This is a genomic window from Emticicia sp. 17c (assembly GCF_037153985.1).
Lineage (GTDB): Bacteria > Bacteroidota > Bacteroidia > Cytophagales > Spirosomataceae > Emticicia.
Genome location: NZ_JBBAYI010000006.1, coordinates 1 through 57,671, shown reverse-complemented (window position 1 = coordinate 57,671; position 57,671 = coordinate 1). Strand labels below are relative to the sequence as shown.

The 57,671-nt window shown below is 42.4% G+C and carries 47 protein-coding genes (1 of these 47 running past the window's edge); 14 read left to right on the top strand and 33 right to left on the bottom strand.

The annotated features are described in order from the left end of the window. The 4 genes from WAA15_RS13090 to WAA15_RS13075 all read right to left on the bottom strand — a co-directional run. Window positions 1-184, bottom strand: partial view of a hypothetical protein gene (locus WAA15_RS13090; RefSeq protein ID WP_337043223.1) — the start only. The gene continues 758 nt to the left of window position 1, outside the view; 184 of the gene's 942 nt are visible here — the first part of the coding sequence; its start codon is at window positions 182-184; its stop codon lies off the left edge, out of view. 20 nt (window positions 185-204) lie between these two features. Next, window positions 205-666, bottom strand: a complete 462-nt coding sequence (locus tag WAA15_RS13085; protein WP_337043222.1) for a hypothetical protein — start codon at window positions 664-666, stop codon at window positions 205-207. A 4-nt stretch (window positions 667-670) separates the two neighbouring features. Continuing rightward, a complete protein-coding gene (locus WAA15_RS13080; RefSeq protein WP_337043221.1) occupies window positions 671-1,165 on the bottom strand; it encodes a hypothetical protein in 495 nt (164 codons plus the stop codon). A 205-nt stretch (window positions 1,166-1,370) separates the two neighbouring features. Then, window positions 1,371-2,030 carry a hypothetical protein gene (locus WAA15_RS13075; RefSeq protein WP_337043220.1) on the bottom strand — a complete coding sequence of 220 codons (660 nt, stop codon included), beginning with the start codon at window positions 2,028-2,030 and terminating at the stop codon, window positions 1,371-1,373. A 316-nt stretch (window positions 2,031-2,346) separates the two neighbouring features. On the opposite strand from WAA15_RS13075, the gene WAA15_RS13070 reads away from it, so the two are divergent. Next, window positions 2,347-4,104: an SMP-30/gluconolactonase/LRE family protein gene (locus WAA15_RS13070; RefSeq protein WP_337043219.1), complete on the top strand. Its 1,758-nt coding sequence runs from the start codon at window positions 2,347-2,349 to the stop codon at window positions 4,102-4,104. Between the two features lie 80 nt (window positions 4,105-4,184). Here WAA15_RS13070 and WAA15_RS13065 read toward each other — a convergent pair whose 3' ends face one another. The 8 genes from WAA15_RS13065 to WAA15_RS13030 form a co-directional block, all read right to left on the bottom strand. Continuing rightward, the gene (locus WAA15_RS13065) at window positions 4,185-5,198 is read right to left on the bottom strand and encodes an OmpA family protein (protein WP_337043218.1); all 1,014 of its coding nucleotides are present in this window, start codon (window positions 5,196-5,198) and stop codon (window positions 4,185-4,187) included. Between the two features lie 10 nt (window positions 5,199-5,208). Next, window positions 5,209-6,264: a hypothetical protein gene (locus WAA15_RS13060; RefSeq protein ID WP_337043217.1), complete on the bottom strand. Its 1,056-nt coding sequence runs from the start codon at window positions 6,262-6,264 to the stop codon at window positions 5,209-5,211. 107 nt (window positions 6,265-6,371) lie between these two features. Continuing rightward, window positions 6,372-7,115, bottom strand: coding sequence for a LytR/AlgR family response regulator transcription factor (locus WAA15_RS13055; protein WP_337043216.1), 744 nt, complete (start codon window positions 7,113-7,115; stop codon window positions 6,372-6,374). A 20-nt stretch (window positions 7,116-7,135) separates the two neighbouring features. Then, window positions 7,136-10,204, bottom strand: coding sequence for a ligand-binding sensor domain-containing protein (locus WAA15_RS13050; protein ID WP_337043215.1), 3,069 nt, complete (start codon window positions 10,202-10,204; stop codon window positions 7,136-7,138). 216 nt (window positions 10,205-10,420) lie between these two features. After that, on the bottom strand, window positions 10,421-11,545 hold the full coding sequence (locus WAA15_RS13045; protein WP_337043214.1) for a Gfo/Idh/MocA family protein: 1,125 nt from the start codon (window positions 11,543-11,545) through the stop codon (window positions 10,421-10,423). Between the two features lie 33 nt (window positions 11,546-11,578). After that, on the bottom strand, window positions 11,579-12,484 hold the full coding sequence (locus WAA15_RS13040; protein WP_337043213.1) for a TolB family protein: 906 nt from the start codon (window positions 12,482-12,484) through the stop codon (window positions 11,579-11,581). Window positions 12,485-12,558: 74 nt separating this feature from the next. After that, the gene (nadB, locus tag WAA15_RS13035) at window positions 12,559-14,148 is read right to left on the bottom strand and encodes an L-aspartate oxidase (RefSeq protein ID WP_337043212.1); all 1,590 of its coding nucleotides are present in this window, start codon (window positions 14,146-14,148) and stop codon (window positions 12,559-12,561) included. A gap of 93 nt (window positions 14,149-14,241) precedes the next feature. Then, on the bottom strand, window positions 14,242-15,012 hold the full coding sequence (locus tag WAA15_RS13030) for an SDR family NAD(P)-dependent oxidoreductase (RefSeq protein WP_337043211.1): 771 nt from the start codon (window positions 15,010-15,012) through the stop codon (window positions 14,242-14,244). A 340-nt stretch (window positions 15,013-15,352) separates the two neighbouring features. On the opposite strand from WAA15_RS13030, the gene WAA15_RS13025 reads away from it, so the two are divergent. From WAA15_RS13025 to WAA15_RS12990, 8 genes are all read left to right on the top strand, one after another. Beyond that, a complete protein-coding gene (locus WAA15_RS13025; RefSeq protein ID WP_337043210.1) occupies window positions 15,353-16,747 on the top strand; it encodes an MBL fold metallo-hydrolase in 1,395 nt (464 codons plus the stop codon). 182 nt (window positions 16,748-16,929) lie between these two features. Continuing rightward, window positions 16,930-17,814, top strand: coding sequence for an NAD kinase (locus tag WAA15_RS13020; protein WP_337043209.1), 885 nt, complete (start codon window positions 16,930-16,932; stop codon window positions 17,812-17,814). 54 nt (window positions 17,815-17,868) lie between these two features. Then, window positions 17,869-18,933 (top strand): hypothetical protein, encoded by a 1,065-nt coding sequence (locus WAA15_RS13015; RefSeq protein ID WP_337043208.1) that lies wholly within the window; start codon window positions 17,869-17,871, stop codon window positions 18,931-18,933. A gap of 40 nt (window positions 18,934-18,973) precedes the next feature. After that, window positions 18,974-19,756, top strand: coding sequence for a type IX secretion system protein PorG (gene porG, locus WAA15_RS13010; protein WP_337043206.1), 783 nt, complete (start codon window positions 18,974-18,976; stop codon window positions 19,754-19,756). 183 nt (window positions 19,757-19,939) lie between these two features. Next, window positions 19,940-20,695 (top strand): isoprenyl transferase, encoded by a 756-nt coding sequence (locus tag WAA15_RS13005; protein ID WP_337043205.1) that lies wholly within the window; start codon window positions 19,940-19,942, stop codon window positions 20,693-20,695. Between the two features lie 30 nt (window positions 20,696-20,725). Beyond that, the gene (gene bamA / locus WAA15_RS13000) at window positions 20,726-23,359 is read left to right on the top strand and encodes an outer membrane protein assembly factor BamA (protein ID WP_337043204.1); all 2,634 of its coding nucleotides are present in this window, start codon (window positions 20,726-20,728) and stop codon (window positions 23,357-23,359) included. A gap of 135 nt (window positions 23,360-23,494) precedes the next feature. Beyond that, window positions 23,495-24,052 (top strand): OmpH family outer membrane protein, encoded by a 558-nt coding sequence (locus WAA15_RS12995; RefSeq protein ID WP_337043203.1) that lies wholly within the window; start codon window positions 23,495-23,497, stop codon window positions 24,050-24,052. Between the two features lie 7 nt (window positions 24,053-24,059). Beyond that, window positions 24,060-24,650: an OmpH family outer membrane protein gene (locus WAA15_RS12990; protein WP_337043202.1), complete on the top strand. Its 591-nt coding sequence runs from the start codon at window positions 24,060-24,062 to the stop codon at window positions 24,648-24,650. Window positions 24,651-24,719: 69 nt separating this feature from the next. Here the strand turns inward: WAA15_RS12990 and WAA15_RS12985 are convergent, their stop codons facing one another. From WAA15_RS12985 to WAA15_RS12970, 4 genes are all read right to left on the bottom strand, one after another. Continuing rightward, window positions 24,720-25,952 carry a thioredoxin family protein gene (locus tag WAA15_RS12985; protein ID WP_337043201.1) on the bottom strand — a complete coding sequence of 411 codons (1,233 nt, stop codon included), beginning with the start codon at window positions 25,950-25,952 and terminating at the stop codon, window positions 24,720-24,722. 197 nt (window positions 25,953-26,149) lie between these two features. Beyond that, complete coding sequence (locus WAA15_RS12980; protein ID WP_337043200.1) at window positions 26,150-27,178, bottom strand: sugar phosphate isomerase/epimerase family protein; 1,029 nt, start codon at window positions 27,176-27,178, stop codon at window positions 26,150-26,152. 58 nt (window positions 27,179-27,236) lie between these two features. Continuing rightward, window positions 27,237-29,966 (bottom strand): PQQ-dependent sugar dehydrogenase, encoded by a 2,730-nt coding sequence (locus tag WAA15_RS12975; protein WP_337043199.1) that lies wholly within the window; start codon window positions 29,964-29,966, stop codon window positions 27,237-27,239. 30 nt (window positions 29,967-29,996) lie between these two features. Next, entirely contained in the window at window positions 29,997-30,359 is a 363-nt protein-coding gene (locus WAA15_RS12970; protein WP_337043198.1) for a hypothetical protein, read from the bottom strand. Between the two features lie 113 nt (window positions 30,360-30,472). Here WAA15_RS12970 and WAA15_RS12965 point away from each other — a divergent pair, with 113 nt between their 5' ends. After that, on the top strand, window positions 30,473-31,237 hold the full coding sequence (locus WAA15_RS12965) for an NUDIX hydrolase (protein ID WP_337043197.1): 765 nt from the start codon (window positions 30,473-30,475) through the stop codon (window positions 31,235-31,237). 52 nt (window positions 31,238-31,289) lie between these two features. Here WAA15_RS12965 and glpK read toward each other — a convergent pair whose 3' ends face one another. The 3 genes from glpK to WAA15_RS12950 all read right to left on the bottom strand — a co-directional run bounded on the left by glpK (window position 31,290) and on the right by WAA15_RS12950 (window position 35,202). After that, entirely contained in the window at window positions 31,290-32,786 is a 1,497-nt protein-coding gene (gene glpK / locus WAA15_RS12960) for a glycerol kinase GlpK (protein WP_337043196.1), read from the bottom strand. 63 nt (window positions 32,787-32,849) lie between these two features. Continuing rightward, window positions 32,850-34,088: an L-fucose:H+ symporter permease gene (fucP, locus tag WAA15_RS12955; RefSeq protein WP_337043195.1), complete on the bottom strand. Its 1,239-nt coding sequence runs from the start codon at window positions 34,086-34,088 to the stop codon at window positions 32,850-32,852. Window positions 34,089-34,281: 193 nt separating this feature from the next. Beyond that, window positions 34,282-35,202: a sugar phosphate isomerase/epimerase family protein gene (locus WAA15_RS12950; RefSeq protein ID WP_337043194.1), complete on the bottom strand. Its 921-nt coding sequence runs from the start codon at window positions 35,200-35,202 to the stop codon at window positions 34,282-34,284. Window positions 35,203-35,571: 369 nt separating this feature from the next. On the opposite strand from WAA15_RS12950, the gene WAA15_RS12945 reads away from it, so the two are divergent. Then, window positions 35,572-36,078, top strand: coding sequence for an RNA polymerase sigma factor (locus WAA15_RS12945; RefSeq protein WP_337043193.1), 507 nt, complete (start codon window positions 35,572-35,574; stop codon window positions 36,076-36,078). 192 nt (window positions 36,079-36,270) lie between these two features. Here the strand turns inward: WAA15_RS12945 and WAA15_RS12940 are convergent, their stop codons facing one another. From WAA15_RS12940 to WAA15_RS12890, 11 genes are all read right to left on the bottom strand, one after another. Further along, entirely contained in the window at window positions 36,271-36,618 is a 348-nt protein-coding gene (locus WAA15_RS12940; RefSeq protein ID WP_337043192.1) for a phage holin family protein, read from the bottom strand. A 133-nt stretch (window positions 36,619-36,751) separates the two neighbouring features. Further along, a complete protein-coding gene (locus tag WAA15_RS12935; protein WP_337043191.1) occupies window positions 36,752-39,790 on the bottom strand; it encodes an efflux RND transporter permease subunit in 3,039 nt (1,012 codons plus the stop codon). A gap of 147 nt (window positions 39,791-39,937) precedes the next feature. Then, window positions 39,938-40,984: an efflux RND transporter periplasmic adaptor subunit gene (locus WAA15_RS12930; protein WP_337043190.1), complete on the bottom strand. Its 1,047-nt coding sequence runs from the start codon at window positions 40,982-40,984 to the stop codon at window positions 39,938-39,940. Window positions 40,985-40,996: 12 nt separating this feature from the next. Next, complete coding sequence (locus tag WAA15_RS12925; protein WP_337043189.1) at window positions 40,997-41,575, bottom strand: NAD(P)H-dependent oxidoreductase; 579 nt, start codon at window positions 41,573-41,575, stop codon at window positions 40,997-40,999. 82 nt (window positions 41,576-41,657) lie between these two features. Then, window positions 41,658-43,001, bottom strand: a complete 1,344-nt coding sequence (locus WAA15_RS12920; RefSeq protein WP_337043187.1) for a TolC family protein — start codon at window positions 42,999-43,001, stop codon at window positions 41,658-41,660. Window positions 43,002-43,089: 88 nt separating this feature from the next. Next, on the bottom strand, window positions 43,090-43,524 hold the full coding sequence (locus WAA15_RS12915; RefSeq protein ID WP_337043186.1) for a PaaI family thioesterase: 435 nt from the start codon (window positions 43,522-43,524) through the stop codon (window positions 43,090-43,092). A gap of 49 nt (window positions 43,525-43,573) precedes the next feature. Then, on the bottom strand, window positions 43,574-44,152 hold the full coding sequence (locus tag WAA15_RS12910) for a TetR/AcrR family transcriptional regulator (RefSeq protein WP_337043185.1): 579 nt from the start codon (window positions 44,150-44,152) through the stop codon (window positions 43,574-43,576). Window positions 44,153-44,404: 252 nt separating this feature from the next. Then, window positions 44,405-45,949, bottom strand: coding sequence for a bacillithiol biosynthesis cysteine-adding enzyme BshC (gene bshC, locus WAA15_RS12905; protein ID WP_337043184.1), 1,545 nt, complete (start codon window positions 45,947-45,949; stop codon window positions 44,405-44,407). A 316-nt stretch (window positions 45,950-46,265) separates the two neighbouring features. Further along, a complete protein-coding gene (locus WAA15_RS12900; protein WP_337043183.1) occupies window positions 46,266-48,032 on the bottom strand; it encodes an AMP-dependent synthetase/ligase in 1,767 nt (588 codons plus the stop codon). A gap of 59 nt (window positions 48,033-48,091) precedes the next feature. Beyond that, window positions 48,092-50,584, bottom strand: a complete 2,493-nt coding sequence (gene priA, locus WAA15_RS12895; RefSeq protein ID WP_337043182.1) for a replication restart helicase PriA — start codon at window positions 50,582-50,584, stop codon at window positions 48,092-48,094. A 233-nt stretch (window positions 50,585-50,817) separates the two neighbouring features. Further along, window positions 50,818-52,158 carry an Nramp family divalent metal transporter gene (locus WAA15_RS12890; RefSeq protein WP_337043181.1) on the bottom strand — a complete coding sequence of 447 codons (1,341 nt, stop codon included), beginning with the start codon at window positions 52,156-52,158 and terminating at the stop codon, window positions 50,818-50,820. 148 nt (window positions 52,159-52,306) lie between these two features. Here WAA15_RS12890 and WAA15_RS12885 point away from each other — a divergent pair, with 148 nt between their 5' ends. Both WAA15_RS12885 and WAA15_RS12880 read left to right on the top strand, forming a co-directional pair. Continuing rightward, window positions 52,307-52,963, top strand: a complete 657-nt coding sequence (locus tag WAA15_RS12885) for a metal-dependent transcriptional regulator (protein ID WP_337043180.1) — start codon at window positions 52,307-52,309, stop codon at window positions 52,961-52,963. A gap of 155 nt (window positions 52,964-53,118) precedes the next feature. After that, window positions 53,119-54,198, top strand: a complete 1,080-nt coding sequence (locus tag WAA15_RS12880) for an LptF/LptG family permease (RefSeq protein ID WP_337043178.1) — start codon at window positions 53,119-53,121, stop codon at window positions 54,196-54,198. 2 nt (window positions 54,199-54,200) lie between these two features. Here WAA15_RS12880 and WAA15_RS12875 read toward each other — a convergent pair whose 3' ends face one another. After that, window positions 54,201-54,905, bottom strand: coding sequence for an SGNH/GDSL hydrolase family protein (locus WAA15_RS12875; RefSeq protein WP_337043177.1), 705 nt, complete (start codon window positions 54,903-54,905; stop codon window positions 54,201-54,203). A gap of 139 nt (window positions 54,906-55,044) precedes the next feature. Here WAA15_RS12875 and WAA15_RS12870 point away from each other — a divergent pair, with 139 nt between their 5' ends. Beyond that, window positions 55,045-56,241: an argininosuccinate synthase gene (locus tag WAA15_RS12870; protein WP_337043176.1), complete on the top strand. Its 1,197-nt coding sequence runs from the start codon at window positions 55,045-55,047 to the stop codon at window positions 56,239-56,241. Window positions 56,242-56,357: 116 nt separating this feature from the next. Here WAA15_RS12870 and WAA15_RS12865 read toward each other — a convergent pair whose 3' ends face one another. Both WAA15_RS12865 and WAA15_RS12860 read right to left on the bottom strand, forming a co-directional pair. Next, entirely contained in the window at window positions 56,358-57,098 is a 741-nt protein-coding gene (locus tag WAA15_RS12865) for a copper homeostasis protein CutC (RefSeq protein WP_337043175.1), read from the bottom strand. Between the two features lie 91 nt (window positions 57,099-57,189). Continuing rightward, window positions 57,190-57,671, bottom strand: a 482-nt coding sequence (locus WAA15_RS12860; RefSeq protein WP_337043174.1) for a T9SS type A sorting domain-containing protein, incomplete at its 5' end; no start/stop codon positions are given.

The window sequence follows — 57,671 nt, the reverse complement described above, 5'->3', positions numbered from 1 at the left end:
AGGCTTTTTTCATCTGCTGCGAGTAATAGAACTTAAAACCCGGAAACTCCTGATTGGCGGCTAACTGGATGATACGTTCTTTGAATTCGTCCTGATTGGTTCCAAAACGCGTTAGGTCGTCTGCCATGAAGCAAAAAGAGGCAATGCCAATTAATAACAGGCAGAATAAGGGTAGTTTTTTCATTGGGAATAATGTTTACTTAATTATAATTTCAGGGCTTTGGCAAGGGCTTTAACGGCTCCGGTGTCGGGCTGGTTGGGGCCAGTTACATCAATAATCAGTTTATCGGCTATCTGCATGGATACCGAAGCCAGATGGTTTTTCTTCATGTAGGTTACTTTTCCTTTAGCTTTACCAACGTTTATGTCTTCAATAGTGTATTCGTTTTTAGTTATGCTGGTGTCGTCGCCGTTGCCTGATACCAGCAATACAGGATTCCCCTTAGGGTATTCGGTCAGGGAAATTGTAATGCTTAACTTGCCGTTGCTGTATTTTTGTGCGCAGGTGTTCATGGGAGGCATACCGGCAACATTCATCGAACTACAATCGGGTTTTCCCTGTGGTTTATAGTTCATGGTTTCGGAGGGGAACTTGGCCGCAAGTGGTGTTTGTGCCAATAACCCAAATGCGCAGAGCGATAAAACTATAGTAGCAAGATATTTCATGAGTTTACAGGCATTTAGTTACTTCTGTTCCGTTTCGGGTTGCCATTTTAAAGCATTCGAGCTTAATTTCGACTTTTACTCCGTCTTTGGTTGTGCCATTGATATTTGCTACCGTCGAATTACTGGTGGTTGAGAGTTTCAGAAACCCGTTTGCTTTTTGTGTAACTTTCATTGATTCCTGACCTAGTTCGTATCTAGGGCCTACCAGAATTTTCCCGAAAGCTACTTTTACATAAAAAATATCGGTTCCGGCTATGGCTTTGGCACGGTCGGGTACAATAAGTTGTAAACTGGTAACACCTGCGCCATCCTTAACAGAATACTGGTTCCCGAAGGCTATGCCATCTACTATGTTACAACTACACGTAGTAGTAGCTGAAGTAACATCATAAGAACCAGCGTTTTTTCCGCCGGTAAGTTTCACGTGAATTTTGGTATTTTGTGCTGTCACAGCCAGCGCGCAACAACCTAGCAGCAGTACGAGTATTGTCTTTTTCATGGGCATATAGAATTGAGAGTTCGGTTAATAGGATAATTGTGCTATTTCTTTGTATATGACTTGTGGTTTTCTGTTGATATAATAAAAGGTTAGTACTTTTTCCTCTAAAAAAGGGCGGTTTACATTTTTAAAGGCATAGCAATAACAAGAGAAGAAAAAAAGTTGTTTTCTTCCCGAATATAGGTATTCGTATATATGCTAGTGATTAGTTGCTTTTCAGGCGCATTTTCCCGTTGGTTAGCACGATTTCATCCTTTTTGTCTTGCTTTTTGTAGCCATTTCCTTCAGGGTCAATGTTAGAGTCGAATCCGGTGGCTTGGGTAATTACCTTGTTTTCCATTTTATCTTTCAGGCGGCCCAATCCGCCAAACACAGTTGCCGAGGCTTTTTCTTTCCAGTAAGTACCCGTGAGCTTGCTGCTGAATGTTATTTCAATAAAACCATCTCCGGTATTTTTTACCTCAAGGGTTTCGTTGTTGTTCTGCGATTCTCCCATGTGGTATTCCATGCGTGGTTCTTTGGTTTCTTCTACATACCTTATGGCTGCAATACCCTTATACTTGCCTAAATCCTGTGCTTTTTTTATGTTTTCTTTGGTATCGGGGTTGTCGGCGTTTACTATCAGATAAGTGCCTGATTCTACTGCCGAGCGTCCGTAAAAATCGCCTAGCCAGATTCTTACCATTCTGTCGGGTTTGGTTGCGTTGCCAGTAAAGTAACCGTAGTTGCCAATTTTTATTTGTCTGGGCTGGGTTTTATACTCGGTGCCGTTAATGAGTACAGTCATGGTGTTATCGTTAGCTATCTGGGCCAAACAACCTAGCGATAACAAGAATAAAACAGTTGATAAACAGAAGGTTTTCATGTTATAAGAATAATTAAAGTTATTAGAAATCTTGAGCTACCGATGGCTCAGGGTATTGCTAATAACGTTTTTTATAAGCAGTGTTTTTATTTTCGGGTGAACATTATGCTATAAAATTTACTGAAAGGTCGTAAAATTTTATTTTCATGAATGCGGCATTTAATATTTACATACGTTGGTTTAACCAAATGCAGGTTTTAAGCCATAAGCGGATTTCGGGAATGGAAGAAACGGCCTGATTATCAGGATATTTTCAGAGGGCATCGAAAGTTTTTTAGTATATTTGGCTATTATACACCACCTATTCTTCTGAACTATGAAAAAAATCGTTTTTGCCCTATTTATGCTGTGGCATGGGCATTCTTTAGCACAAACCCCCGCCGAAAATTATGCCGAAGACCCCGCTTCGGTTGAGCAGGCAGGCGTACCTAAAGGAGAAGTTTTAAAGTTTGAATTTGCCAGTTCCAAGATATTTCCGGGTACATGGCGCGAGTACTGGGTTTATGTTCCGGCTCAGTACAAGCCTGATAAACCGGCCTGTGTATATGTAAATCAGGACGGTATCCAGTGGAAAGCCCCAACCGTGTTTGATAACCTGATTCATAAAAAAGAAATGCCTGTTACCATAGGTGTTTTTGTGATGCACGGAAAGGTAAAAGCCGACAACGAATCGGCTGCACTCGACCGCTTTAATCGTAGTTTTGAATACGATGGGCTAGGAGATGCTTACGCAAGGTTTATTCTGGAAGAATTACTGCCCGAAGTAGAGAAGAAGACTACTAGCGACGGCCGCCCGATACGCTTATCGAAAGATGGAAACGACCGTGCCATTGGAGGTGCAAGCAGCGGTGCTGTGTGTGCTTTTACTGCCGCATGGGAACGCCCCGATGCTTTTTCGAGGGTATTTAGTGCCATTGGTACTTATGTGGGTTTGAGAGGTGCGCACGAATATCCAACATTAATCAGGAAGTATGCACCGAAGCCTATTCGGGTATATTTACAGGATGGTACGAACGACCTGAATATTTATGCAGGAGATTGGTGGAAATCGAATGAGTTAATGGAACGAGCATTGGTTTTTTCGGGCTATGAAGTAAAACACGCTTGGGGCGAAGGGGCGCATAATGGTAAACATGGCACGGCGGTTTTTCCTGAAGCAATGCGATGGCTCTGGAAAGATTATCCGAAACCTGTAACAGCCGGAAAAAGTAAAAATCAGTTTGTAAGTGAAATTCTTCTGGATAATCAGGATTGGGAGCTGGTGGGCGAAGGATACACGTTTACAGAGGGCATAGCAGCTAATGCGGCTGGTGAGGTGTATTTTCAGGATATTCCTAACTCAAAAACCTATAAGATAGGGCTAGACGGAAAATTGGTAACGCTCGACCTTGATGCGAAAAAATCGAGTGGTACGGCTTTCAGCCCCGATGGAAAACGGTATGTAGTGGCAGGCGGAACCAAACAAATTCTGAGTTATGATGCTACGGGCAAAGAAACGGTTGTAGCAGATAATCAGACGGGCAACGATATTGTAGTGGCCAGCAATGGAAACATCTACATTACTGCCCCTAACGGTGTTACAGCCCCTAGTAAGCTGTACCTCATAAGGCCCAACGGAGAAAAAATTGAAGTAGATGAGGGGTTGAAGTTTGCCAATGGGCTAACACTCTCGCCCGACCAGACACAACTGTATGTAACGGAGTCGGCTTCGCATTGGGTTTGGGTGTACCAGATACAAGCCGATGGTCGGCTGGCACATAAACAAAAATATGGCTGGCTGCATGTGAGAGATGTAGATGAAAATGCGTGGTCGGACGGCTTAAAATGTGATAAAGATGGAAGAATATATGTTACTTCGCTTTCGGGTATACAGGTACTTGACCAAACCGGACGGGTAAATGCTATTCTGACCGTGCCTAAAACCAGAGGGCAGGTATCGAATTTGTGTTTTGGTGGCCCTGATTTTGATACCATGTATATTACTTGTGTCGATAAGGTGTTTCGTCGTAAGGTAAAGGTCAAAGGAGCTAACACTTTCGATGTGCCTCATAAGCCTGCCGCACCTAAACTTTAAGCTATACAATTATATAAAAACAAGCCCAATGCTGAAAAAACAGCTTGGGCTTTTGTTTGTTTATAGTCAGATAATAGTTGCTAGAGTTTTAAAAACTCAACCCTTCGGTTATTGGCTTTGCCGTCAAAGGTGTTGTTGTCGGCTATGGGCTTGGTTTCGCCGTAGCCCTTTGTGGTGAGCCGCGAGGCTTCTATACCTGTTGAAACAAGTTGATTTTTTACTGCCTCGGCACGGGCTTGCGAAAGTTTCATGTTGCTGGCATTGTCACCGTCCGAATCGGTGTGGCCGCCTATTTCATATTTGAGCGAGGGGTTTTCTTTCAGAATTTTGGCTATGGCATTGATTTCACCCATTGATTCGGGTTTGATAGTAGCCTTGTTAACATCGAAACGGATTCCGTGCGAAATATACTTGCCATCAGTAAAAGCCTTGCCAATAATGTTCATGTCGCCGCCTGCGGCCAGTTTGAAATTTTTGAACATCATGTTTTTGCCTTCGCTGGCATTTCCGGCCATGCTCACTGATACGGCCTTAAACTCAATGTCAGGCACAACCAGAACACGGTATTGGTCGCAGTAGACTTTCAGTTGGTTATTTTTATAGGCAATGGCATAATGATGCCATTTGTTGAAATAATTCTCACTTTTGAGGCTTTCGGGCAATGGGCCGTTTAATGTGCCGCCCGGATAATCGCAGGTAACATATACGTTGTATGTTGTCAGGGTTACGGGCGTATCTTCCCCGTTTTTCAGGAGAAGCATTACACCTGCGTTGCTGTCGTATGCTTCATCATGCCAAGTGTCAAATTCGATGGTAAACTCGGCAGGTAAATAGCTGGGGGTTTTCATACGAGGCGACAAAACCGTGTAGAATTGTGTAATAAAAAGTGCGTTTTCGTCGCCTGCTTTGTTAACTACGGCTTGCCCGCCGTTTAGTTTCCAGTGAATCCCGAATTCTCCCTGCCGAGAGTCCGAAAAATCATCGGCGAAGATAATCTTGTCGCCTGCTACAAAATCATAATTCTGGTAGGCTTTAATATCCTGTGCAACCCCCAAAAAGGGTAATAGTGCAAAAATAGCAAGTAGTTTTTTCATGGTATTGGTTTTAATTTGCTTTCATTACTGTGAATTTTCCGTAAATACTGCCTACAACTATTTCTTTGCCTACGGCCGTATAAATCTTTGTTGAAAAATGCCCTTCCATGGTTTTGCCATCGTCTTTTGTAATGGTTACGATACCTGTGCAGGGTAGTTCGTTGTCTTGTGGGTCTTTAATATCCTTGCCACAGCCAAAGGCTTGTTGGCTACTAGGTATGGCAAACCCCAAACCTATGTCTTTGCCCACGAGCGAGAAAGTACCCATATCTTTACCTTTATAGGCAAAACCTAAAATAGCTATGCTAGGCACTATCTGTAAACTACCATCCATTGCTTGCAGGGCCAATTCTGAAAAGCGGGTGGCGGTCAGGTTTTGTTTGGGGTCATAAATAGCCATGGCATTGCTGCTGATGGCACTTAAATTATAGCCGCTCGATTTCTGGGCTTGTGCCAACTGTTTTTGCGCTTCCTGCATTTTGGCTTGCACGTCGGGGGGGAGTTTCACATTGGCCGGAACCGCAGGCATCTGGAAACCTCCGTTGTTTTTATTAGTAAACTTGGCATTTATGATACCCATGCTGGGCATATTTAATACAATAGCCGTTTCGTTTTCGACAAAATAGAGGGTTTTTAGTAATTGTACTTTGGGTAAATTCGGGCTTAGGGGTTCGCAGTCGACAGAAACAACCATGATTCTTTTGGCAGGGGCTTGCCCGGGTGCGGTATAATTGGCTACAATTGATTCTGTAATGATATTACCGCCACCTTCAACCACCCGCCAGTTGGTTACTTTGTAAGGATTAACCTCGCCCTCTGGCAGTAGCATATCGGTTGGCATTCCTTCGGGTACGCCTTCGGCGTTGTCTTTAGGCGGAATAAGCACCCTGACCGACAGCATACAGGTTTCGTTGGGTTCGAGCAGGTCTTTGTTTGAACTCAGGATGAGTTGCGCACCCTTTTGTGCAATGGCTTTGTCCCAGTCTTGTTTTGACCAGCCTGCGGGTTTTTGTGCAAAGAGGCTCCACGGTAGGCTCAGGAGTAAGAAAGTAATTCGGAATGACATAATAGGTGTTTTTGATACCTAAAAGTCAGAAAAAACAAACCAAACAGCCCCGAAGATTAATAAGTGCTTTACTAGAGTTAACAATTGGTAGAAGAAACTTTATAAAATTAAATGTTTTTGAGCATTTCGAGAAACTCTTCTTTTTTGCGTTTGCTTACATCAACAGTTTGCCCATTGGTAAGTACTAACAGGTTGTCGGCCTTGATGAATTTCTTTACATGATTGAGGTTAACCATAAAGCTGTGGTGAGTTCTGAAAAAATGGTGTTCGGTAAGCACGTCTTCATATTCGCGCAGGTTTTTTGACGAAACAATCTTGCCATCGTTGGCTGTAAAAATAGTGGTGTAGGGGCCGTCTGCTTCCAGACAAATAATTTCAGAAATATTCAGCAGTGTAATGCCATCAAGAGAGTTAATAATAAGTTTGTTGGGTAGTTCTTTGGGGGTTTTCCAGATTTTCAGGAGTAACGATAACTGTTCGTTTAGTTTGCTTTTTTCATGCTTTAGCTTGAGCCGCTCAATGGTTTTCTGGAGGTCGTCAGGAATAACCGGCTTTAGCAGGTAGTCAAAGGCGGTGTATTTATAGGCTTTTACGGCAAATTCGTTATAGGCCGTTACGAAAATAATATCGAAATTAATGTCTCCCAGCAGGTCTAATAGCTGAAAGCCGTCAATGTCTGGCATATAAATGTCCAGAAAAACCACATCGGGCGTATTTTTTCTGATTAATTCAATACCTTGCTGGGCATTAGCTGCCGAATCGAGTACTTCAACGTCGGGGCAGTACCGGTTCAGGAGTTCTTTCAGCAGATTTCTGCTTTTTTGTTCGTCGTCAATAATAATGGCTTTCATGAAATCAGGTGTTATGTGTCTTAAATCGGAATCTTTATTTCTACCCTTGTTCCTGCGGGCTTTTGTGTGTGGTCGTATAAGTCTATTACTTTAAAATCGGCTTTAATCTGATTCAGGTCTGTAATAATTTTCAGGCGTTCATCCAGAATGTCCAGAGCCTTCGAAGCGTGCGCTGATTTTAACTGGTTTTTCTGGCTCTGTGCTGCTTCCCTGCCAATGCCATTGTCTTCTATCTGAATATATAAAAGAGTTTCGTCCGAACTGATGGTGATTTTTATCTGCTTTCGGCCTTTTTTCTTCAATAACCCATGCCAGATGGCATTTTCTAGAAAAGGCTGAATCATCATCGGGGGGATAGTCAGCAGGGTAATATCTTCATGAGTATTTACGGATATTTCAGTATAAAAAACTTCTGAAAAACGGAGTTTCTCGAGGTCAAGATATAGTTTGATAACCTCTAGTTCTTTATCGAGCGAAATCCGGCGTTTATCAGAGTTTTCCAGCACCATGCGCATAAGTTTTGAAAATTGTGCCAGATACGTAACGGCGGCATCGGTTTGTCCGGTAATGACGCACTCCTGAATGGCATTCAATGAGTTGAACATAAAGTGGGGGTTCATCTGCACGCGCAGGGCTTTCATGCGTAATTCGGCAATTTGTTCGCTTATCGCACTTTTTTGTGCCTCTTGTTTGCGTATCTGGCTTATGCGCATCACAAATAGCGTATACCCCAGCCCCGACAAAAAAATGGCTGAAAGTGCCGCAAACCACCACGTTCGCCAGAAGGGGGGCGAAATAATGATTTTCAGTTTTGCACCTTCTTCGTTCCAGACTCCGTCGTTATTGGCAGCTTTTACATGAAAAACGTACTCGCCTTCACGCAGGTTTGAGTAACTGGCTAAATGCTGGTTACCCACATAATTCCATTTTTTCTCAAGCCCTTCAAGTCTGTACGCATATTGGTTTTTACTGGCATTGTTGTAGTTAATGGCTATGAAATTACACGAAAACTCGTTTTCGTAATACTCTAACGATAATTGCCTTACTTTTTCAATAGGGATGTTAAAGTGTTTGTCCTGATTAAGTACTTTAACATTGGTAAGTAATACTTTAGGCGCAACGGTGTTGGTCTTGACGGCGGCGGGGTCGAGTTTGTCGATGTTTTCGTAATAACCGATATAAAATTTCCCGTCTTTATCCTTTTTGAAATCGCCCGATAGTACATTGCCTGTAAGGCCGTCAAGCTCGGTAAAGTTGAAAAAACGCTTAGCCCGCCAGTCGAATTTTGATAATCCATTAGAGGTTGCCACCCAGATGTTTCCGTGTGTATCTTCTTGAATATTAGTACATTCATTGTTTACAAGGCCCTCGTCGGTTGTCCAATGGGTAAAAGTTTCCGTTTTTTCGTCGAAAAAGTTCAGCCCATTATCGGTGCCTATCCAGATTCTGCCTTTTGTATCCTGATAAATGGCCGTCAGGCGGTAGCCCGACAGGCTTTTCGGATTACCGTTTTCATGCCTAAAGTGCTGAAAACTTCTGGTTTTTTCATTAAAGCGGCTCAGGCATACATTCTGAAGTACCCAGATATTCCCGCGTTTGTCTTCCAGTAATTCCCAAACCAGATTATCGCCCAGACTGTCGGGCTGTTTTTCCTGACGTTTAAAATGCGTGAACGACTGCGTTTCGGGCATATACAAGTCAAGGCCGAAGTCGTATAAACCTACCCATAGCCTCCCTTTACTATCGAGCAGCAGAGCATTAACACGCCTGTGGCCTAAAGAGGCGGGGTTTTTATCGTCATGCTGAAAAACCTTGAATGTCTGGGTATTGAAATTGGCTCTTACAAGGCCATTCATGGTGCCAATCCAGTAGGTACTGGCATTGGTTTTATCTTTAATGATGGCGTTAATAGCATGGTTAGCTTGTGTATTAAGCTGCGGAGGAAAATTTTTATAGGTCTGAATTGGGGTAAAATTCTTGTCGGTTATGGTGAGGGCATCTTCGCCCCATGCACCAATCAGGTTGATAGATTCATCAAAGAAGATTTCGGTTGTGAAACCTTTGTTATGAACCGGAATTTTACCGAACAATTGTTTTGACGGAAAAACCCTGCTTACGCCGCCATCGGTATATATCCAGACGGTTCCTTGTTTATCCTGAAAAACGCCTGTGTTTATCATGCCTGCCAGCCCAAAGGGGTTTGTACTTTCGTAGGTATAATGGGCTGCGTCTGATAAATCGGTAAGGTTATTGATTTTGTCAGGCGGAACAATAAATAAACCAGCATTGGTGCTTATCCAAAGTTGTTTGTTGATTTCCCGTATACCAAAAACGCTGTATGTTTCGTCAGGAAACTGTTTTCTCAATGGTATTTTCCGGTATTCTCCAGTAATAGGGTTTAATTGGCACAAACCTGTGTCCCATGCCCCGAACCACCAGTTTTGGTGGCTGTCATGGCAGATACAATTAGCTACGCTGTTGGTTTTTTCGAGGTGCGAGAACTGCTGTGTAACAGGGTTATACCTGACGATTCCGTTCCATGAGCATAGCCAGAAGTTGCCGGTTTCGTCTTCAACGGCATAAAAAACATTGTTGACATTGCGGTATTTTGAGGCATTGTGGCTTGTACTGCTATGTAGCTCAAATGTTTTGTTTTGCCTGTTAAATAAATGAAGCCCGCGGTTATTCATGACCCAGATTCTTTGGTGTGAATCTTTAAAAACGTTGCAATCCCAGTTGTCAGAAAGGCTTTTGGGGTTTTTAGGGTCATTTACAAAGTTCTCGAAGGTTTCAAAGAAAGGATTAAAATGGCTTATGCCACCCTGTGTGCCTATCCAGAAAGTGCCGTCAGTATCTTCTATTATTGAGTTAAGTCGGTTGTCAATCAGAGAAGAGGTTTTCTGCGATTTGCGGTAAACTTTAATATTAATGCCATCGAAACGGTTTAGTCCGTCTTTGGTGCCAATCCAGATAAGCCCGCGTTGGTCCTGATGCACAAAAGAAATATCTTTTGACGAAAGCCCATCTTTAAGCGTAAGGTTATCGAACCGCAGGTGCAGGTATGGAAAAACAGCATTGACCTGTGCCATGCCAGTGAACGGAAAAAGAAAAAACAGTATGTAGAGTCTTGGTGTCAAGCAGGTTTGTGATACGGTTGTTTTCTTATCAAAGATGATAAAACAAGCACATACACGCAAGGTGCTTTAATAAATGGGCATAATTATTTTATTAGCGGCTTTATGTATGGGCATAAAAAAAGCTGTGTTGATGAAAACACAGCTTTGAAACGACAAAATAGCATTAGTTTATACAAGACTGATTTTTTTGCCTGTTTGGGCAGCTTCATAAATAGCCGTAAGGATTTTCATGTCACGAAGCCCTTCTTCGCCTGAGATGTGTGCCGGAAACGCCTTTGTTTCGAGAAATTCGCGGCAGATAGCTTCGAGCATATTGGCCTGATGGTGTACCACAGGCAAGTTGAGTTCGCCCTGACTGGTGCGGCCTTTAATGGGGCCATAGCTATAAGCGGGGCTCAGGTGAATAAAGCCTTTGTCGGCAGTGATAAACAATTGCTCAATATTGGTTTTGTAAGAGGTAAAGCCGTTTACAGTTACAGCATTGGGGAAATCGAACTGCCATGAGAGCGATTCTTCTACGTCTTTGAAACGCTCAGGGTCTGTAATGGGGCCAAACTGGGCGGTTACAGCCAGCGGCTCACGGCCTGTTACGTAGCGTGCTGCCTGTACGCAATAAACGCCAACATCCATCAGAGGGCCGCCTCCTGCCATCGATTTTTTCAGACGCCATTGGGTAGGGTCGCCAATGCGGAAACCGAAGTTTGATTGAATAAAACGGGTTTCGCCAAAAACTTTCTCGCGGCTCATGCGGATAATCTCTTTCGTAAATGGCTCGAAGTGCATCCGGTAGCCCACGCCCAGTTGTACGCCTGCATCTTTACAGGCTTTTATCATTTCTTCACATTCTTTTACTGTGTTAGCCATGGGTTTTTCGCACATAACGTGTTTACCGGCTTTGGCGGCTCTAATTACGTACTCATGGTGCATCGAGTTAGGTAATACCACATAAACAATGTCAATATCCTTGTTATTGGCTATCTGGTCGAAGTTCTGATAGTTATATACATTCTTTTTAGGAATATTGTATTTTTTCATCCATTCTTCGGCTTTGGCGGGCGTACCTGTTACAATACCTGCCAGATAACAGTTAGGGGTTTGTTCAAGCCCTACTGCTAGCTGATTTTTGGCATAGCTCCCTAGCCCAACCAGTGCAATGCCTAGTTTTTTGCCTTCATATTTGGGTTTAGGCTCAGGCACGCTAACAATTGAAGGTACCGTAAAGGCAATTGCTGTGGTGCCGAGGCCCACCCCCAGGTTTTGTAAAAACGAACGACGAGATTGGTTTTCTGTCATCAGATTGAGAATTTAAAATATGAGGAATCTGTGTTAATCTACTTTATAGGTAACAAAAGCTAGTTGCTTGCTATCGGGCGACCAGCTCGGTACGTTAATAGTGCCTTGCCCACCGAAAAATACTTCTGTGAGGTCTTTTATTTTTCTGGTTTTCAGTTCCATCAGGCGGAGCTTCACATTTTTACCAAATGGGTGTTTATCTTGTTGGTCGTTGATGTAAGTAATAAAAACAATCCATTTGCCATCGGGCGAGGGGTGAGCAAACCAGTTGCTGTATTCGTCGTTGGTGAGTTGTTCTTGTTCACTGCCATCGGGTTTCATGCGGTATAGGTGCATTTTTCCGGTACGATGCGAGTTAAAGTAAATATATTTGCCATCAGGCGAATACTCAGGGCCGTCGTCGAGGCTTGGAGCGTTGGTAAGCCTTTTTTCTTCGCCGCCTTCTGTCGGTATACTGTAAATATCGAAGTCTCCGTTTCGCATGGCGCAATAAACAAGCGTTTGACCGTCGGGCGAGATTCCATGCCAGTAAGAAGGTGCTTTTTCTGTAATTAATTTAGGTGTGCCGCCCTCGGCAGGTAAGGTAAAGATACGAGAGGTGCCTCCCTGATTGCCTTGCAGGCGGTTGTCGTTATGGCTGATGATTAACATTTTGCCATCGAAGCTAAGGCCGTGGTCGTTGTTGCAACGATTGGCGAAGTCGGTATTGATGTTGCCGAGGCTTTTGCCATCCATCCCGATTTTTTCGAGTAAGCCTTTTGAGTTAATAATGAAAAACTTTCCGTCGCGCGACCAGTTCGGGGCTTCGAAATGGCGTTTTTCTTTCATTACTATGGTTCTCTTGCCTGTTTTTATGTCAATTGTTTCGAGGGTACTTTCAACATTCGGAGGGGCTTGGGCAAACACAGCAATAGGGAAGATAAAGAATAATAACTTCATAGAATTGAGTACATTAAGGTTCATATAGTCGAATAGAAATCAAATGTACTCAATTCCTGAGAAATATAATAGACTTACAAGACCGAATTCTCGGGTTTTCCGCCGAGTTTATACGGGTAGTCTGTCGTGAAATGTAAACCTCGGCTTTCTTTGCGCTTGGTGGCACACCTGATAACCAGTTCGGCACATTGTACGAGGTTGCGTAGTTCACAGAGCTTAACCGAAAGTTTGGTTTTCTTGTAAAATTCTTCTGTTTCTTCTTTCAGAAGTTTCAAACGGCGAGAGGCACGTTCGAGACGGAAGTCAGAACGGACAATACCCACGTAGTCAGACATCATGCGTTGTAACTCACGAAGGTTGTGTGTTACCAGAATTTCTTCGTTCGATTGTTCGGTTCCGAACTCGTTCCAGTCTGGTACGTTTTCCTGAAATCTGATTTTATCTATATCGTCTACCGCCTGTTGGGCAATCCGATGGCCGAAAACGGCCGCTTCGAGCAAAGAGTTAGAAGCCAGACGATTGGCACCATGCAAACCTGTTGACGAGCACTCGCCACAAGCAAACAAACGATGAATAGTTGAGCGACCAAATTCGTCGACTAGCACACCACCGCACAGATAATGAGCCGCTGGCACAACCGGAATCATGTCTTTGGTAATATCAATACCTATGCTCAGGCATTTTTCGTAGATATTCGGGAAATGCTGAAGGATAAGCTCTTTTGGTTTGAAAGAAATATCCAGATAAACGTGGTCTTCGCCGGATTTTTTCATTTCGGCATCAATCGACCGCGCCACGATATCACGCGGGGCCAACGAGCCGCGTGGGTCGTAGTTCTGCATAAACTCTTCGCCCTTTTTGTTTTTCAGCACGCCCCCTTCACCTCTTACGGCTTCTGTAATTAAAAAGCTGGGGTACTCGCCTGGATTGTATAGAGATGTAGGGTGGAATTGTATCATTTCCATATCTCTTACTCTGCCTTTGGCGCGGTAAACCATTGCGATACCATCGCCGGTAGCAATTACAGGATTGGTTGTAGCCGAATAAATATTACCAGCTCCACCCGTAGCCATCAGCGTAACTTTTGAAAGAATGGTTTCGACCTGTCCGGTATGTACATTCAGGGCATACACCCCAAAACACGTAATGTCGTTGGTTTCGCGGGTAACTTCAATCCCTAAATGGTGTTGTGTAATAACCTCAACGGCGTAGTAATGCGTCAGAATCTCGATATTAGGGTTTTTGCTTACCTGCTCAAGCAGCGCGCGTTCAATCTCTTTGCCTGTAATATCTTTGTAGTGTAGAATTCGTTTTTCAGAGTGCCCTCCCTCACGTGTGAGGTCATATTCGCTGCCGTGCTTGTCGAAATTAGTGCCATAATCGATCAATTCCTGAATTCTGTCGGGGCCTTCGGTTACTACTATTTCCACAATTTTGCGGTCACAGAGGCCATCTCCGGCAATGAGCGTATCGTTAATATGTTTTTCAAAGGTGTCGGTGGCGGGGTCAAAAACCGCGGCAATGCCACCTTGCGCATATTTGGTATTGGTTTCGTCGGCATTTACTTTGGTTAGTACCAGAACTTTCCCTTTAGCGGCCGCTTTGAGTGCAAAACTCAAGCCAGCTATACCTGAACCTATTACTAGAAAATCTACTTTTTGCATGAGATAAAACTTGAATACTGGTCAATAAAAATGAAAAAATTTTATTGAGTAGCGGTCGATTAGGTTATTCAAATATTTTAAAACAAATCTCGGTTAGTTATTGAGCTTTACAAAGCCGCCGTCAATCAGGTAGTCGCAACCTGTAATAAAAGAGGCTTCGTCAGAACACAGATACACCGCCAGCGAACCAATTTCTTCTGGTTTGGCCATTCGGCCTATGGGCTGTGTTTTTGAGAGTTTATCAAACATTTCTTTTTCTTTGCCCGGATAGGTTTTTTTCAGAAACCCATCTACAAAAGGGGTGTGTACACGTGCCGGAGAGATACTGTTACAGCGAATATTGTATTTCAGGTAATCTTTAGCTACCTGCAAGGTCATGGTATAAACAGCCCCCTTGCTCATTGAGTAGGCAAAGCGGTCGGGGATACCCACTGTAGCGGCAATAGATGCCACATTCAGAATTGCCCCGCCTTTTTCTTTCAGGTACGGAATAACAGCCTGCAAACAATTATAAGTGCCTTTCACGTTAACGTTAAAAACTTTGTCGAAATCTTCTTCGGAGGTGGTTTCAACATTGCCGATATGAGCAATACCTGCGTTATTCACCAGAATATCAATGGTATTTTCTTTGGCTATTTTCTCAACGGTTTTTTTTACTTCCTTTTGCTTTGATACATCAACTTTATGGAAATATGCCTCGCCGCCATTGGCATTAATGAGGTCGGCTTCGCGCTCGGCTTGGTCGGTATTTAATTCAAAAATATGTACGGTTGCCCCTTGTTTAGCAAAAAGTCTGGAAATTGCGAGCCCAATCCCACTTGCTCCTCCGGTTACGATGGCTACTTTATTGTCGAGACGAAACATTTTATAAAAAATTAATAGATTAAATTTGCTGACTGAACAATTAAATTTTCGTCAAAATTAGCAGGCAAATCTGTAAGTAAAAATATTTCTATCTTACATTTGTCAAAATGATGGCGTATTTTAATGAGGCCTTTTAAATAGGCGTTGGTATAGGCCTGACTCACAGGGGCTTATTACACGTATAGGTGTGGGTTTTAAGGTTGTTTTTCAGGAATAAAAAGGTAATCTAAATCATACTCAACTCAATAAATAGCCGGTTTTTAAATTTTTGTTGATTCCTGAAATATTATGGTGGCTTAATTGTTTTATTTGTAACAAAATATTATTTGAACAAAGGTCTATGAAAATTCAGTTTTATGGTGCGGCACAGCGTGTAACAGGCAGCAAACACCTGATTACTACCCAAAAGGGAACAAAAATTCTGCTAGATTGTGGCTTGTTTCAAGGTATTAATACCTCTGACCTGAACCTGCAATTTGGTTTCGACCCTAAAGAGGTTGACATCTTAGTATTAAGCCATGCCCACATAGACCACACAGGGCTGGTGCCGAGGCTGGTAAAGAAGGGGTTCAGCGGTGATATTTATGCTACCCATGCCACCAAAGACCTCTGTGAAATTATGCTCTATGACTCGGCCTATATTCAGGAAAAAGATTTGGCCCGTGTAAACGAAAGACGGCAAAAAAGAGGTGAGCCTCTGCTGGAATCGTTATATGATGAGGAGGATGTAAAGAAAAGCCTTTCCTTATTTAAAACGGTTAATTACCACACCGAGTTTTTTCTGGAAGAAGGCGTAAGTGGAAAGTATTTCGATAGCGGGCATATTTTGGGCAGTGCAGGTATTTTTATGACTTTTCAAGAAAACGGTGGTGTTAAGAAACTGTTCTTTACAGGTGATGTTGGCCGCCCTAATGATAAAATTCTGCGTAGCCCTGAGCCATTTCCACAAGCCGATTATATCATTTGCGAATCAACCTACGGAGATAGGCTGCATGAGCCTGAAATAGACATGAAGGCGCACCTGCTGCGCATTGTGCATGATACCTGTGTGGAGCGTCGGGGGAAACTTATTATTCCGGCTTTTGCCGTTGACCGTACCCAAGAACTGGTCTATGCGCTTGACCAACTAGCCAGCGAAGGCCGCCTGCCCAAAGTACAGGTTTATATAGACAGCCCCTTATCTGTTAAAGCCACAATGGCTATGAAACGGAACGAGGCGTGTTTTAACCCTGAAATTCTGGCTTATATCAAGCACGATGGCGATGCCTTTGACTTCGAGAACCTACATTATATAAGTGATGTAAACCAATCGAAAGCCCTGAATGCTTACAAGGAGCCATGTATCATTATTTCGGCGTCGGGTATGGCCGAGGCAGGGCGTATTAAACACCATATTGCCAATAACGTTGAAAACCCCAACAACACTATTTTATTGGTAGGTTACTGCTCGCCCGAGAGCTTGGGGGCTGCCCTGAAAGCACAGCCCGAACACGTAAAGATATTTGGCGAGGTACACCGCGTAAATGCTAAAATTGAAGTGATGGATTCGTTTTCGGCCCATGCCGACTACTCGGAGCTACTAACGTATCTGGGCTGTCAGGATACCGCAAAAGTTAAAAAACTCTTCCTTGTTCATGGCGAATTGCCCAGCCAATTAGCTTTCAAAAATCGCTTGCAAGTGGCCGGATTCAAGGATATTCTGATTCCTTCACAGGGCGAGGGCTTCGATTTATAAAATATTTGCCTAACCGAAACAGCCCCATTTCTGACGAAACCAGCTATGATTTTATAAAATGGGGCTTTTCGGATAGCGAAAATAATTCTAGTTTTGTAGCGAAAATTTCAGATGTTTGGTATAAAATAACATCTTTGCACTTCATTTGCCTTCATTAAAGGCAGCATATTAAACTTTTCCAAATGAAAATCGCCATTCACGGCCGAAAATTCAATGTGGAGTCTGTGCCTTATGTACAGCAGGTTTTTGACGAACTAGCCAGATATAAGGTTGAAATTCAATTATCAGAATCCTTCAAGCGTGTTTTATTGCAATCGGGTATTAAGCTCAAATGCCAGAACGTCTACACAACTGCTCAGGAAATATTCGATGCCGATGTGGCTTTTAGCCTCGGCGGCGACGGTACTTTTCTGGAAACGCTGTCGCACGTGGGTAAAAGAGAAATCCCTATTCTTGGCTTTAACTTTGGTCGGCTGGGCTTTCTGGCTGCGGTTTCTTCAGAGCAAATCGAAACAACTATTGGTCTGTTAGTGAATGGTCAATACAGTATTGACGAGCGCACCATGATTAATGCCAGTGCCGAAACAGAACTTTTTGAAGAAGGCATGAATTTTGCACTGAATGAAATTGCCCTGACCAAGACAGATACCTCCTCGATGATTGTGGTGCATGCCTATATTAATGGAGAGTTTCTGAACAGTTACTGGGCTGACGGGCTTATGGTAGCAACGGCTACTGGTTCAACGGGGTATTCGTTAAGTTGTGGCGGGCCATTGGTAATGCCTCATTCGGCTAATTTTATTATTACGCCTATTTGCCCGCATAATCTTTTTGTCAGACCCATGATTGTGTCTGACAACAGCGTTATATCACTAAAAGTTGAAAGTAGGAGTAATAACTATCTGATTTCGATGGACTCACGCGCTAAAATTATAGCTACCGAAGAAGACGCTACCATTGTTATAAAAAAGGAGAATTTTAAAGCAAAAATGATAAAAATGGAAGGTGGCGACTTCCTGAATATTTTAAGAAATAAACTAAAATGGGGAGTAGATGCCCGCAACTAATAATAAAAGCATTTATATTACGTTAAATCAATCAGACAAACATTGCTATTCTATATGAAAATTATTAACATACAAGGAGCGTCGTTGAAGTTTTTACTAAGTTTTTCTCTTGTATTTCTAATAGCAGAAGAAAATTTTGCGCAGGGTCTTTTTAGTAAAAAGAACAAATTAAATCAGTATTCTTCTATCAGTATAGGAGGGGGAACCTCACATTATTTCGGGGAATTATCGTCATACAAATATTTTTACTATGGTGTAATTACAAACGTACGCTGGAACGCCACCATTAATTACACTCGCCAGTTGTCGCCACAGGTAGCAGCCAGAGTTGGTTTTACGTGGGCCAGAATTGCCGGCGATGACTACACTTATAGCCAGAGAAACCTTGAGAAGTTCTGGCAGTTATACCTGCGTAACCTGCATTTCAGGAACGATGTAAAAGAGTTTTCGATTACAGGTTTATTTAACCTTTTGCCACAATATGGCAAAGGCCCACAAGGCAGAAGAAGTGTTATGCCTTATGCTCTTCTTGGGCTGGGTTTTTATGGCCACAACCCACAAGCGCGCGATGTTGCACAGGTTGACCCCGTTACAGGTAAAGTAACTTTAGGTGCTTGGACAAGCCTGAAAGATAAACAGACCTCAGGGCAGGGTATAAACGATGTTTATCCGAAATCATATTCGTTGATACAGCCAGTTTTTCCGATAGGTTTAGGATTGAAAGTGAAATTGAATGAAAAATTCGACCTGAACTTTGAAGCGGGCTTACGTATCACGCCGTTCGATTATCTGGACGATGTAGGTGGAACCGCGTATGCAAATCCGGCTGATTTATCTCCGATTTCGCCTTTAGGTGTAATTTTCGCCAATCGTGCCGGAGAAAACATTGCCGCCGCTACTGGTAAAGACAGAACACAGCAATTTGCTGATATTGCTATTAAATATCTGAACGCCCCAAGTAGCCCAACCCCAACTCCGAGTGCCAACGGAACTTCGTTTGTGGGTTTCTCACAAAACAGTAGAAGAGGAACCGGAATGTGGGATAGCTACGTGGTGTCTCAAATCACGATAAGCTACATTATCGGGGGTAATAATATTAAATGCCCGCCAATCAAGTAAATTACAAGCCGCTTTGGCTCGGCTAAAAGCTCATTATATTGTGAAAAAAAATCTTTTTCTGATTCTGCTATTTGTTGGAACCGCTCCGCTGCTTCATGCCCAGTTATGGGAAATAGGCGCAGGGGTTGGCGGCTGCAATTACAAAGGCGACGTTATGCCCAAGTTTAAGCCCTTTGTTGTAGGGCCGGGAGCAAACGCTTTCGTCAGAATGAATTACAGCCGCTCGGTATCATTAAAGGTACAGGGCCTGATAGGGCAAATTCATGGAAACGATGATGTCATGCACGACCCGTTCCACGACATAAGAGGGTTTAATTTCAAGGCCAATATTATGGAAGCAAGCGGGCAGATAGAATACAACTTCATGAATTTCAGAACAAACGCCTCGCGTATTGTTAATAACTGGACACCCTACGTGTTTGCCGGTGGTGGCTATACCATGCGTACTACCGAATACCATATTAAAAGTATTATCAGTACCGGCACAGGCGTAGTAACTAATGGTGTTATTTCAGGCTCAAGTAATACGCAAGTAAACACTTGGGTTTTGGGTATTGGTTTCAAGAAAGAACTAAGCCCGCACTGGAACTGGGGGGTAGAGTTTGGAAGCAGATGGATTAACGACGATTTTCTGGACGGGCTGGGGCATTATAACAACGGAACCTACAATAGCGGCACACTGCCTGCCTCGATAGACCCCCTCGTGCTGTTGAATCTTAAACGCCAGTTGCCCGGCACCAGAGCAAAAGATATGTACTATTACACTAATTTCTCAATCAGTTATTTGTTTTATAAAGTACATTGCCCACCAACCAGAAGATAATTTCTATGCCTTAGAGGCAAATAAACAGAATACTGTGTTGTTTTTTGTTAAAAAAATATAACAAACGTCTACAAATCTGTAAAAACTTATCAAACACAGTTGTTTTTTCCTAACTTTGCAATCCTTTTCATTTATTAGTATCATTCCTAATAGGTAGACTATTATTCATAACTGTTTTTTTAAGTGAAAGAAAACATTGATTTAAGCAATTTACCAGCGCATATAGCCGTTATAATGGACGGGAACGGGCGTTGGGCAAAAAAACAGGGAGCTTTGCGTATATTCGGGCATCACCACGGTATCAAGTCAGTACGTGATACTGTTGAGGGGTGTGTTGAGTTAGGTATCAGATACCTGACCATGTATACGTTTTCTACCGAAAACTGGAATCGTCCGAAATTAGAGGTAGATGGCATCATGCAGCTACTTGTGAAGACTATCGGAGACGAAGTGCCTGATTTGCATAAAAACAATGTACGCCTGAAAACCATAGGTAATATAGAATCGCTACCCAAATCTGCACGCAAAAAATTACAGGATTCTATTGAGTTAACAAAAAATAATACAGGCCTGACCTTAACGCTGGCATTGAGTTATAGTGGAAAATGGGAAATTGTGCAAGCCTGTCAGCAAATTGCCCAGCAAGTGAAGTCGGGTTCATTAGCCGTAGAAAATATAACAGAGAACTTATTCTCAACATTTTTAGCCACACAAGAGGCCCCCGATGTAGATTTGATGATTCGTACAGGCGGAGACCACCGGATAAGTAATTATCTGCTCTGGCAAATAGCGTATGCTGAGTTATATTTTATGGATAATCTGTATTGGCCGGAGTTCCGCAAAGAACATTTATTTGGCGCAATTTATGAATACCAACAGCGCGAACGACGCTTTGGCAAAACAAGTGAGCAAGTAACTTCGGTTTTAAAAGAGGTATAATAGATGATAACGATTTTTATAAGTAAATATATGTTTAACCTGTCCGTTTTTAGGATAACCACTACCACAATCAGAAAAGTATCCCTTTTTATTGCGTTTCTGTTCTTCTCTTCAGGTTTATTTGCTCAGTTGAGAATCGGTGTAGGCCGCCAGAATGGCCAGGCCAAAGAAAGTGTCATTTCTTACGAAAGACCCCAAGAGTATACTATCTCAAAAATAACCGTTACCGGAGTTAAGTTTCTTGACCCTAACACGCTTATTTCGGTGTCGGGGCTTAATGTGAATGATAAAATTCAGCTACCCGGCGAAAAAATCAGTACGGCTATCCGTCGTTTAATGGAGCAGGGTATCATTGAAGATATCGCCATTAATGCTGCCAAAATAGACGGCGATAAAGTAGAACTTGAAATTAACCTGCGCGAACGCCCCCGCCTGAACAAATTTACTTTTAAAGGTTTACGCAAAGGCGAAATCGAAACGGTAAGCGACAAAGTGAAGTCGAACAAAGGGAAAGTAATTACTGACGCCCTGATTAAAAATATTCAGCTTACTATCAAGAAGATATATGTCGATAAAGGCTTCCTGAATACAAGCGTACAAATTAAACAGGTTGTTGACACCATTCGTGCCAATAATGCTACTTTAATTGTATATGTAGATAAGAAAAACAAAGTAAAAATTAACGATATTAAACTTAATGGTGTAGAAGAACTGCCCGACTGGAAAGTGCTGGCCAAGTTAAAAAGCACCAAAATCAAAGCTCCGCTGAGAATTTTTACGCCTTCAAAGTTTGTTCCTAAAAAGTTTGAAGAAGATAAAGAAAAACTAATTGAGTATTATAATAAAAAAGGGTATCGTGACGCACAGATTACCAGCGACTCCACTTTCTCGCCTGATGGTAAAAATCTGGAAATCGTTCTGAATATTAACGAAGGTAACCGCTTTTATTACCGGAATATTACATGGACAGGTAACTATTTGCGTAAAACAGAAGACTTACAACGAATATTAGGTGTCGAAAAAGGTGATATTTATAATCCAGAAGACCTTAACAAAAAAATTAATGGTATTCCGCAGGGTGACGTAAGTTCGGTTTACATGGACGACGGCTACCTGTTCTTTAGCTGTACGCCTGTTGAAGTAGCCGTTGAGGGTGACTCTATCGACATCGAAATGCGTATTATTGAAGGAAAACAAGCCACCATTAACCGCATTATTCTGAACGGAAACACCAAAACCAGCGACCACGTAGTGATGCGTGAGTTGTTGACACGCCCGGGCCAGAAATTCAGCAAAACTGACTTGATTGAGTCTCAACAGATATTATCAAGACTTGGGTATTTTGACCCGCAAAAAATTGAGCCTAAGCCTATTCCACAGGCCGACGGTACGGTGGACATTGAGTATAACGTAGAAGAAAAACCAAGCGATAACATCGAGCTTTCAGGTGGTTGGGGTGGTTTGCAAGGCTTTGTTGGTACCTTTGGGGTTGTTTTCAATAACTTTTCGGCTAAAAATATTACTAACTGGGACAAATGGCGGCCACTACCAGCCGGCGACGGTCAACGCCTTGCCCTACGTGTACAAGCCAGTGGTAGATTCTACCAGACTTACTCGGTTTCGTTTACAGAACCGTGGTTGGGTGGTAAGAAACCAAACTCGTTTACAGTTAGTATCTTCCATACCTCGTCAGATAACCGTGCTTATCAGCGCGCCCTTGAAAGACAATACGGTGCCGGAAGTTATCTGGCTACACTATATGGCGGAAACAGCCTTTATAACGGTTATTTCAAAAATACAGGGGCATCGGTTACGTATGGTAAACGCCTGAACTGGCCCGACAGAAACTTCAGCTTTAATGCGTCGTTGTCGTATCAGAGATATAACGTAGATAACAGTTACTTCATTCCGGGTTTCCAGAAAGGGGTTGCTAACGACCTAGCCTTGATTGCTTCAATTTCAAGATATAGCCTTGATAACCCGCAATTTACACGTTCGGGTTCGCAGTTTACTTTAAGTGCAACTTTCAACCCACCGTATTCGGTGCTGAGAGGAACACCTTCGGCTGATAAATTCAAGTGGATTGAAGGCCATAAATGGATGTTTGATGGTGATTGGTACTCGCCACTTGTAGGTAAATTTGTATTACACGCCAAAGCGAATCTGGGTTTCTTGGGTAAATACACCGCAAGTTCACAATATAGCCCATTTGGGCGTTTCATTCTGGGGGGTGCTGGTTTGGGTATGCAAAATGCCATGAACGTAGGTGCTGAGCTAATTGGTTTACGTGGGTATGACGAAGGCGTTGTGCATGAGCTTTCGATGGATGAAGCCGAAAGACTCAGAAAAGGAGAAATTACTTTGAGCCGCCTTGGTGGTTTGGCATATAGCAAGTATACGGCCGAAATCCGTTATCCGGTGTCGTTAAACCCACAAGCAACTATCTTCCTTCAGGTATTTGCCGAGGCAGGTAATAGCTGGGGTAGTTATAAAGATTTTAACCCGTTCAAGTTACGTCGTACGGCAGGTATTGGTGCCAGAATCTTTATGCCTGCGTTTGGTTTGTTAGGTCTTGACTTCGGAAAAGGCTTCGACCCGATTCCGGGTATTTCAAACCGTGGTTTGAAATCATTTACATTCAGTATTGGTCAACAAATCAGATAAAACCGAATTGTTAAATTCTGTTAATAATATACAAGCAGCAGAATAATATCGTTAATAAGGCAATTAGAGTTTTGTACAGACGTTAACAATTAACCATAGAATAAAAATATTTTATCCATTCGTAATATTTTTTGAATGAAAAAGACAATTATTTTGCTATTTTTGGCACTCATTTCTTTACATTCTTTTGCGCAAAAGTTTGGATACATTGATTCGGAGTTCATAACTAGTAAAATGCCTGAATACAAAAAAGCCCAGGAAGACATGGAAAAGTATTCAGAAAAATGGGTGCAGGATATACAAAACAGGTATGCCGAACTAGAAAAAATGCGCCAGCAGTATCAGCAGGAAGAAATACTTTTAACGGCCGATATGAAACGCGAACGCTTGAAAGCCCTTGACGATAAAGAAAAAGAGGTAAAGGAGTTGAATAATAAAGTTTTTGGCATGAACGGCTTATTATTTGCTAAAAAGAAAGAATTAATGAGACCTATCATGGACGATATTAATAGAGCCTGTGAGAAAGTTGCACGTCAGAAACAACTAATGTTTCTTTTCGATAAGGCTTCTGATATGAGTATGATATACACCGACCCGCGTCATGACTATACAGACTATGTAATGGAAGCTCTGGGAATTTCATTAAAAGAAGAGAAAACTCAAAATAACCAAGTAACCAAACCAAAAAATTGATAACAAAATGAAAACAAAGTTTTTTGCCTCTTTTATTGTGGCTTTAATGTTTGTAGGTATTGCTGCGAAGGCTCAACAAAAAATAGGATATACTAACGTTGATTATATTCTTAACAATTTACCTGACGCAAAGGATATTGAAAACAAGTTAAAAACAGAGAAAGCACAATACGACAAATTGTTGCAAGAGAAAGCTGCTGATCTTCAAAAGAAATATGAAGATTATCAGAAAAATGCGTCAACGATGTCACCTGTAATTAGAGCTGACCGCGAAAAAGAATTACAGACGCTTAACAATGCTATTCAGGAGTTCCAACAAACATCTGAAGGTGCATTACAACAAAAACAACAACAGTTGTTGGCTCCGGTATTAGACAAAATTGACAAAACTATCAAAGATGTAGCTAAAGAAAACGGCTATGTTTATGTTTTCAATACTGATGCTGGCCCTGGTACTACTCCAATCTTGTTGGTAGCTCCAGATAGTGATAACATCTCTGAGCTTGTGTTCAAAAAATTAGGTGTGCCTTCTCCAGCTAAAAATGCTGCCGGAAACACTGCAACACCTGCTGCTACAACAACAGCTCCTAAAAAATAAGGATATTACAGCGCAGATATAGTAAAGCCTCGGAAAACCATTTTTCCGAGGCTTTGTTGTTTTGTATTGTTACTTAAGCTGAGCGGCTAAACCATCAATGCTTTTTGAAATGAGTTCAACTACCTTTTTGCTATTGGCATCGGTTGCTTTAGCTTTGGCAGTAGCAAGACTGGTTTTAGCGGCGGCTAGTTCTTGCTTAGCTTTAGCAATGTCGCCTGCTTTTTTATACAAACGAGCCGACTCATACCTGAAATTGGCCATGTCTTGCGGGGCTGTCAGTTGGCTTTGCGCTCTGGTTAACCAGCTACGTACCGTAGCGGCGTATTTGCTGTCTGGGAAGTTCACGTTAAAAAACGTAACATAATACACCAACATTTGTGGTTGGGTGGTTTGGTTAACAAGATTCTGCACAAAAGGGAAGGCTCTGTCTTGACCCTGCTCACGAATCAAGGCTTGTGCTTCAATCTGCCACGTATTGCTTGTTATATATTGGCCTGCGCCAATAACATTCATGTATTGTTTTAGTTTATTTACTTTAGCTAAAGAATATTTGCTTGCTTTAGGGCTATAAATAGCCATTTGCACGAGTGCTCCTAAGGCTGCGGTTTCGTTGCCTGCGTGCCCCTTTTGGGTTTCATATTTTTTGGCCGTTTCTATATTCCGTAGCCAGAATTCGGCAAAGCCGTTGTCTACATCCATCAGGCATTTTTTAGCAATTTCCCAACTTTCCAGCGAGTTTAGCTTGTCTTTCGGATAAACGCTATATAAGTCGTTTGCTACTTTAATGTTTCGGGTGGTGTCCTGCGTGATACGGAATAAATACGCCAGACCCGATAACACAGAAATATCGCGGTTGCCTGCTTGGTATCTTTTCCAGAATTCGCCCGATTGTGTGTTAGGGTCAAGGGCATCTTTGCCATGCTTAACCAAATCTTTCGGGGTATTAACGGGGTCTGTATGGTGGAGGATATTCTGATTTTTGTCGAAATACAGAAACAACGGGAAGGTTGGCAGGTAGATTTTCTTAGCCGTCAGGAATTTTACCTGATTGGCATCACTCAGGTTAAGTTTATAATTGATAAAATTCTGGTTATAGAATTTCCCGACTTCGGTGTTTTTTAATGTAGGCTCCAGACTCATACATATTGGGCAGTTCGGATGATAGCATTCTATAAAAACAGGTTTGTTTTGTGCTTTGGCTTTGGCAAATGCCCCCTGAATGGTAGGTTCCCAATTAATTCCCTGCGCGAAAACAACGCAGGAAATAAAGACAAAAACGGAAGAGAAAAGTATTTTTTTCATTGAAATGGGCTTGTTGTTTTCTGTAAAATGGTTGTTAGTTATTTGAAAAAACGGCTGATAACCTACAAAATTGCGCTCAGAAGCGTAGCCATAGGTATTCATTTACTGAATATAGAAATAAATTTAAAACTTTTCTTTAAAAAATAAAGCCATCACCTTCTGAAAAGATGATGGCTTTGATAAACAGAACAAAAGTACTAAGCTAGCTCTTTTAATACTTTTTCCAGTAGCTTTTTAGTGGCTCTTACGCCATCTTCGTTAGATAAATAACTGGTGTCTCCGCCCATATCTCTCATCAATCCTCCTTCATATTCAATGCCTACATAGCCGCCTGTCCAGCCTGAGGCTTTAATAATTTTAAAGATTTTGATAAAGTCGGTATCGATGTCGTCGCCGTTAGGGCCAAACTTATGTGTTTTTGCACTTATACCTTTGGCGTAAGGCATCATTTTTTGCACGCCATCATATTTATCATATTCTTTTACGCAAGTTGTAGCCATAATACCTTTCAGGTCTTGGGTAACGGGTTTGCTTCTTTCGGCACAGAAGTTGCCAAAGTCAGGCAAAAAGCCTTTGTTTTTAGCTTTTACTTGTTTCATGACACCCACCAGCCAGTCGGGGTCTGTCGAATACCCGAAGTGGTTTTCGATGATAACGTTCAATCCGGCTTTTCCGGCATATTCTAATACCTTCTGGTAACCATCGGCTGCTGCTTTGGCTACCTCTTCGCGGCTGCCTTCTTCGCCTTTGCCTGACAGGGCTGCCATGGCATCGCCCAGATTTACGCGTATAGAACTACAACCCAGAAACTTGGCGGCATCAACCCACGGATAATGCGCTTCTACGGCTTTCTGACGTTTGGCGGCATCGAGCGAGGCAATGTTTTCTCCATCAACCATAATCAGGTGATTTTTTACGCCCAAATCGTTGCAGCGTTGTTTTAACTCGTTCAGGTAGGTCTGGTCGGTATGTTTATTATTAAAGAAGCCTGAAACGTATTCTACAACCGAAACACCAAAATCATTTTTAGCTTTTGCCGGAAAATCCATGTTTTTCAGTTTGCCTGTAAATAAATCGGAAGCAAACGAGAACTCGGCTAACGAGATTTCAAAAGTAAATTTTTTGGCAGGTTCGGCTGCTATTAACGACTCCGGTAATAAAGTTGATAACCCAATGCCCGCGGTAGCCAGACCTAACTGGCTTAAAAACTGACGACGATTGTTCATGAATAGAATTAAAGTTAAAAGATGAATGTTTTTATGATTATATCGAATATTGATGGCCTTATTCGGTGCCGAATGTAACCGAATAAGGGATAAATAAAGCACCTTTGGCCTTGTCGTTTTTGAAAACAAAGTACAAATCTTGAAACCCATTAGCCGGAGTAATATTTACTACGTGTGGTTTTGGTGGCTTTTTGCCCGAAAACGCATCGGGGTCATCAATAGGCTCAATAAATTCTGTTTTTCCCAAGAGCGGCCCTTCTGGTGAACCCGTATGTATTTCTATGATACCCCCCTGCGAATTTAATTGCTGTTTGGGGGCAGCAACTATTAGGCTAAGGGTTTTAATACCTGTGAGGTCGATATTTTTGAAAGATGCATACGTATTAGGAGCCATTACAATCAGCAGATTGGTTTCACCCATTTTAAACTTCATGATATTCTTTGAAGCGTCGGGGGCATTGCCAAGCATCAGGGTTGGGCTTTGTAGCACAAACAATTGTTCGGCTGTTTGTGCAGGTAGGCCATTTGCACCTTTGTCGGTATAAGAGGCCAGAATTTTATAAACGCCTTTATTGGCATCGCCACCGTCGGGTATTACAGGCGAGATATTGCCCTTTGGAGGCAGTAGGGCAGGAGGTGTTTTTTTATCGGCTAGGCTCAGAATGTACTGAACCATCTGGCTGGCTTCGGGTAAACCAATATTCGGGTGTGCCGACATGGCCACATCGCCCCAAACACCTGAACCACCTTTAATAATTTTGTCAGATAATACGGCTACGGCATTGCTGTTGGACTTGTATTTTCTGGCTACTTCGGTAAAAGCAGGGCCAACCGATTTTTTATCCTGAAAATGGCAGGCTTTACAGTCACTTTTATCTATCAGGTTTTTTCCGGCTGTGAAGGTAACAGGTGCGGCCTGATGCCCCTGTATACTCTGAGGGTTGTCTTCGGCATCCTGATAAGTAGCGGTGATTTTTACCTTACTCGCCGGAATACGCTTGTTTTCCAGACTACCATCTTCTTTGTCAGATACTTTTACCTCGTAGGCAATGGGTTTATTCGGGAAAAAGAAACTCTTGTTGCCGTCTGTCAGGTTCAGCGATACCTGCGGAGGCTCGTTTCCGGCTTTAATCGTAAGTTCTTTTGTATCTTTCAAGCCTTGAGCATCGGTTACGGTTAGAACGGCCTTATAAGTGCCTAATTTCTTGAATACATACGAAGGGTTCGCGTCGGTCAGCACTACTGGTGCGGCGCCGGTCTGTGTAATTTTCCATTCGTATTTGAGGGCATCGTTATCATAGTCTTTGGTACCTTCTGACGAAAACTGAACCGTTAAAGGCAATGCTCCGGCTTGTTTATCGGCTTTGGCTACTACAAGCGGCTTACGATTGCCTCCGTTGTACTCAATCCTGACCAGTTTTGATTCTGGGTTTGCCAGAAACCAGCCTTGCCCATACTCTAGTATGTATAAATCACCATTAGGACCAAAAGCCATGTCGATAGGGTGCTCGAGCTTCAGATTAGGCAAGAAACGCTCCATTTTTACGTAGTCGCCTTTTTCGTTTGTGGTTACGGCAATAATCCAGTCGCGCATCCATTCAAAGATGAATAACTTATTGTCATAATGGGCAGGAAAGGCTCTTTTGGCATCTTTAAAGAACTCCTGATGATACACAGGGCCAGCCATGGCACTACGGCCACCAGCACCCAGTAGCGGGAATTTCTTCGATTCGGCAGCCGGATACCAGATAAATGCCTTTTGTGCAGGTGGCAGGTCTTGCAGACCTGTATTATTGGGCGAGTTATTGAAAGGCTTTTCAGGATTAAACTTTTCGCCCGATTTCTGGGTAGCAAAATCAAAGTCCCAATAGGCTTTATTGTCACCTACAAAATAAGGCCAGCCAAAATTACCTGCTTTACGAGCCTGCCCGAATTCATCTTCTGCGGCAGGGCCTAAGCCTGTCGAGTCTTTTCCGGCATCTGGGCCTACATCGCCCCAGTATAAGAAACCGTTTTTCTTATCAACCGAAATCCGGTAGGGGTTCCGATGCCCCATTGTATAGATTTCAGGCCGTGTTTTTGGCATACCTTTCGGAAACAGGTTTCCTTCTGGAATGGTATAGGTGCCGTCTGCTTCTGGATGGATACGGATAATTTTACCTCTTAAATCGTTGGTGTTAGAGGACGACTTCTGGGCATCAAAAGCACTTCTGCCCGGACGTTCGTCGATGGGTGCGTAACCGTCTGAGGCACGCGGGCTGGTGTTGTCGCCGGTTGATAGGTAAAGGTTTCCGGCGGCATCCCAATCAATAGAACCCCCTGTATGGCAACATTGGTCTCGTTGTGTAGGTATTTCGAGTAAAACTTTTTTACTGTTTATATCGAGCATATTTCCTTTGAGTTCATAACGGGCCAGAATATTTTTTGGCTCGCTACCCGCCGGAGAATAATAAAGGTATACCCAATGATTTTTGGCAAAGTCAGGGTCAATATTCAGCCCTAGCAAGCCGTCTTCGGCTTCGGGTTGGCCGCCATCGGCTATGTTATATTTTGTACTTACCGGAATTGAGGCAATAACCGTTGTTTTTTTGGTTACGGGGCTATACATTTTTACCAGACCATGACGCTCAATAAAAAGCACGCGTTCGTCAGGTAAAATAGCCAGTTCAAGTGGTTCGTTCAGGTTTTCGGTCAAAGTAATTTTCTGAAAACGATTTTCTTCAGGAACCTGCGCCAGTACAGAAAACGGCATAAGCCCCAGAAGAAAGCATTTGAATAGGTTTTTCATGAGATGATGTTTAACAGATAATGGGAAGTACTATTGCTGCAATTTAGTGCCCTCGAAGGTCATGCCCTGATATTCCAGCGTTACTTTAACTATTTTCTTTTCGTCGTTGCGTTTAAAAGTAAACTTGGCGTTGCCGTCTTCGGTGGCAAAGATGTCATCTTTCTCGGCATCTTTCTTTACTTCGCCGCCTTGCCCACCGGCATCGACCACCAGCTTACCATCGGTAAGTTTAAACTCAATAAATTCAAAGGGTAATTCTTCAAACTTGTATTTGCCAACGTATTCAGATAAATCAGGCGCAATTTTATGCGTAGCAACCACAGGTAAAGATTTTGCTTTAACCGTAAATACAGAGGCAGATGCTAAAAAAAGCAATAAGAGAATTTTTTTCATGTTCGAATAAGTTTATCAATGCGTAAAAACTACACAATATTAAAGATTTTTTCATTGTGTACAATAAACACAAAGATTTTTTTTAATTTTGATGCTCCTAAAAAGGCGTTTATATGGATCCACGATTAAAGAAATATTTGGAAAGTACACTCAAGGAGGTTTCGATTGATTGTACGATTTTTGGGTTTCATGCCGGCGAGCTGAAAGTTCTGTTATTAAGATGGAAAGGAACCGACTCGTGGAGCCTGCCCGGCGGACGTATTTTTCTGGAAGAGTCGGCGAATGAAGCGGCTGTGCGGATTCTGCGCGAAAGAACAGGGCTGCAAGAGATATTTCTACAACAGTTTTATACTTTCGGTGCGGCTAACCGCTATAAGAATTTCTCGCCCGATGAGTTAATTAAAACATTGGAGCTTACTTTCGGAGAAGATTTTTTTGATGAGAAGCTCATGAAACGCAACATATCGATCGGGTATATGGCACTGGTAGAATTTGAACAGGTTGTGGCCACGCCCGACTGGTATACCGATGAGTGCCGTTGGTGGGAAATTTCGGCTGTACCAACTTTGCTTTTCGACCATAATGATATGATTGAAACGGCTTTGAAGGCACTCAGGCAACAACTGAGTTATCAGCCTATTGGCTATAATCTGTTGCCCGAAAAATTTACCATGCCCGAACTGCAAAGGCTATATGAAACAATTCTGGATAAACAACTTGACCGCCGGAATTTCCAGAAACTGATGCTGAGCTACGACATTCTGGAAAAATTACCCGAGAAGCGTACGGGAGGTGCTTTTAAAGCTCCTTTCCTATATAAATTTGATAAAGAAAAATACGACAGAGCTATTCAGGAAGGCATTACATTTAAAGTCTGAAGAAGAGAAAATGGCACCCCGTAAAGGATGCCATTTTAGTTAATGCCTTGTGTTATTTTTCCCAATCGAACGAACGTTTTACGGCTTTTTTCCAGCCTTTATAAAGTGTGTTCCGTTCTTTGGCTTTCATTTGGGGTTTCCAGCGTTTATCAACTCCCCAGTTTTGCAGAAGGTCATCGAAATTCTTCCAGTAGCCTACGGCCAGCCCTGCTGCATAGGCAGCCCCTAGCGCAGTGGTTTCAATCATTGTTGGCCTGATAACCGGTACATTGAGCATATCTGACTGAAACTGCATGAGTAGTTCGTTTACAACCATGCCCCCATCAACCCGTAACGAGCTTATTTCAATACCAGAGTCATTTTCCATGGCATCAAGCACGTCTTTGGTCTGGTAAGCGGTGGCTTCCAGCACGGCCCGTGCTATATGGCCTTTGTTGACATAACGGGTTAAGCCCGCAATAACCCCTCTGGCCGATGATTGCCAGTAGGGTGCATATAAACCCGAAAAAGCAGGTACAAAGTAAGCCCCGCCGTTATCGTTAACGCTTTTAGCCAGTTTTTCAACGTCAGTGCTTTTCTGAATAATGCCGAGGTTATCGCGCAGCCATTGAACCAAAGCCCCTGCAATGGCTACCGAGCCTTCAAGGGCATAATGTACTGGCTGGTTTTCGAACTGATACGCTACCGTTGTTAGTAGGCCATGTTTAGAAGGCACAAGGTCTGTGCCTGTGTTCATAAGCATAAAACAGCCTGTACCATAGGTATTTTTGGCTTCGCCGGGCTTGTAACAGGTTTGCCCTACCAAAGCTGCTTGTTGGTCGCCCAAATCGCCTGCCAGCGGTACCCCTTGCATTACTTCGGAAGCTATATGGCCATATACCTTGCTGCTAGGCTCAATGGTAGGAAGCATCTGGAGCGGAATACCCATGATTTCGGCCAGTTCGGCATCCCAACTCATGGTTTTCAGGTTCATTAGCTGTGTACGGCTGGCGTTTGTTACGTCAGTAATATGTAAGCCTCCGTTAATACCCCCTGTTAAGTGCCATATAAGAAAAGTATCCATGTTGCCGAAGATGGCGTTACCTTTTTCGGCATCTTCTCTTACACCCGGCACGTTGTCGAGAATCCATTTGATTTTCAGCCCACTAAAATACGTAGCCAGTGGTAAACCTGTGCGGTCCTGAAAAAACTGTGAGCCATGACTTTTAGTGAGGGCTTTTACGGTGTCGTCGACGCGGGTATCTTGCCACACAATGGCATTATAGTAGGCTTTGCCTGTGCGTTTGTTCCAGACAACGGTGGTTTCGCGCTGATTTGTAATACCACAAGCGGCTATATCTTCTGTTTTGATGCTTTTCTCTATGCGGGCAATGGCAATAACTTCGAGCGTGTTTTTCCAGATTTCTTCGGAATTATGTTCAACCCAACCCGGTTTCGGATAAATTTGTTCGTGTTCTTTCTGGCCCGCCGATACAATATTGCCCGTACGGTCGAAGATAATACAGCGAGTACTGGTAGTACCCTGGTCAATAGATGCAACGTATTTCATAGGATTGAATAATATTTTGAGTAAACCAGCCCATATAACTTAATATGGGCTGATGTGGGCTTCTTATTTAGCTACTCTAGAACCTGAGAAACCATACCAAGCAATATAGGCAAACATGGCTACCGGCAAAAGCAACGAAGTGGCCATATTGGTGGTATCGGCAATCCAGCCCATTACAGGCGGGAAAATCGCGCCTCCTACAATACCCATAATGATGTATGATGAACCAATTTTGGTATTGGTGCCTAAATCTTTTACCCCTAATGAAAATATAGTAGGGAAGGTAATACTCTGGAAGAAGAAAAAGGCTAGCAAAGCATACACAGAAAGTTTGCCTGCGGCTTGTGAGGCAAATAATAAAATAAGCACAATGGCTAATGAGTAAATGCCTAATAGAACATTAGGTTTAATGTAGCGCATGAAGAATGTGCCCGCAAAACGCCCAATCATGAAAATAACCATTCCTACTGAAAGCAGGTTGGCGGCATCTTGTTTTGATACACTAATGGCCTCCATTACAAAGTTTATAAATAAACCCCATACGCAGGCTTGCGCGCCTACATTGAGCAACTGGGCAACAACCCCAAAAACAAAGTGCGCATTGCTGAATAATTTTTTGGCTGATTTCTGAATTTTTGACTCTGTAATGCCTGACTCATGAATTTCGGGCATGGGGGTTAGTAAAAATAATAGTGCAACCAATAACACTACACCACCTACGAGCATATAAGGTAATTGTACGGACTTGAATCCGGCTTCAACGCTTTGCTCATGATTACTAAATACCAGCATACTGCCTACTAATGGCCCGATAATTACGCCTACCCCATTGAACGATTGTGCCAGATTAAGGCGTTGCTCTGACGACTCCTGAGGGCCTAATACGGTGGCGTAAGGGTTGGCGGCTGTTTCAAGAAAAGCCAGCCCACAAGCCAGAATAAACAAGGCTACCAGAAAGAATGTCCACGATTGTGCCTCTGTGGCCGGATACACCAGAAATGCTCCGCCCGAATACAGCAGAAGCCCTGCCAGAATACCTTTTTTGTAGCCCCAGCGTTTCATGAACAAACCAGCCGGTAAGGCCATAAAAAAATAGGCTCCATAAGTAACAACCTGCACCCACGTAGATTCTGATATTTTAAGGTTGAGGGTTTCCTGAAAATGCTTGTTGAGTACATCGAGCATACTGATGGCAAAACCCCACAAGAAAAAAAGACTGGAAATAAGAATAAAAGGAATGAGGTATTTTTTATTGGAAGAACCGGAGGTGAAATTTTGATTGTTGCCTGAAATAGAAGCCATAACGGTTTAGGGTTAAAAATGATAAGCGTTTGATTTGTGAATAGATTTTGTCCAAAAATGAGAATTTTTTGAGAAATAATAAGATATTTTTCAAATAAATATCTGAAACCATTTTGCCGTAGTGGTTTTCAGGACAGAATAATAAAAATAGCGAGGTTTTGGCCTCGCTATTAGTAAAGATATTAGGTGTAGGCTATGGCAGGAACTGCTTTACATAATTACGGGCTGTCAGAATAGCCGACGTAACATCGTCGAGGCTTCCTTCATAGGCTTTGTCTTCTACTTCAATTACTACGGGGCCTTTGTAGCGCACATCGGTTAAGGCCGTAAAGAATCCCCGCCAGTTTACATCGCCTAAACCGGGTAGCTTTGGTGAATGATACTCAAGCGGGTTTGCCAGAATTCCTACTCTGTCGAGCCTGTCGCGGTATACTTTTACATCTTTGATATGAATATGATGCAGGCGGTTTTTGTATTGGTATATTGGCTTTATCTCGTCCATCATCTGGAAAATCATGTGAGATGGGTCATAGTTAAGCCCAAAGAGCGGCGTAGGGAAGGCTTCAAACATTCGGTCCCAGACGGCCGGAGAAATAGCCAGATTTTTACCGCCGGGCCATTCGTCGTTTGTGAAGAACATAGGGCAGTTTTCAATGCCTATTTTAATGCCTTCCTGCTCGGCTGTGTCAATGATGGGCTTCCAGAGTTTTTTAAATATCTCGAGGTTATCCTGAATGTTTTTCTGTGGGTCGCGGCCAATGAATGTATTCATAACAGGAATACCCAGTTTGTGGCAGGCTCTGATAACTTTCTTGATATGCTCAATATAAAATTCCGATTTTTTCGGGTCAGGGTCGAGCGGATTAGGGTAGTAGCCTAAGCCCGAAATAGTAATGCCTTTTTCCTTGATAAAATCCTTGATGTATTTAACGTGCTTGTCGTCGAGTTTATCTACATCAATATGTGTTACGCCGGCGTATCGGCGTGCGTCGCTATTATCTTTAGGCCAGCACATCATCTCTAAACAAGAGAAGCCATTATTGGAAGCAAAATCTACCACGTGCTCAAAGCCGAAGTCTGCCAAGATAGCACTTACAAATCCGAGTTTTAACATACTAGTTCTATGAAGGTTGATATAAAGATGTAAAGTAAATCTTTTTTGTTTAAAAGATTCAGCAAATTTCAGGGTTTATTCTATGCTTAAACAAAAGAAAAAAATATTTTTTTTGATTTTTCACAACCAAAATAAGCTATACCCCGTATATAGTGCAAAGTGGAACAGTTTTTTTACAGAGTGTTGAAAGGACCAGAAAAATGTTTGTTTAATGTTTTGTTTTTAATCTTAAACAAGGGTATTTTCTTGGTTTTGTACAATAAATAGAATTTTCAAGGTTTTTTTCAAAAAAATTAGATAAATTCTTGGTTTTATAAATGTTTATTGTATAATTTTGTTTAACGTTACAATCAAAAAGATAAACAAACCATGACAACTCTCGAATTTAACTTTGCCATTTCAAAAACATCAAAGTCTCTAAAGCCATTTGCTTTCAGATTGACTAAAGACGTTGAAGACGCGAATGATTTGTTACAAGACACACTTGTAAAAGCATTTATGAATCGTGATAAGTATACTGACGGGACCAACCTTAAGGCATGGCTTTACACGATTATGAAGAATACGTTTATTACCAATTACCAGAGGTTGCTCAGAAAAAATACGTTCATTGATACTACCGATAACCTGCATTTTATTAATAGCACAGATAGTAGTGTTGAGAACAACGCATACTCTACTTTTGCTCTCGAGGATATCAATAATGCTGTTGAAACCTTAGATGAAAGTTATAAACAGCCATTTATGATGCATTTTAGTGGTTTTAAGTATCATGAAATTGCGCAAAAATTGCAGGTGCCTATTGGAACAGTGAAGAACAGAATACACATTGCCAGAAAAGAATTGAAAGATAAGTTACAAGTGTATGCTTATTGAAATCTAAGTAAAAATATTAGTCAAAGAGCGAGCTGCTTTTTAGCCATGATAAAGATTTTCGAGTCGAGTGGGACTCAGATAAAAAGAGGAAGGTTTTAAAAGTTATCTGTGATGCGGATAACTTTTTTGTTTTTTAAAATGTGTTGAGAATTTTCTACATAGTGGGTAGAAGAATACAATGCAGTGTTTAATTTAATCGTTCAGGTTTTTATCAACAATTTCCTGAACCTGTTCTTTAATTTTATTTTGTACTTTGTCTTTGGCAAAAATAAACAAAACTAACAACGAAAGGTACAGCAGAAAGATGATAAAGAAGCCAAGCCAGGCACTTTTGAGCCAGATATTAAGCCCGATAGCCACAAGAATACTCAGAAAGATAATAACTGTAATAGATAAAATAAATAACAGAAGCGTATAAATAGCCTGCACGGCTACGCCTTCGATTTTTTCCTGAAAGCCTAATTTTATTAATTCAAATTTTGCTTCTATCAATTTAACGACGTTGTCGCGGAACTCGTTTATTTTCAGCAAATCTGCCATGGTGTCTCTGACGTTCGTTGTTTAGGTACTGTATCAACAATGCAAGGTAGATAAAACATGGCACCTGACAAAAAAGACGCTTAAAAAAATATCGGGGTTCTGGCAAATAATAACAGAACCCCGATACGCGTGCTTAAACTTTTGGTGGCAGAAGTTTGTACATAACCGGCGTTACAACACGGGTTAGTATAAGCGACGAAATAAGCCCGCCTATCATTACCAACGCCAACGGCGAATAAAGCGGCGAATGCTCAAGCACCAAAGGTACCAAGCCCCCGATGGCTGTTAAGGTTGTAAGCACAATCGGAATAAAACGAGTTTCGCCGGCTTCCTCAATGGCATCGTTAATACTTAAACCTTTTTCTTTCCGTAAGAAATTGGTGTAATCGACCAGCAGAATGGAGTTTTTGACCTCTATGCCCGCCAAGGCGATAATGCCCACAATGGCCGTAAACGATAGCGAATAACCTGTAAAAAGTAGTATCAGGATGGCCCCAATCATACCCAGCGGAATAACCGATAATACAATGATGGTACTCTTGAAGGTTTTGAACTCAAGAATCAGAATGGCCATAATACCAAAAACCGTAATCAGGATAATAGTGCCTAACCCACCGAAAGTTTCCTGCGAACGCTCAACTTCACCCGCCATTTTAATTTCATAGCCTTTAGGTAGTTTAAGAGAAGCCAGTTTGGCACTTGCTTCTTTGGTAACTTTAGGTGTCAGGTAGCCACTTTGTATAAAGGACGATACAATGGTGTAGCGGTCGCGGTCGTAGTGGTTAATTCTGTTGGGCGATGTTTCAAAGTTAAGGCTTGCTACCTGTTTCAATGGGATAAGGTTACCCATCTGATTGGCAATAAACATCTTCGAGAAAGCATCCATGCCTGCGTGTTGCTGGCGCGGCAGGCTTATGTTAATATCAATTTCGTCTTCATCGTTTTGCTTGAATGTCCCCATGTTTACGCCCGCAATACCCATTCTGACGGTGCGGTCAATATCAACTGTTGGTATGCCCAGCATTCCGGCTTTATCTTTGTTGATGTTTACGCGTAGGTCAACATTCTGCGCCGACAGCGGGTTGTTGACATACATGGTTCCGGGGGTTTCTTTGAATAGTTTTTCTACCCGAAACGAAATGGCGCGAAGCGAGTCAAGGTTTTCGCCGAATATCCTGACGGCCAGAGGGGCTTCAACCGGAGGGCCTTGTTCAAACTGAATTACCCTTATTTTAGCTCCCGCATATAAATCAAACTTCTTACGGAGTTCGTCAATAAATTCTTCTCTTTCGGGTACTTCAACCTCGTCTTGTAATTGCACGAAAATCTGTGCAAAGTTAGACTGGGTTCCGCCCACAGGCAGCACGTTATAATAAATACGCGGGTTCGATTTCCCTATGTTTGAAACATAGTTCTTCACTATTTCATGTTTGCCTAATTCTTTTTCTACAAAAATAGTGGCTTTGTCTGTCTCGCTCAGGTTAGTGCCAAGTGGCGTATTGATGTTAATCAGAAACTGTGGTTTTTCAGAACGAGGAAAAACGCTGGTTCCTACAACCGGAATCAGAGCCAGACTGCCCAGAAAAATAGCAAACGCAATAACAAGGCTTATTACGGGATGGTTTAACGCCCAATGTAATACCTTACGGTACGAGCCTTCAATGCCGCGTTTCATGAGTTTTAAAACGATGTTTTCGCCGTGTTCTTCTCTGGGCATTAACTGGCTTGCCAGAAAAGGTACAATGGTAAGCGAAACAAATAACGAGGCAATAATGGTGGTAATTACCGCCATAGGTAAACTACGGATAAAGTCTCCGGCTGCTTCGGGCAGGAAGCAAAGTGGTAAAAAGGCAAAAATCAGGGTAGCTGTACAGCCCAAAACGGCTAGCCCTATTTGTTTGGTAGCTTCAATGGCTGCTTCTTTGCGGGGCATACCCGAACGCAGGAAGCGGGCAATGTTTTCGACTACCACAATGGAGTCGTCGACCAATAAACCCAAAGCAATTACCAAGCCTACTACACTTAACTGGTTGATTCCGAAACCTGCTAAATCGAGCATGGTTAGCCCCATTGCCAGCGATAAAGGAATAGAAATCATGACAATGATTGAAGCTCTGAAGCCTAGCGGAATAAGGGTAATGAGTACCAACAGAATAGCAATGCCGAAGTCGCGGGCTAGCCCTAGTAAACGGGTAGAAACGCTCTTTACTTGGTCGAAACTTTGCTCGAACTTGATATTTGGCGGAAGGCTGTTTTTGAAATTATCGATAATCGGGCGGATTTGCTCCCCTGTGTTAAAGATGTTGCTGCCGGCTTTCATGGTTGCCGTGACAAAAACCGCCCGTTTTCCGTTCAGGCGGCCAATGTATCCTTCTTCTTCATAGTCCATGCTTACTTCGGCTATGTCTCGCAGGTACGTAATGGCTGTGCCGGATGTACTTACTACGGTATTCTTGATTTCGTCGAGGCTTTCGTAACTGCCCGATGTTTTTACGCTGAATTTCCGGCTACCTATTTCGATATTACCAGCCGGAATATTAGCATTTTCAGACTGTATTGCTCCTAAAACCCGATTAAGCGGAATCCGAAACTGTGCCATTTTATCAAGATTGATAGAAACACGTACCTGTTGTTTCGGGAAAGCCCACGTTTCGGCCGTTTTGATAGACTTTACTTTAAGCAAATTATCTTTAAGGGTTTCGGCTTCTTTTTCAAGGTCTTTGTAAGGTGTTGTTTCTGACATGAGGGCGCATTGAATGATATTTACGCCTTCGGGGGTATAACGAAGAATATCAATGCTGTATAAGTCTGAGGGTAAAGAGCCACGAATGGCATTTATTTCTCTTACTACCTCGTTATATTTCTCTTCGGTATCGACCTTATGCTGGAACTCAATTACAATACTGGCCACGCCTTCGTCGGCAGTTGAGGTAAACTTTTTTATGTCGCTGATACCTGAGAGCCTGTCTTCGATAGGGTCAAGAATCAGTTTTTCCATATCGGCCGGAGATGTACCCGGATACACCACCACAATATTGTTGAAAGTAGCCTTTAGGTCGGGGTCTTCGGCCTTAGGCATATTCAACAAGGAGTTGATACCAACGGCTAATACCATTATGAAAATAATGATAGTAAACTGGTAATTTTTAACGGAAAATTCTGCAAGACGCATTTTAATGATGAATTAAGTGTAACGATTTACCGCTCTGGCCAAAAAACTTCCGGCGGTTTTTATCTACAATTGACACATTTTTCTACTAATCGACTTTGGTTGACCAAAGCCAAAAAACAATGCACTTATAATGGTTAGCTGTAAAAGTTAGTTTTTAATTACTTTTACTTTGCTTTTGTCGCTCAGGAAATTAGCCCCTTTGGTAACTACCTGCGTGCCTTCTGTAAGGCCGGAAGTAATAGCCACATCGTTGCCAAAAATGGCACCAATACCAATGGGATGTTTACTAACCGATTGGGCATCGGGGTTGAGGGTGTATACAAAGGCTTTGTTTTTGTCGGCCTCAATAAGTGCTTCTAAAGGAATAACCAAAGAAACAGGGCCTTTGCCCGACGAGATTTCGGCTTTGGCTACAAAACCGGAAATCAGTTTTTTACCATTGGGCTGAATCTGCAACTCAACCTCAAAAGTACCCGTGGCCGGATTAACCGTCTGCGCTATTTGGGTAATTCGGGCCTGAAAAGGCTCGTTAGGGTAGGCATCCAGATAAACGCTGGCAACATCGCCGAGTTTAGCTTTTACTACGTCTCGGTCGGTTAAGCCTACATTAACAATATAGGCCGACTCGCCCGTGCCAAGAATAAATACAGGTGCAAATGGGGTAATTAATTCGCCTTGTTCGGATATTTTTCTCAGGATTCTGCCGCTGGCTGGTGCGTAAATTCTGGATAATTTCTGATTGAACTCTGCTACCTGTACGTTTTGTTTGGCTACATCGTAACCTGTGGTGGCATCTTGTACGTTGGTAAGGGTGGTGGCTTCATCGGCATAGAGTTTCTTTACTCTTTCCAAGTCTCTTTCGGCCTTTTCCATGCCTAATTTCGCCTGTTTTACCTGTGCATCAATTTCAGATAAATCGAGTTCGGCTAATAATTGTCCTTCTTTTACAAATTGACCTTCGGTTACATGCACTTTTTTAATCATACCTCCGGTTTTGAAGGCCAGTTTCATTTCAGATTTTGACGATAATACGCCACTGGCAATGATGGGTTCGCTTAATGATTTCTGAGAAACGGGTTGTACCTGAACCGCGATGATTTCTTCGGTTTCCTGTTTGGTTTCTTGTTTTTTTCCACAACTCATCAAGACAAGAAATACAAAAGCGTAAATGAGCGGAAATAATTTCGTTTTCATATATAAATCTGTTTATTTCTGATTAAATCCTAATTGTTCTACTTTTTTGAGCCAGTTTTCACGATAGCTGTCTTTTGAAAGCCTTAACGGGCCAATGGTGGTAGTTCTGACGGGCTTTACCCCGCAAAACTCTAAGGTCATTTGTTTCATGGCATGGTAAGTGGGGCGGCCATACCGCAACCAGTAGTACCAAGCGGGTTGGTCGAGGGTGCTAATGAGATGCCCTGTTTTACCTACGAGCAGTTTATCCCACCAAAGCGAGTTTTCGCGTTTCTGGAACACAAAACCCGGCAGAAAAACCCTGTCGATAAAGCCTTTCAGTAAGGCCGGAACCGAACCCCACCAGACCGGATAAAAGAAAACGAGGTGGTTGGCCCATTTAATTTTTCGGATGGCCTCTACCAAGTCCGGTTCAAGTTCTGTTCTTTTTCTGTACCCGAACTGCAAGTTGGGGTCAAAAGAGAGGTCTCTGATAATAATTTCGTCGATTTCAGCCCCTGAAGCCATCAAGCCTTTTTTATAGGCTTCATGCAAAGCAAAATTGAAACTTTCGTTATCAGGATGCCCCTGAATCAGTAATACTTTTTTCATATTTCTAAGGCAGTAATAAAGGCATTTATACTAACATCAGGCAAAGTGGCGAATAAATCCGCCAGAATACGTTGTGGCATTATTATCTGATAGCAGCTACTTTATCGAGCATGGCTTTTTTCAGAAGAATATCATATTTCGCCAGCGACTCCTGCAATTGTGCTGTAATTACCTCGTTCTGCGCCCGAAGGTATTCGACCAGAATAGCCTGCCCGTTACGGTAGCGGCTATCAACCACTTTGAAGTATTTTTCTGCTTTGGTGGTACCATCTTGGGCGGTAGGTAAGGTTTTTTGCGCGGCTTCTAACTCGAAATATGCCTGTGATACCTGTAATTGTATTTGTTTCTGTACTTCTTCGAGCTTGGTTTCAAGTAGGTTTTTCTGAATTTTAGCTTGCTGTATTTTTGATTTTTTTTCGTAGCCATGAAAAACATCCCATGTTAGCCCAACTTGCCCAATAATATAAGCCTGATTCTTGAAAGTATAGCCCATTCCCTGAAATCCGGTGCTTCCGCCTACAAAAACCTGTGGCCTGAGTGAGTTCATTTCCTGCAACTTTATGGCTGTCTGGCTGGCCTGAATGTTGGCTTTTAGTTGGCTTATTTCCTGACGGTTCTGAACCGATTGTTCGCGTAGGGAAGCAACGTTTACCAGAAAGTTAGTGCCAAGCCCTAGCGTATCGACAATAATTTCAGTATTGAAGTCGCGGTTCATCAGGAAATTCAGATATGCTTTTGCTGTATTACGGTTTTTATCCATAGCAGCCACCTGTTGGTCGAGCTTGCTTACTTCGTATTCGGCCGAGTAGATGACATCTTTGGTAGCTACGTTGTTGCTTACCAGTTTTTCGTTGAGTTTCACGAAGTCGGTCAGCACTGTACGTGATGCCGTAAAGATTTTCTGAGCTTCGAGCGTTTGCAAGTATTGCAGGTAAGCAATGGTGATATTGTAGCGTACTTCGTTTTCGATGATACGTTTTCGGGCTTCTTGCGCGCTGAGTAAATCGCGCTGAATAAGCAGGTTATAACGGATGTCGGTATTATAAATAGGGTATTGAAAAGTAAACTTTGTGTCGTGGAAATTGTTAGGGGCTAATAACTCATTTACGTTTTCAACCTGCGGGAAATTGCTTGAGTTGGTTAGCTTGTTAAGGGTAGAGTATACCGGATTGAGCAAGTCGCCTACGGGGAATGCTAAACGCCGGCCACCAGCGGCAAGCGTGTAAGTAGGAGCAAAGGTAATTTTAGGCGAGAAATTGGCTTTTGCCAGTTTAATATTCTCGTTTGCCTTTTCAATTTCGAGGCTTTCCTGCTGCAAGGCCAAATTATGCTTTAGCCCTTCCTGAATATAGGATTCAAGCACAGGCGAAACCTGCGAAAAAGTTACCAAAGGACAAATAATAAGGAGTAGAAATAGGTTTTTCATGTCTCACTGACGCTTTTTCAATTTATGAACAGTGTTAAGTTAATGGCCCAAATAAACCCGTCTTTCGGAAGACGGGTAAGGCTTGTAATTAAATTTTTACGCCTGTAACAACCATATTGGAAGTACACTTGGCTACTATTTTGTGGTCGGCATTGAGTATCTGGCATTCAATGTTGATAACTGTTTTGCCGGCTCTGATTATTTTAGATTTTACCTGTAAAACATCGTTCAGTTTGGCCGGAAGCAGGTAGTCGACATTCAGATTAACGGTGGTATAGAAACTTTCCCGCCCAAGCATATAGACCGTCATGCCCATTACGTCGTCGAGCATTGAAGCTGCTGCGCCTCCGTGAAGGATTTTGGCAGGGTTTGTCATTTCTTCCCGAACTACAAATTCAACTACTACTGAGCCTTCTTCTACTGATACCAGTTTGCCATTGAGCCATCGGCCTAGACTTGAAGGGCTGATGTCGGCTGCATACTGGCCAATGTGGGACTTAAAAAATTCTATAATCGGATTCATGCTTTTTCGTTTTATGTATAAAGCCAGCGTTAGTGTTGTGGCGGTTTTGTCAGATACTGCCTTTTAATAGTTCTACAAATCGTTCGTAGGCGTGTTGCAAACGAGGTATGCGTTCGCCTTCTTCAAACATGGTTGTGCGTTTTTTGAGGTGTATGGTTACTAAACCATGTACGGCCGACCATATCATGAGCGAAGTGCCTTCAACGTCGTCTATCTTAAAATAGCCTGCATCAATACACTCACGAACAATTTGCCTGAGCATATTAAATGCCCCGCGGCCGTCTTCCCAGATTTCCTCACGGCACTCGATGGTCTCAATAGGAGACGACATCAAAAACATCAGTTCATACAATTCAGGATTCTCAAAGCCATATTGCATATAATACCGCCCCATAACGGTTAATCTTTCAAAAGGGTCTTTGATATTTAATACACGCTGAAATTGTTCTATCAGTTTCTGAAACGATTCCTGATGCAAGTCGAAAAGCAGCTCGCTTTTATCTTTGTAATACAGATAAATAGTGCCGGGGCTGTATTCTATTTCATCGGCAATGTTACGAATGCTTGTTTTTTCAAATCCTTGTTCAATAAAGAGTTTGCGTGCGGCATCCTTGATGAGTCGCTTCATCTCAGCTTTTTCTCGTTCTTTTCTTTCAGTTACACCCATCTAATACAAACTATTTAATTAACAATGCAAATAAAATGAACAGTGTTCAGTAAAACAAATATTTTTTAAATTTTTTGTTGATATGCAGCCATAAAACACAAAAATGCTTGATTATAATGCCAGAAAACCTCCAAATTGTGTAAAACTGCTAAACCGCTTTTGTTTGGTTGAACAAAATAAAAGCCCTCTGGCTAAAGAGGGCTTGCAAGGTTTTTAAATCTCTATAATATTAAAGCTGTAATCGAGGGGGTTCAGGGTATCCAGTAATTTTTTAATGAAAAGGTTATCGGTCAGGTAAAAATTCAGGAAGTTTTCTTTACGCTCCTGTAAGCCACCGCCCGGAAACAGTTTTTCTTTCAAAGCCAGTAGCTGATTTACCGAGCCTTCCTGATTGCGCTCTTCGGCTCGTTTGATACGTTTTTCGAGATGCTCAAGTGCGTTAATGCTTTTGGCTTTTACACCTTCCACAGGGCCTTTCATGGTTGGCTCAATGATGATGGCCTTTTTAAGGATACGCTCGAATATATCGTTGATTTCGTCAATCTCAAAAGCCAGACTTAACGATTTTCGTGAGTTTTTTTCAACAAAACTTTTGCGTAGGGTTACTTCATCGGCAAAAAGCTCTTCGGTAGTAATGCCTAGCTTGTCGATTTTCTTGCGACTGGCTTCGTTTACTATCAGGGCAAAGTTTCGGGGCATTAACAGCGGGAATTGCTCGCCGTAATGGTCGAAAATGCCTTTGAGTTGCAGCCAGTAGGGTACTTCTGAAGGCCCGCCGATATAAGCCAGATTAGGCAGAATAACCTCCTGATACAAAGGTCTTAAAACCACATTCGGGCTAAATTTTTCAGGGTGGGTGTCGGCTAGTTGCAGTATTTCACTTTCTGAAAATGTAATATCGGTGTGTAATATTTTGTAGGTGTTGTCTTCTTTTACAATTCTTTCGCGAAGGCCGTCTTCCAGATAGAAGAAATTTATTTCGCGCGGGGTAATTTGCGTATGATAACCCGAAGTATGTAATTTGTTGGAAGTTTTGGTTACTATTTTGCTGGCGGTGTGTTGCAGGAGGTCGTCTTTGATGATGTGGTTGAAAACAGCTTTAAGGGTTTTGTCGTCGGCATCCAGACAAATCAAGCCTTCACTCTCAAAAAGATGGTTCATGTAACATCGTACGGCATTGGCTAAGGTGTTGTTAGTCAGATATGCTTGCTGAAAAAACTCTACTTGCTCGGGTATCTGGTCACAAATAGCCCGAAGTTCGGCCGGATTCATGCGTCCTACGGCTCCTTTCTGGGTAGTTTCCCATTTATAGTTTTTGCCAAAAAGGTTAAAGACCGAAATCTCCTCGAAGTCGTGGTCTTCACTGGCCATCCAGTATACCGGTACAAAGTTGTAGTCGGGAAACTCGGCTTTCAGCTTTTTAGCCAGATTAATAATAGTAACAATTTTATAAATAACATAAAGCGGCCCAGTAAAGATGTTTAACTGATGCCCCGTAGTAACTGTAAAGGTTTTTTCATTAAGCAGAACAGAAAAATCAGGTTTTGAGTCGATGTTGGCATATTGTTTTTCCAGCGCAGTAACTAATGTCTGGCGTTTTTCTTGCGTAAACGCTCTTGACTGAATAGCTTTTCGGAATCCTTCAAGGTCAGGAAATTGATTATAGAAAGGCGCGAGTGTTTCGTTTTTTGTGATGTAATCTAAAAACAATTTTGGAAAAGCCCCAACGGCTTTTAACTCTAAGGTTTGCAAAGGCATAAGTAGGCGTGATTTCTTTATGTTTCACAATAACACGAAAAAGGGTAGACAGGTTTCAAATATAGTGAATCAGGTATATATTATTTTGAATACAAGATTGTAGTGCCATATAGCCTACCTACTAAAGTCATTAACGAAAAGTTTTCTGTATTTTGAAAAACCATCGGGACAAAATAACGAAGCGGTTTTATTAAGCCTTCTTTTCGGGGTTATGATGCTAAAATATTGTGTGTTTTATGGGCTAATGGCCTTATAAAAAAGCCATTTCTTTATTTATATGAAAGAAATGGCTCTGTTAGAAAGGTTTATGGAAAGTTTATTCGTACATACTTTCAATCTGTTCTTTATATTTGTTCACAATCACTTTTCGCTTAGGCTTGAGTGTTGGGGTAATTTCTCCGCTTTCGATGGTCCAGAGGTTTGGTAGTAACACAATTTTCTTTACCTGTTCGTAAGGTGCAAACTCATGATTAAAATGAACCACTTCGTCGTGCAGGAGTTTAAGTACTTGCGGATTTTGTACCATTTCGGCATCGGAAGTATATGGCACGTTATGTGTTTTGCACCATTCCTGCAAGGCAGTAAATTCTGGCACAATTAAGGCCCCCGGGAATTTCTGCCCTTCGCCTACAACCATAATCTGTTCAACATAAACCGATTCCTTTATTTTGTTTTCAAGTACTTGCGGGGCAATGTATTTACCGCCCGAGGTTTTAAAGATTTCCTTTTTACGGTCGGTTATTTTGAGGTATCGGCCTTCTTCGAGCTTGCCAATGTCGCCCGTATGTAACCAGCCTTCTTGGTCGATGGCTTCTTTGGTAAGGTCGGGCAGGTTATAATATCCAAGCATTACGTTAGGGCCTTTGTACAGGATTTCGCCATCTTCGGCAATTTTTACTGTTCCGCCGTCAATGATAGGGCCTACGGTGCCAATTCTGAGGTCGAGGGGTTGGGTTCGGTTGGTAGCAATTACCGGCGAGGCCTCTGTCATGCCATAGCCTTCCGAAACCGGAATACCCGCCGCCCAGAATACCCGTGCCAGCCGTGGCTGTAAAGCGGCTGCACCGGAGCAAATCAGGCGGATATTGCCGCCGAGGGCTTCCTGCCATTTGCTGAAAACCAGTTTTTTTGCCCAAGCTAACTGGGTATTATACCACCAGCCCTGATTTACGTTAGGGTCATATTTGAGGCCGAGGTCGAGAGCCCACAAGAAAATGCGGCGTTTGAGGCCGTCGAGTTCATAACCTTTGGCTACTATTTTATCATATACTTTTTCGAGTAGGCGCGGCACTGTGGTGAATATTTCTGGCTGAACGTCCTTTAAATCTTCGGCAATAGTACCCATATTTTGCGCGTAGTAGATAGATGTACCCACCCGCATATATAAATAAAGTACCATGCGTTCGTAGACGTGGTTCAGAGGCAGAAAACTCAAAGCACGGCAGTCGGGGCCAATCGGGAAATAATTCTTGCAAGCCTCAAAATTGCTGATAATATTCTGATGCGAAAGCATTACTCCTTTGGGTTTTCCGGTAGTACCCGAAGTGTAAATAAGCGTTAGGAGGTCGTCTGTTTTTACGGCGTTCTTTAGGGCTTCGAGTTTTGCCAGATTTTCGGCATTAGCTGTATCGGTAATAGATTGCCAATGTTTTTCGCCTGTGATTTTATCGAAACAGTAAATTTCTTTTACCGACGTGCTTTCCTGAGCGGCTTCTCTGGCACGGGCCAGTAGGGTTTCGTCACCTACAAAAACCAGTTTTATACCAGCATCCTGAAATATGTATCTGTAATCTTCTACCGTGATATTGGGGTACAAAGGCACACTGATAGCACCTACTTGCTGAATACCAAAGTCGACGATGTTCCATTCGGGGCGGCTTTCTGAGATAATGGCAATTTTATCGCCTGCGCTAACGCCTGACTTTAATAAGCCTAAACTGAACTGATTGACACTATTGACAAAATCCTGCGCCGAAAGTTTTACCCATTGGCCTTTTATTTTAGAGGCAAAAACATCGGGCTTATTATGTTTGGCAATGGCTTCGGTTAGTAAATCGAATACACGGTTGATAGGTTGAGACATGGTTTAACAGGCGTTTGAATAGGGCAAATTTAAAGAAAATATATCCGAGAAAACAAAATCTAAATAGCATCTACGTCTATGACCACGTCTACGTCGCGGTGTTCTTTGAGCTGTTGTAGTTCGTCAATTTTTTCTCTTAAAAACACTTTTGCGGCTTTTATGTTCAGTTTGTCCTTTTCGAGTTTTATTAGTACGTCATATAAAAATTTATTGCGGATACGCTCAACCAATGCTTTTTCAGGACCTAGTACGCGGGCTTTACCGAGTTTTTCCAATAGTTTTTCGGCTAACCAGTGTGCGGCTTTTTCGGCTTTTTCTTCTTCTTCGTGTTTAAAAGTAATAGAAATCAATCGGGTAAAAGGTGGGTAGAAATAGCCCTCCCGCTCGCGGATTTCTTCATTATAAAAGCCGAGGTAATCGCTCGAAACTATTTTTTGCAACAAGTTATGCTGCGGATTATTGGTTTGTATAAGCACAAGCCCTTTTTTGGCACGCCGCCCTGCTCGCCCACTTACCTGTGTAAGCATCTGGAAAGCGCGTTCGGTAGCCCTGAAATCGGGGAAGTGAATCATGCGGTCGGCATCAAAAATACCTACGAGGCTCACTTGGTCGAAATCAAGCCCTTTACTAATCATTTGCGTACCTACCAGAATGTCTGTTCCGCCCTGTTCAAACTCGCTGATAATATTCTGATACGCGTTTTTGGTACGTGTGGTGTCGAGGTCCATGCGCTGGATTCTGGCAATCGGAAACATGATTTTCAAGTCGTCTTCCAGTTTTTCTGTGCCAAACCCAATGGTTCGTAACTTGCCGGAACCACATACGGGGCAAGCCTTCGGTATTTCTTCGTGATGCCCACAATAATGGCAGCGTAATTCTTTCGATTGCAGGTGGTAAGTAAGGCTCACGGCGCATTGCTCACACTCCGACACCCAGCTACACTCCTGACAGTTAATATAGGGCGAATACCCGCGCCTGTTCTGGAAAATGATGGTTTGCTCGTGGTTTTGCAGGTTTTTCTCTATTTGCTGATAAAGCACGCTCGAAAAGTCGTTTTTCATGGTTTTGGCTTTTCGTTCGTTTTTCAGGTCTACGAGCATGATGTCGGGTAATTGGGCCTCGCCAAAACGCTGATTGAGTGTTACCAACCCATAGCGGCCTGTTTCGGCCTGATAATAGCTTTCGATAGAGGGCGTAGCCGACCCCAGCAGGATTTTTGCGCCTTGTTTCAGCCCCATCATGATACCTACATCGCGGGCATGGTAGCGGGGGGCGGGGTCAAACTGTTTGTATGAGGTTTCGTGCTCTTCGTCAATAATGACCAGCCCGAGGTTATCCATCGGTAAAAATATAGCCGACCGCACGCCCACAACAAACTGGTAGCGACCTTCCACAATGCCGCGCCATACTTCTACGCGTTCGTTGTCTGAGAACTTTGAGTGATACACCCCCATTTTGTCGCCGAAGATACGTTTCAGACGTACCACAATCTGAGTGGTCAGGGCTATTTCGGGCAAGAGGTAAAGTACTTGTGAACTCCCTTCTAATACCTTCTGAATTAAATCGATATAGATTTCTGTTTTTCCACTACCTGTAATTCCGTGTAGTAATACAATGTCTTTTTCGCCAAATTGCCGCATAATATCATCGCTTGCGGCTTGTTGGGCGTCGGTAAGGGTTATTTTTACGGGTTCTTCGGGGACTTCGTCGCCAAAGCGGGAAACAATTACCTCAAATTGTTCGAGGATACCCTTTTCGAGTAAGGTTGCCAGCGCAGAGTCGGAGGTTTCGCCCTGTGTGAAAACCGATTTATCGATACCCTGATTGTTTTTCTCGGTCAGTTCATGAATAGAAATGTGTTTCAGGTATTCGAGAATGACGTTCTGCTGCTTGGGCGATTTCGTGAGGGCATCAATCAGGTTTACAATCTCCTCATTTCCTTCGTAGGCCCTTTTGAGGCGCACCCGTTTGGCTATTTTGGGTTTATATTTTTCTTTTACTTCTTCATACATGATGATGGCATGCTTGCTGATGAGCGACTTAATCATGGGATTAATGTTCTTTTCACCAATAAACTTAATGGCATCGTCATAAGTAAGAGAGCTATGTTTTTTCAGAATTTCAATAAATTCAATTTCATTTTCTTCCAGTAACTCGGGGTGGTCGAAATCGGGGTTTATCTGGATTCTCGACTGGCTGCTTACTTTCAGACCCGACGGAACGGCTACGTTCATGACCTCGCCGATACAGCACATGTAGTAGTCGGCAATCCAGTCGAAAAGCCATAACTGTGACTGTGTAATGAGTGGGTCGGTATCGAGTAATTCAAGAATATATTTGGCCTGATATTTTTCAGGTGGTTTGGTATGGATTTTTCCGACAACGGCCGTTACAACGCGGTTTCGGCCAAACTGAACAATTACACGCGCCCCGATTTTTATTTCTCCAACAAAATGGCGGGGTACACGATAAGTAAACATGCGTGGAATGGGTACAGGCAAAATTACATCAGCAAAGTAGGTGGTTTCAGTTGAAAAAAGTTCTTCAGACATTTTCAGAAATGGATTAAGCTAATTAAAATGCGATTATTCAACAGCAAAACAGCCGGTAATTATTTATTAACGGGCAATTGAATAGTTTTACTATTTTATGTATCAAGATACGAAAAAAAACTCAGATAATTAACAATTATCGTGTGTAGTTAATTCAAAAAAGAGAAGATTTAAGAACAAAAACGAAGGCAGAAAAAAAGCGCAGAGGGTGTCTGCGCCTGTGTATGAAATTTTTAGAAAATGGTATCGAATAGCAGGTAAGCATTTAGCCCTATGATAATGACGGCTACTACCCACGAGGTATATTTTACCCATGTAGGGTTTGCAAATTCGCCCATTTTTAGTTTGTCGGAGGTAAAGGCTACTAAAGGCACTACCGCAAAACTTAACTGCAACGATAAAATAACTTGGCTTAGTACCAGTAGCTCAGATGTGCCGTGTTCGCCATAAATAATAGCTACTATCAGGGCCGGAACAATGGCAATTAAACGCGTGAGCAAACGGCGTAACCAGGGTTTTAGTTTGATATTCAGGAAGCCCTCCATCACAATCTGCCCTGCCAGTGTGCCAGTAAGCGTAGAGTTTTGTCCGGCGGCCAGCAAGGCTACCGCAAAAAACAATCCTGCCAGCTTAACGCCCAGAATAGGGTCGAGCAGGTGATAGGCATCGGTGATGTCGGCTACGTGCTGGTTATTCGAGAAATGAAAAGTGGCCGCGGCCATTATCAGAATGGCAGCATTAATAAAAAAGGCAATGAACAAAGAAGCCGTTGAGTCGATAGTGGCAAACTTGATGGCACTTTTTTTAGCGGCTGGGGTATTCTCGATTTTGCGTGTTTGTACAATGCTTGAATGCAAGTAAAGGTTATGAGGCATTACGGTAGCTCCTAATATGCCAATGGCTATATAGAGCATTTCGGGGTTAACTACTATCTGGCTGCTTGGTACCAAACCTTTTGAAACGCTAAGCCAGTTGGGGTTCGATACCAGAATTTCGTAGCCAAAACAAAGCAGGATAATCAGAATAAGTGCGCCCACAATGACTTCGACAACACGAAACCCGCGGTTTTGCAGAAACAAAATAAAAATTACATCAATAGCGGTTATTACAATGCCATAAGTAAGCGGAATGCCGAATAGCAGGTTCAGGGCTACTGCTGCACCAATAACTTCGGCTAAATCACAGGCAGCAATGGCTATTTCGGCCAGAATCCATAATACAAAAGATACGGGTCTTGAGTAGGCATCGCGGCAGGCCTGAGCCAAATCTCGCCCTGTGGCAATACCTAATTTAAGAGACAGGTGTTGCAAGAGCATAGCGAAAAGGTTTGAAATCAGAATAACGCTTAGCAGCGTATAACCGAATTTTGCACCACCGGCTATGTCGGTTGCCCAGTTGCCGGGGTCCATGTACCCAACGGCTACCATTAAGCCCGGGCCAATAAATGCAGCAAGTTTTTTCCAGAACCCTCCGTTTTTAGGAATATCTATGCTGCCGTGTACTTCTGGTAATGAAACGTTTGTTGAACTCGCTTTCCACCCTTTTTTCGATGTCATGGGTAATGTATTTTCCATAGTCTTCAACTGTGCTAATCTATATTTTATGCAATGTTAAAAATAAAAATACATTTATCAAAATAAATTTTTAGGTTTGTCTAAAAATTTGATAAATGCGTGATAAAACGTAGTTTTGTGGCAGTATTATCATCAGACAACAAGGAATATGACTTCATTCACAGAGGAAAATTATCTGAAAATAATATATATGCTTACCGAACTGAATGGGGGAAACGAAGTAAGCACCAACGAACTAGCCGAACACACGCAAACAAAGGCTGCGTCGGTGTCGGATATGCTACGTAAGCTAGCCGAGAAAAGCTATATTAATTACCGCAAATATCAGGGGGTTACCTTAACAAAAGAGGGGCAACGCATTGCCCTGAGTGTGATTCGTAAACATAGGCTATGGGAGGTTTTTCTGGTTGAAAAGCTGGGTTTCGGCTGGGATGAAATTCATGATATTGCAGAGCAACTGGAACACATAGACTCGAAGGAACTTACAGAAAAACTGGATGATTTTCTGGGGAATCCGCAGTTTGACCCACACGGTGACCCAATTCCTGACGCTAAAGGCAAAATGCCTACAATGGGTTACCAGAAACTCTCTGATACTCCGCTGAACCAGCCCGTTGTCATGATGGGGGTGTCGGTACATTCGCCCACTTTTCTGCAACACCTCGATAAAAACCAGATTACGCTTGGCTGTACCATTAAAATTCAGGAAATAAGCGAGTTTGATAAATCTTTTACCATTGTGCTGAACGATACACACACGATTTTTGTAAGTAATGAAGTAGCAAAAAACCTGCTGGTGAAATAAAAGAATGTTAATTTTTTTTAAATCGGTGCGAGCGGTTTATCTCTTTTGTAATTTTGAACGTTTCAGGTATTATCAATAAAGTTATTGGCGTAAGACGATAGGCACTTTTTTCTTCGTTTTTTGTAGGTACCGACCTAATTAATAAAGATTCTTACATGAATATACTCGATAAATACTTAATCAAACGGTTTCTTACTACTTATGTTTTTGCTGTGCTGGTTATTGTGCTGGTTATTATGGTGATTGACTTCGTAGAAAAAAACGATAACTTTCTTCAGCATAAGGCTCCCTTACGTACCGTTTTACTACAATACTATGCTAATTTGGCTCCTTATTGGGCAAACTACATAAGCCCGTTGATGATATTTATCTCGACGGTTTTTTTTACGGCGCAAATGGCCTCACATACCGAAATTGTGGCAATTCTGAGTAGTGGTATCAGTTTTCCGCGTTTAATGTTTCCGTATTTTTTGGGGGCTTCTGTGGTTGCCGTTTTTTCTTTTATTATGGTTGGCTGGATTCTGCCACGTGCCAATACCGAACGGCTAGCTTTTGAAAACCTCTATGTAAATGATAAATTCTTTTTCTCGACCCGTGATTTTCATATTGCAGTAGCACCGAATACGTATGCGTATATGTCGAGCTATAATAATCAGGTAAAAACCGGATACGATTTTACCCTTGAAAAAATTGTGGATAACAAACTGATAGAGAAACTATCGGCTAAGAGGATTGAATGGAACGACAGCACCAAAAAATGGCGTATTCATGAATACAAAATCCGTACGTTTGGTGTCATGAAAGATAAAATGGTGTACGGAACAAGCCCTAAAGACACAACCGTGAACTTGTCGCCGAAAGATTTTGAAAATGCGCACCAGATACAGGAATCATACACCATTCCGCAGCTTCGAGAGCAGATAGCCCTCATTCAGAGCCGCGGTGCCGAAGGCATAGAATCATTTCAGATTGAGCTATACCAGCGTTTTGCTACACCTTTTGCCGTTATTATCCTGTCGTTAATGGGGCTGATAGTATCAGCGCGGAAAGCACGGGGCGGCGTGGGTTTCCAGATTGCCGTTGGCTTTGTGCTGGCTTTCTTTTACATCTTGTTCTACATTATGTCGAAAGGCATTGCCGAGTCGGGCAATATGCCGCCTATACTGGCAGTTTGGTTGCCAAATATAGTTTTTGCCTGTATAGGCACCTTCATGTATTTTACGGTTCCGAGGTAAAACTATTGCCTTAAAATAATTTCGGCAGTGCTGCGGGCTTGTATGGCCCATAATTCGTGCATTTTGCCCGAAAAATGAAGCTGGTCGCTGGCAATATATTCTGCGCCGGTATAATCGCGGGTAATAGTTGTAATATTTACGAACGGAATACCCAGTTTCTGGCATTCTTCTTTGGCAACGGCGTTAAAGGCATCAATTTCGCGGGCTATTTTCTCTCTGTCACGCGAGGCCGCAAAAGGCGTAACGCCATAGTCGGGTATCGACAACACAAATACTTTTCGGTAATCGTTATGGGCAAATTCAGCACTGATGTTAAGCAACTCTCTGAACTCCTTCCGGTATTTATCAATGCTTTGGCCCCGATACTGGTTATTTACACCAATCAATAACGAAACCATGTCATACTGGTTTTTATTTTTACTGTCGGCAATGGCCTGTATGAGTTCTTCGGTTGTCCAGCCGGTGCGTGCAATAATATCGTGTTTGGTAATGGTGTATTTATCTTTCAGTAAATCAATCAGATACATACTCCAGCGGTCTTTTTCCAGAACGCTTTCGCCTATGGTGTAAGAATCGCCCAGAGCCAGAAAAGTTCTGTCAGGGCCACTACCGACGGGGTTATCGATAGAACTGATAGTTGCGGGTTCGGTCATGCCACAGGCAAAGAATAAACCTATTGAAAGAAAGAAAATGACTGTTCTGGACATACAATAAGACGGTATTTTAACGACAACAATATTAAAGTGCAATTATATTTAAATTATATACGAGAATTTAAATAGAGAAGTCCTATTTTTGCAAAATTTTATTAAAACCTATATTTCCGCTTCAGCGGCTGATATTAATATGAAAGTTGTTTTAGCATATAGTGGAGGATTAGACACCTCGTTCTGTGTAAAATACCTGACCGAAGAGTTGGGTCATGAGGTTCATTCTGTATTGGTAGATACAGGTGGTTTCACAGAAGAAGAAATGAAGGATATTGAAACAAAAGCCTACGAACTGGGTGTAAAAAACCATTATACGGCGCGTATGGTAGGCGAATATTACCAGAAATGTATTCGGTATCTGGTATATGGCAATATCCTGAAAAACAATACTTATCCGCTTTCTGTAAGTGCTGAACGTATGTTTCAGGCAGTAGCTGTGGCAGATTATGCCAAGCAAATCGGAGCAGAGGCCGTGGCGCACGGAAGTACAGGTGCCGGAAACGACCAAGTACGTTTTGATATGGTTTTCAGAATAGTGCTACCAAATGCACAGATTATTACGCCGATTCGTGATTTACGTTTGTCGCGCGAGGCGGAAATCGAGTTTCTGAAATCGAAAGGAGTAGTTCGTGAGTGGCACAAAGCGGCTTACTCTATCAATAAAGGTTTATGGGGAACCTCGGTAGGGGGTAGAGAAACACTCACGTCAGATGGTTTCTTGCCTGAGAGTGCTTTCCCGACACAGGTAACCAAGAAAAAAGGCAGCGAAGTGACGCTTCAGTTTGTAAAAGGTGAACTGAAAGGCGTGAATGGCCGCCGGTTCAAAAATCCGGTAGAGGCTATCCGTCGTTTGTCAGAACTGGCTTCGCCTTATGGTATTGGCCGTGATATTCATGTGGGAGACACTATTATTGGTATCAAAGGGCGTGTAGGGTTTGAAGCCGCTGCTCCGCTGATTATCATTAAAGCACACCATTTGCTTGAAAAACACGTGTTAACCAAATGGCAACAATACTGGAAACAGAATCTGGCCGAATGGTACGGAATGTTGTTGCACGAAGGGCAGTTTCTGGAACCATTAATGCGTAATATTGAGACTTTCCTTGAAAGTACACAAGAAAACGTCACGGGCGAAGTACGTGTGCAGTTAGCACCATATCATTTCCAGTTGTTGGGTATCAAGTCAGATTATGACATGATGTCGCCAGTATTTGGTAGCTACGGCGAGATGAATAATGCCTGGACGGGCGATGATGTAAGGGGCTTCTCGAAAATCATGTCGAATCAGGTAATGATTCATGAAAAAATAGCCGAACTAGCCGCGAAGAAGTAAGCTGTTGTAGCATATATATCTGAAAAAATCCCTTTCTTTAGGTAATAGAGAAAGGGATTTTTTTATGAATAAAGCCTGTAAATGCGGGTTATTTTTTGCTCAGTACCAATGTTTTTTTACACATTGGTAGAGGCCATTATGTCAATAACGGCTTTGCATTTATCGAAGTCGGCCTCGTAAATCTCAAATTCGTTGGTTAGAGCAGCACTTGCCATGCTTACGTCGGCCTTGCGGTATTGCATCTGGCTGTTAACAATGCCTTTGCCCGTCATGTGCAGGGCATGAACGCCCGCGCCCAGTAATTGTGCAGCATTTTGCGCACTTACCCCAGCCCCCGCCATGATTTCGATACGGTTGCCTGCTTTTTCGGCAAGGGTTTTTAACAAAGTTATGCCTTCAATGGCTGTGTTTTTCTGGCCCGATGTCAGTATTCTTTCGCAACCTGTACTTATAATGGCTTCCAGTGCCTCGAGTGGCTCGGCGCTTACATCGAAAGCCCTATGGAAAGTAACTTTCAGCGGTTTGGCCAGCTCGACCAGTTCTTTTGTGCGTGCGGTATCAACACGCCCGTCGGGGGTCAGAATACCGAATACTACGCCATCGGCCCCTAGTTCTTTTGCTGTTTCAATATCGGCTTTCATTACCTCAAATTCGGTATCAGAGTAACAGAAATCACCTCCGCGCGGGCGAATCATGACATAGAGCCTGATGCTTAAATGCTGGCGGGCCAATCTGATTAAACCTGCCGACGGGCTTGTGCCGCCTTCAAACATACCCCCACATAATTCGACACGATATGCTCCGGCCTTTTGGGCTGTCAGGCAGGATTCTAAAGAAAAGCAACAAATTTCTAGCATTCTATTCAACGGTTCTTTTATGCAAAGAAACAGATTAAATGCCTTTTTTGAAGCATCTAATCTGTTTTCTTTAAGTTTTCAATTTATGTTATTAGTACTTTATCAGTTTCCTTGTCACAACGTCTTTCCCCACCTGTACTCTAATCAGATACTCTCCTGCTGTCAGATGATTCAGAATCAGGTATTGTTTCTTGTAAGTTACATTCCCAAGATTCTTTTCGGATAATTGCTGACCTTTCATGTCTAATAACTGATATGAGACTTCTTGAGAGATAGGTAAATCAATGATGATTTCGCAATAGTTTTCTGCCGGAACAGGGGCTATAGTAATATTGTGTCCAACCTGTGGCTCATTAGCCAATATAATTACCTGTATTTTAGCTTCTCCTGATACAGTACCTTCTCCGCAAGCATTTTTTACAGAAGCCAGTTTAAAGATAGTTGCTTCTTCGATTTTCACAGGATGGATAATGGTGGTTTTATCAGACGCTCCTTCCTGATTATTATTTAATGTGAATAATGGGTTAAAACATCCAAAAAAGTAAAGCAGTAGCAATAGAACCCCAGATATGA

Coding starts and splice junctions, on each gene's coding strand:
- WAA15_RS13085 (WP_337043222.1), bottom strand. CDS start 666: ATGAAATATCTTGCTACTATAGTTTTATCGCTCTGCGCATTTGGGTTA.
- WAA15_RS13080 (WP_337043221.1), bottom strand. CDS start 1,165: ATGAAAAAGACAATACTCGTACTGCTGCTAGGTTGTTGCGCGCTGGCT.
- WAA15_RS13075 (WP_337043220.1), bottom strand. CDS start 2,030: ATGAAAACCTTCTGTTTATCAACTGTTTTATTCTTGTTATCGCTAGGT.
- WAA15_RS13070 (WP_337043219.1), top strand. CDS start 2,347: ATGAAAAAAATCGTTTTTGCCCTATTTATGCTGTGGCATGGGCATTCT.
- WAA15_RS13065 (WP_337043218.1), bottom strand. CDS start 5,198: ATGAAAAAACTACTTGCTATTTTTGCACTATTACCCTTTTTGGGGGTT.
- WAA15_RS13060 (WP_337043217.1), bottom strand. CDS start 6,264: ATGTCATTCCGAATTACTTTCTTACTCCTGAGCCTACCGTGGAGCCTC.
- WAA15_RS13055 (WP_337043216.1), bottom strand. CDS start 7,115: ATGAAAGCCATTATTATTGACGACGAACAAAAAAGCAGAAATCTGCTG.
- WAA15_RS13050 (WP_337043215.1), bottom strand. CDS start 10,204: ATGGCACAGGTCAATGCTGTTTTTCCATACCTGCACCTGCGGTTCGAT.
- WAA15_RS13045 (WP_337043214.1), bottom strand. CDS start 11,545: ATGACAGAAAACCAATCTCGTCGTTCGTTTTTACAAAACCTGGGGGTG.
- WAA15_RS13040 (WP_337043213.1), bottom strand. CDS start 12,484: ATGAAGTTATTATTCTTTATCTTCCCTATTGCTGTGTTTGCCCAAGCC.
- nadB (WP_337043212.1), bottom strand. CDS start 14,148: ATGCAAAAAGTAGATTTTCTAGTAATAGGTTCAGGTATAGCTGGCTTG.
- WAA15_RS13030 (WP_337043211.1), bottom strand. CDS start 15,012: ATGTTTCGTCTCGACAATAAAGTAGCCATCGTAACCGGAGGAGCAAGT.
- WAA15_RS13025 (WP_337043210.1), top strand. CDS start 15,353: ATGAAAATTCAGTTTTATGGTGCGGCACAGCGTGTAACAGGCAGCAAA.
- WAA15_RS13020 (WP_337043209.1), top strand. CDS start 16,930: ATGAAAATCGCCATTCACGGCCGAAAATTCAATGTGGAGTCTGTGCCT.
- WAA15_RS13015 (WP_337043208.1), top strand. CDS start 17,869: ATGAAAATTATTAACATACAAGGAGCGTCGTTGAAGTTTTTACTAAGT.
- bamA (WP_337043204.1), top strand. CDS start 20,726: ATGTTTAACCTGTCCGTTTTTAGGATAACCACTACCACAATCAGAAAA.
- WAA15_RS12995 (WP_337043203.1), top strand. CDS start 23,495: ATGAAAAAGACAATTATTTTGCTATTTTTGGCACTCATTTCTTTACAT.
- WAA15_RS12990 (WP_337043202.1), top strand. CDS start 24,060: ATGAAAACAAAGTTTTTTGCCTCTTTTATTGTGGCTTTAATGTTTGTA.
- WAA15_RS12985 (WP_337043201.1), bottom strand. CDS start 25,952: ATGAAAAAAATACTTTTCTCTTCCGTTTTTGTCTTTATTTCCTGCGTT.
- WAA15_RS12980 (WP_337043200.1), bottom strand. CDS start 27,178: ATGAACAATCGTCGTCAGTTTTTAAGCCAGTTAGGTCTGGCTACCGCG.
- WAA15_RS12975 (WP_337043199.1), bottom strand. CDS start 29,966: ATGAAAAACCTATTCAAATGCTTTCTTCTGGGGCTTATGCCGTTTTCT.
- WAA15_RS12970 (WP_337043198.1), bottom strand. CDS start 30,359: ATGAAAAAAATTCTCTTATTGCTTTTTTTAGCATCTGCCTCTGTATTT.
- WAA15_RS12965 (WP_337043197.1), top strand. CDS start 30,473: ATGGATCCACGATTAAAGAAATATTTGGAAAGTACACTCAAGGAGGTT.
- glpK (WP_337043196.1), bottom strand. CDS start 32,786: ATGAAATACGTTGCATCTATTGACCAGGGTACTACCAGTACTCGCTGT.
- fucP (WP_337043195.1), bottom strand. CDS start 34,088: ATGGCTTCTATTTCAGGCAACAATCAAAATTTCACCTCCGGTTCTTCC.
- WAA15_RS12950 (WP_337043194.1), bottom strand. CDS start 35,202: ATGTTAAAACTCGGATTTGTAAGTGCTATCTTGGCAGACTTCGGCTTT.
- WAA15_RS12945 (WP_337043193.1), top strand. CDS start 35,572: ATGACAACTCTCGAATTTAACTTTGCCATTTCAAAAACATCAAAGTCT.
- WAA15_RS12940 (WP_337043192.1), bottom strand. CDS start 36,618: ATGGCAGATTTGCTGAAAATAAACGAGTTCCGCGACAACGTCGTTAAA.
- WAA15_RS12935 (WP_337043191.1), bottom strand. CDS start 39,790: ATGCGTCTTGCAGAATTTTCCGTTAAAAATTACCAGTTTACTATCATT.
- WAA15_RS12930 (WP_337043190.1), bottom strand. CDS start 40,984: ATGAAAACGAAATTATTTCCGCTCATTTACGCTTTTGTATTTCTTGTC.
- WAA15_RS12925 (WP_337043189.1), bottom strand. CDS start 41,575: ATGAAAAAAGTATTACTGATTCAGGGGCATCCTGATAACGAAAGTTTC.
- WAA15_RS12920 (WP_337043187.1), bottom strand. CDS start 43,001: ATGAAAAACCTATTTCTACTCCTTATTATTTGTCCTTTGGTAACTTTT.
- WAA15_RS12915 (WP_337043186.1), bottom strand. CDS start 43,524: ATGAATCCGATTATAGAATTTTTTAAGTCCCACATTGGCCAGTATGCA.
- WAA15_RS12910 (WP_337043185.1), bottom strand. CDS start 44,152: ATGAAGCGACTCATCAAGGATGCCGCACGCAAACTCTTTATTGAACAA.
- bshC (WP_337043184.1), bottom strand. CDS start 45,949: ATGCCTTTGCAAACCTTAGAGTTAAAAGCCGTTGGGGCTTTTCCAAAA.
- WAA15_RS12900 (WP_337043183.1), bottom strand. CDS start 48,032: ATGTCTCAACCTATCAACCGTGTATTCGATTTACTAACCGAAGCCATT.
- priA (WP_337043182.1), bottom strand. CDS start 50,584: ATGTCTGAAGAACTTTTTTCAACTGAAACCACCTACTTTGCTGATGTA.
- WAA15_RS12890 (WP_337043181.1), bottom strand. CDS start 52,158: ATGGAAAATACATTACCCATGACATCGAAAAAAGGGTGGAAAGCGAGT.
- WAA15_RS12885 (WP_337043180.1), top strand. CDS start 52,307: ATGACTTCATTCACAGAGGAAAATTATCTGAAAATAATATATATGCTT.
- WAA15_RS12880 (WP_337043178.1), top strand. CDS start 53,119: ATGAATATACTCGATAAATACTTAATCAAACGGTTTCTTACTACTTAT.
- WAA15_RS12875 (WP_337043177.1), bottom strand. CDS start 54,905: ATGTCCAGAACAGTCATTTTCTTTCTTTCAATAGGTTTATTCTTTGCC.
- WAA15_RS12870 (WP_337043176.1), top strand. CDS start 55,045: ATGAAAGTTGTTTTAGCATATAGTGGAGGATTAGACACCTCGTTCTGT.
- WAA15_RS12865 (WP_337043175.1), bottom strand. CDS start 57,098: ATGCTAGAAATTTGTTGCTTTTCTTTAGAATCCTGCCTGACAGCCCAA.